This is a genomic window from Nocardiopsis sp. JB363 (genome assembly GCF_900143625.1).
GTDB lineage: Bacteria > Actinomycetota > Actinomycetes > Streptosporangiales > Streptosporangiaceae > Nocardiopsis.
The window spans coordinates 1-51,042 of sequence record NZ_FRFF01000197.1 but is presented as its reverse complement, the minus strand read 5'-3'; the positions used below and the strand labels follow the sequence as shown (position 1 = coordinate 51,042).

The following is a 51,042-nucleotide window of genomic DNA, read 5'->3' as shown; positions in this document are numbered from 1 at the left end:
GTCCGCGGGTGGTCGGGGCGCCGGGGGGTGCGGCATGGTGGGCTCCGTATCTCGGGGCGCCCCGTACGGGCGCGGTGGATGGTGGAGAGGGAGGGTCAGTCCTGCAACTGATCCCAGACCTGGCGGTCGCGCTCCGCGGTCCAGATGACGGGTCGTTCGATGCCGGAGAACTCGTCCCACAGGCGCGAGACGTCGAAGGGCAGGCAGTGCTCGAAGATGGGCCAGTGGCCGTAGTCGTCGACCAGCGCGACGTGGGTGGCGGTGAAGGCCTCCTTGAGGGTGCCGCCGCGTTCGTGGACGGCGCCGACCTCGCGGATCATCACGTCGAGGAAGTTGCGGGTCTGTTCGATGGCGGCGTCCACCTCGGCGCGGCCGCGGCTGACGGCGCCGCGTCCGCCGACGAGCATCTCGGCCTGGAGGGCCTTGACGTTGTCGAGGGTGGCGCCGGCCCAGTCCTTATGGAAGGCGTCGCCGGTGTAGAGGGCGGCCTGGGCCTCGACGAGGTCGCCGGCGAAGAGGATCTTCTGTTCGGGCAGCCAGGCGACGATGTCGCCCTCGGTGTGGCCGCGGCCGAAGTACTGCAGGACGAGTTCGCCGCGGTCGCCGCCCAGGTCGATGGTGGTGCGGTCGGCGAAGGTCTGGGTGGGCCAGGTCAGGCCGGGCACGGAGTCGGCGTCCTTGGCCAGGCGCGGCATGCGGCCGAACTCGCTGTCCCAGTCCTCCTTGCCGCGTTCGCGGATGAGTTCGTGGGTCTTCTCGTGGGTGAGGATGATGGTGGCGTCGAAGGCGCTGGCGCCCAGGACGCGGACCGCGTGGTAGTGCGAGAGCACCAGGTAGCGGACGGGCTTGTCGGTGTGCTCGCGCAGTTTGGCGAGCCATTCCCCGGCGGCGGTGGGGGTGGCCAGTGCCTCGAAGGCCACGACGAAGTCCTCGCCCTCGATGGCGCCCACGTTGGGGTCGCCCTCCGCGGTGAGGGCGTAGACGCCGTCGGCCAGGACTTCGAGGGTCTGTTCCTTGGCCTGGGTGTCGGCGGAGGAGGCGAACGGCTTGGCTGCCATGGTCGAAGGGCCCTTCACTCGTCGCGGACGGCTCGAACCGCCCAAATGATCAAATGTTTGATGAATCTGACCATAACGTGTCGCGCACCACAGCACCATGGGGCCCAGACCCCAAGCATCGGTGACGCGGCTCACAGAAGCAGGCTACTCCTTCGCCCTTCGAGCGCCGATCCACGACGTGCCCGCCACCGCGACCGAGAACGACCCGACGAAGGGCCGAGTTATAGGCTGGCCGTCGTGACTCACAACACCGCACCCCCCGACGAGCTCACCTTCTGGTCATTCGTGGACTACGCGGTGCACAAGGCCGAACGCGAGCTTCCCTCCGTCAACGCCGAGGCCATGCGCATGATCCTCACCCTCAACCGGGCGACGAGCATGGTCGTCTACGACCTGGAGTCCTCGGTACACCGCCCACGGGGTTGGACCTGGCCGGGCTTTCGTGTGCTCTTCGCGCTCTGGCTCGCCGGACCCATGGAGGCCAAGACCACCGCCCAGATCTCCGGCATGAGCCGCGCTGCTCTGTCCGCCCTGCTCAACACCCTGGAACGGGACGGACTGCTCTCCCGCGAACGCGCCACCCACGACCGGCGCGCGCTCCAGCTCAGCCTGACCGAGGCCGGCTACGGGGCGATCCTGGGCGTGTTCCGCGCGCACAACCGCCGCGAGAGCGCCTGGGCCGAGGCCCTCGAACCCGAGGAACGCCGCGAACTGGTCCGCCTGCTCAACAAACTCATGGCCGGCTCCACCGACGCACAGGCCAAGTTCCGCAACTGACCGGGCCGGCCCGACCGAGAAGGGGCCACTCCCGACCGGATCGGCCCTTGAAGCGCTCCCCCCGCCCTGTGACCATGCCTCCCATGGACCAGACGGCACAGCGCCTGCAAGAGGCGCAACGGGAGTTCTCCGCGCACGGCACCTACGTCAACACCGCCACCCACGGCCTGACGCCCCACCCGGCGACGCGGGCCCTCCAAGAGCACATCCACGAGGTGGCCACGGGGCGGTTCTCCGCCGGTGCCCAGGACCCGGGCATCGAACGCGCCCGCGCCGCCTACGCCCGCCTGACCGGACTCACCCCGGACCGCGTGGCCATCGGCACGCACACCTCCCAGTTCACCGGAACGGTCGCCGCGAGCCTGCCCGCCGGGTCCGAGGTCCTGGTCGCCGAGAACGAGTTCAGCTCCACCGTGCACCCGTTCTCCGTCCGCTCCGAACTACGGGTGCGCGAGGTACCCCTGGACCGACTGCCCGACGAGGTGCGCCCCGACACCGCGCTGGTGGCGGTCTCGGCGGTCCAGTCCGCCGACGGCGCCCTGGCCCCGCTGGACGATCTCGTCGTGGCCTGCGCCGACCACGGCGCCCGGACCCTGGTGGACACCACCCAGTCCACGGGTTGGCTGCCCAGCGACGACGATCGGTTCGACTACGTGGTGTGCAGCGCCTACAAGTGGCTGTTGGGCACCCGGGGTTCGGCGTTCCTGTCCGGGACCACCGAGGCGTTGAGCGAACTGCGACCCCTGGCCGCCAACTGGTACTCGGCCGTGGATCAGTGGGACTCGCTGTACGGGGCCGCGATCGAACACGGCACCGAGGCGAACCGCCTGGACATGGCACCGGTGTGGCCGGCGTTCGTCTCCCTGGAACACTCCCTGGCCCTGATCGAACGGGTGGGAATGCCGGCCATCCACGAGCACGACGTCGCCCTGGCCGACCGGTTCCGCGCCGAGGCGGGCCTGGAGGGCAAGGGATCGGCGATCGTTTCGCTGCCCGCGCCGGAGGGCGCGGCCGAGCGTCTGGCCGAGGCGGGTATCGCGGCGGCCGTGCGCGATGGCCGACTGCGGGTGGCGTTCCACCTGTACAACACCGATACCGACGTGGACCGCCTGTTGGAGGTCCTGGCCGACCCGCGCTGAGGCCGGCGGCACCGGCCGGGAACCGTCAGGGCTCCCAGACGGCGCCCTCGGGCAGGGGATGTTCCAGGGCGCGCATCCGCCGCAACACCCACAGCAGGCGGGCGGCGGCCGGCCCCAGGGTCCGGTGTTCGGGTACGACCACGCTGATGCGGCGTTCGGTCACCGGACCCTGGAGCGGCACCCGCGCGTGTTCGGCGAAGCCCATCAACGGCAGGGTGAGCGCGGGCAGGGCCGAGACCCCGATTCCCGCGCCGATCAGACCGCCCACGGTGGAGATGTTGCCGGCCTGGATCAGGTGCGGCTCGTCCACGCCCGAGTCGCGTAGGGCGTCCTCCACGACCCTGCGGACACTGGAGTCCCCACCGGTGACGACGAAGGGCTCGGCGGCCAGTTCGGCCCAGGTGGTCTCGTCCCGCTCCGCGAGGTGGTGCCCCGGTGGCAGGACCGCCAGGAAGCGGTCACGGACCAGGGCCGAGGCGTGGAGTCCCGGACGGAGCCGGCCCACGGCCACCAACGCCAGGTCGCTCTCGCCCGCCTCCAACCGGTCCAGGGCCGACTCGGCCATGCCGTCAAGGACGTGCACGTCGACCTCGGGGGCCTCCTCGCGCAGGCGCACGATCGCCGGGGGCAACAGGGTGGCGGCCAGGGAGGGCAGGGTCGACACGGTGACCGTGCCGCGATCACCTCGCAGGTAGCGTTCCAGGCCGTTCATCTCCGCCCGGTGCCGGGAGAGCAGGCGTTCGGCCACCGCGAGCACCTCCTCGCCCTCGGGGGTGCAGCGCACCCTGCGGGTGGTGCGCTCCAGCAGGGACACGCCCAGGCTCCGCTCCATCGACTTCACGGTGCGGCTGAGGGAGGACTGGGCGACGTGGAGCCGTTCGGCGGCCTCGGTGAAACTCCCGCGACGGGCGACGGTCGCGAAGACCTCCAACTGCCTCAGCGTTAGATCCATGCTCTCAGAGCATAGGCCAATGCCCGATCGATGCTGGACAGGCAAGGACGACCAGGGCGAACATGGCGCGTGTGGCCCGCGCCACAACCCCCTGGAAGCCGAGGAGCCGACCGCATGTTGACCGTCATGGGATTCGCGACCATCGCCGTGGTGCTCGCGCTGTTGTTGTCCAACCGCGTGGGCGCGGTGGTCGCCCTGATCGGGGTACCCGTCACCGCGGCGTTCCTGATGGGATTCGGTCCCGGCGAGGTCGCGGAGTTCGCCACGGCGGGCATCGGCGGGGTCGCCGCGACCACGGCCATGTTCGTCTTCGCCATCCTGTACTTCGGGGTGATGCGCGACGCGGGCCTGTTCGATCCCATCGTCCGCCGGGTGCTGCGGTTCGCCGGCGACAACCCGGTGACCATCGCGGTGGCCACGGTGGTGTTGGCGATGGTGGCCCACCTGGACGGCGCCGGGGCCACCACGTTCCTCATCACCATCCCGGCGATGCTGCCGCTCTACGAGGCGCTCGGCATGCGACGCGTGGTCCTGGCCGCGCTCACCGGCCTGGGCGCGGGAATCATGAACTTCGTCCCCTGGGGCGGGCCGACCGCGCGGGCGGCGACCGCCAGCGGGATCCCCGCCAACGACCTGTGGGTTCCGCTGATCCCCGCCCAGATCATCGGCATGATCACCTGTGTGGCCATCGCCTACTACCTGGGGGTGCGCGAGCGGAACCGGCTTCGCGCGGTCCCGACCGAGGAACGGGCGCCGAGTCGCGTGGGCGGCGGCGACCACACCGCGAGCGGAGCGGCGGAGCAGGCCCCCGTCTACGAGTCCGAGAACCCCGAACTGCTGCGCCCGCGCCTGTACCGGCTCAACGCGCTACTGACCCTGGCGACCGTGGGCGTGCTCATCTCGGGGGTGCTGCCGCCGGAGCTGGTGTTCATGCTCGCCCTGGTCGTCGCGCTCGTCCTGAACTATCCGGGGATGAAGGAGCAGACCGCCCGCATCGACGCCCACGCCAAGGGCGCGATCCTCATGGCGAGCACCCTGCTGGCCGCCGGGGTGTTCCTCGGGGTCATGGAGGAGAGCGGGATGATCGACGCCATGGCCCAGGCCATGACCGGGGCGATGCCCACCTTCCTCGGCCCGGGTCTGCCGTTGCTCATCGGGGTCCTCGCGGTGCCCATGAGCCTGCTTTTCGGACCGGACGCCTACTACTTCGCCGTGATGCCGGTGCTGACGGCCGTGGGCGCGGAATTCGGGGTGGAACCCTCGCACGTGGCCCAGGCCTCCATCACCGGTCAGGAGACCGTGGGCTTCCCGATCAGCCCGATGACCGGCTCCTTCTACCTGCTGGTAGGGCTGAGCGGGGTCTCCATCGGCTCGCACATCCGCTTCCTGTTGCCGTGGGCCTGGCTGGTGAGCCTGGTGGTCTTCGGCGCAGCGGTGGCCACGGGCGTCATCCCGCTCTGGGTGTCCTGATCCCGCGCGGAACCGAACACACGTACCGAAACCGAAGGAGTGCACGTGCCGGAAGTTGTCCGTATCGGCTGCGGAGCGGGGTTCGCGGGCGACCGCCTCGAACCCGCCGTCGACCTGGTGGAGCGCGGCGCGCTCGACACGCTGGTCCTGGAGTGCCTGGGCGAGAGGACGGTGTCGCTGGCGTCCCTGCGCGCCACCGACGGTTCCGGCCCCGGCCACGATCCGCTGTTGCGCAGGCGCCTGGCCCCGCTACTGGAACCGCTGGCCCGCGAGGGCACCCGGTTGGTGACCAACGCCGGGGCGGCCGACCCGATCGGTGCCGCGCGCATGGCCCGCGAACTCGCCCTCGAACTGGGTGTGTCACCCAGGATCGCGGCGGTCACCGGTGACGACGTGCTGGATCGGATCGACCGTTCGGCGCCGGCCTGGGAGGACGGCCGACCGCTGGAGGAGCACGGCGAGCTGGTCTCGGCCAACGCCTACCTGGGGGTCGACGCCCTGCTGCCCGCCCTGCGCGGGGGTGCCGACGTCGTCATCGCCGGGCGGGCCGCCGACCCCTCCCTGTTCCTGGCGCCGTTGCTGGACTCCCTGGGGTGGGACCCCCGGGACGAGGAGCTGATGGCGGCGGGAACGCTGGTGGGGCACCTGTTGGAGTGCGCCGGTCAGGTCACCGGCGGCTACTTCTCCGACCCGGGTGTCAAGGACGTCCCGGACCTGGCGAACCTGGGCTTCCCGCTGGCCGAGGTCGCCGCCGACGGTACGGCGGTGGTCACCAAGCTCCCCGGGACGGGCGGGCGGGTGGACCGGTGGACGGTGACCGAGCAGCTGACGTACGAGGTCACCGATCCCACCGCCTATCTGACCCCGGACGTGACCCTGGACCTGACCGGGGTGCGGCCCGAGGAGGTCGGCCCGGACCGGGTGCGGGTGTCGGGGGCGCGCGGCCGGGTGCGGCCGGAGCGGCTCAAGGTGAGCGTGGGGTACCGGGCGGGCTTTCGGGGCGAGGGCGAGATCTCCTACGCCGGGCCCGGGGCTCGGGCCCGTGCCCGGCTGGCCGGTGAGGTGGTGCGCGAACGGCTGCGCGGGCTGCTGCCGGTGCGGGTGGACCTCATCGGTGGCGCGGACGACCCCGCCGAGGTCGGTGAGTGCCGGCTGCGGGTGGCGGGTTCGGGTCCGGACCGGGCCATCGCCCAGGCCGTGGAGGAGGAGGTCACCGCGTTGTACACGTGCGGTCCGGCCGGTGGCGGCGGGGTCCGCACCCGTGCTTCGGAGGTGATCGGGATCCTGTCGACCACGGTGGGGCGCGACCTGGTCGAGCCCCGCACCACCTATGTCGGGGAGGGGACGGTATGAGTGTGGTCCTGCGCGAGATCGCGCACACCAGGGCCGGGGACAAGGGCAACCTCAACACGATCGCGGTCATCGCCCGACAGGAGCGCTGGTACCCGGTGTTGTGCGCGGGTCTGACCCCGGAGCTGGTGCGCGAGGTGCTGTCCGACCGGGTGCGCGGCCCGGTGGAGGTGCACCGCATGGACCGTGTGCACGCCCTGATCGTGGTGTGCGCGCGGGCGTCCGATGACACGGTGACCACGTCACTGCACGCGGACACCCACGGCAAGACGTTGGGGTCGGTGCTGTCGGCGGCCCGGGTTCCGTTCCCTGAGGAACGGGACCGGGCCTGAAGGGGTGGCCGCTCAGGAGGCCTTGGTGATGACGAAGACGGGGATGTGGCGGTCGGTCTTCTTCTGGTAGTCGGCGTAGGGCGGGTAGGCGGCTACGGAGCGCTCCCACCAGAGGGCTCGTTCGTCGCCCTCGACCTCGCGGGCGTGGGCGGAGAAGGGTTCGGGGCCGTCCTGGAGGGCGACCTCGTTCGGGGCGGCGCGCAGGTTGTGCACCCAGGCGGGGTGGGTGGGAGCGCCGCCCTCGGAGCCGATCACGGCGTACTCGCCGTCGTGTTCGACCCGCATGAGGGCGGTCTTGCGGACGTCGCCGCTCTTGCGTCCGCGGGTGGTGAGGATGATGACGGGCATGCCGGTGTCCATGAGGGTGTTGGCCTCACGGCCGCCGGTGCGCTCGTACTGCTCCACCTGTTCCCGGGTCCGTTGGGAGGCGCTCGGCCGGTACTCGCCTTCGAGGATCTGCTTGCTCATGTCGCTCCCTGGGTCGGTGATCGGGCCGATCCGATGGTGGCACGGACACGCCGGGGCGCGCGGGTGCGACATGCCCTAGAAGCCCTGCCCGCAGAGGGCGGCTTCGGGCAGGGCCAGGGCCGCGTCGAACCGGGCCGCGGCGCCGGGGGTGTGCTCCGTGATCAGGCCGGCCCGTAGGCGTGCGGCCAGGGTGTGCGCGCCCAGGTGGACGGCGCCCAAATGGGACACGTCCAGGGTCAGGTCCGGGTCGGAGTCGACGGGTTCGCAGGTGGCGCCGTCACGGTCGGCGCGCAAGCGCCACAGTCCCGCGTTCCAGGGGGCGTGGGCGTCGGCGACCCGCAGAACCGTGTCCACGGGAGCCGCGTAGGAGCGTTCGCCCAACGCTCCGGGCAGGTCCACCAGGCGCAGCCACAGGGCGTCGTCCAAGCGGGTGACCAGTCGGTGCGGGTCGGCGAGCAGGTAGCGGAGGGGGTCGTCCAGGGCGACGGAGGCGAAGACCGCGCGGGTGACGAGGTCACGGGAGAAGAGGTGGTCGTACAGGGCGGTCCGGGCGGCGGGGGTGAGGGAGACGATCTCCCGAACGTGGAGTTCGCAGGCCGGTCCGCCGGCCACCCACTTGTTCACGGTCCGGTACAGGGCGTATCCCCGGGGTCCGTCGGTGCCGGAGACCACGACGGCCTTGAGCGGGCCCTTGCCCCCGCGGTCGGCCGGGGTGTCGCGCAGGAACCGGTCCCACCAGAGGGGGGAACGTCGCAGCGCGCCGACGCGGCGGTCGGCTTCGGCGGCGTGCACCCGTTCCAGGTCGGCGCGGGCCCGGGGCACACGTACGAGTTCGGTGACCAGGGTGGGATCGCGGGGTGCGTCGGGGCGCAGCCGGGCGTGGTGGACGGCCAGGGAGGTCTCGTACTCGTCGGTGGCGGGTCCGTAGCCGAAGCGGCCGTAGATGGCGCCTTCGGAGGCCCACAGGACGGCGACCTTCTCGCCCCGGTCGCGGATGTCGGCGAGTTGGCGGCGCATGAGGGCGGTCAGCACCCCTCGGCGTCGGCGGGTGGGCCACACCCCTACCCCGGAGACCCCCGCCACCGGCCTGATTCCGCCGGGCAGGGTCATGTGGAAGGGGTAGACGCCGGCCGAACCGATCACTCGTTCCCGGCCGACGACGCGTTCGTCGTCGGCGCCTTCGGGGGCGCTCTCCGCCGCCAGGAGCAGGCGGTCGTAGTCGATCTCGGCCTTGACCGGGCTCTGGCGTTCGAAGGCGTCCTCGGGGTCGTCCGGGATCAGGAGCGCCTCGGCCACCACCTCGACGACGGCGGGGAAGTCCTCCTTCCCCGCCTTTCTGACGCACCATTCCCGCTCGGTCACGCTCAACGTCTGGTTTCTCCGGTCCATCAGAAGACGACGCCGCAGAAGGGCGCGTCGGTGCGGTGCAGGGCGGTGTCCAGGCGCTCGACGGTGCCCGGGGTGTGCTCGGTGATCAGGCCGGCGTTCAGGTAACCGGTGAGCGGGATCTGCCCCAGGTGGGCCGCACCCAGGTGGGAGGCGTCCAGGGCCAGGTCGGCGGCGGCCTCGGTGGCCTCCACGTGGGCGCCGTCGGTGTCGGCCTTGACCCGCCAGCGGCCGGCGTTCCAGGGGGCGTAGCGGTCGGTGACCTCCAGGACCGTTTCGAAGGGCGCCTTGTAGGTGCGTTCGCGCAGCGCGCCGGGCACGTCCACCAGGCGCACCCACAGGGAGTTCTGCGGGGTGAGACGGGCGCGTTCGGGGTCGACCAACAGGTGCGGGATCGGGGTGTCGGCGGGCAGCTCGTGGAAGGTCACCGTGGCGGTCAGGTCCCGGTTGAACAGGTGTTCCAGCAGGGCCACCCGGGCGGTGGGGGTGGTGGCGGTGAACTCCAGGACGTGCACCTGCCCCTGGGACCCGTCCGACCCCCAGTCGGCCTTGGCGCGGTACAAGGCGTATCCGAGCGGGGCGTGGCCGGCGTAGACCACCACGGCCATCAACGGACTCTGGTCGCGGCGCTGCTTGGGGCCGTCGCGCAATTGCTTGTCCCACCACGCCTGGGAGCGTTGGAACTGTCCCAGTTGGACGGCGGCGACCTCGCGGTGCACGCGTTCCAGGTCGGCGCGGACCGATTCGGGGTCGGACAGGATGACGCGCAGGTTCGGGTCACGCGGCGCGTCGGCGCGCAGCACGGTGTGGCGGCGGTGGACCGTCAGCGAGGTCTCGATTGCGGACAGGCCATAGCCGAAGCGTCCGTAGATGGAACCCTCGGAGGCCCACAGGGCGGCGTGGTGGACCCCGGACTCGTGGATCTCGGTGAGCTGGCGGCGCATGAGGGAGCTGAGCACGCCCTGGCGGCGGTGGGTGGGCCACACGCCCACGCCGGTCACTCCGGCGACCGCCCGGGGACCGCCGGGCAGGGTCATCTCGTAGGGGAAGTGGTTGGTGGAACCGACCACTTCCTCACGCCCCTCGCGGTCGTCCACCGCGTACAGCACCCGGTCGTAGCCCTCGGCGTCGTGCAGGGGCCGCATGCGCTCCAGCATGGACTCCGGGGACTCGTCGGCCAGGAGTGCCAGGCCGACGACCCGGGCCACCTCGGCGAAGTCGTCGCGGTCCCCGTGGCGCACGGTCCACGCGCGCGGGGCCCCGTTCATGGGTACGGCCTGCTGGTTCTTCGTCATGGTCGATGACTATCAGGCCACGGGAGATGACGGCCACCGCTTTTTCCGGCGCTGGTCGGGCGAGTAAGGGGGCCGGGGTCGGGGCACCCTCTGTTCGTGACGACACGACGAAATCCTCTCTCCTCCTCCCCCGCCCTGGTCGTAGGGGTGGACGCGGGGGGCACCACCACCCGTGCCCTGGTGACCACCCTGACCGGTGAGCGGCGGGGCGAGGCCCGGTCCGGGGGCGCCAACCCCAACACCCACGGTCCCGAAAGGGCCGCGGAGCAACTGACCGAGGCGATCGGCACCGCGTTGGACCGGTCCGGTACCGGAGCCCGGGAGGCCGTGGCCGCCACCATCGTCGGACTGGCCGGGGTGTCCGGACTGCGCGAGGAGGCCGTCCGCGCCCGGATGGATCGGGCGATGACCAAGGCGGGGCTGACCCCGAGCGCCGTGCGCTTCATCGGTGACGACGTGGTGGCCTTCGCCTCGGGCACGCCCGAACGCGACGGCACCATCCTCATCGCCGGAACCGGGGCGATCGCCACCCGGATCGAGGGTCGGCGGCGCGCCCGGTCGGCGGACGGGATGGGGTGGCTGATCGGCGACGAGGGGTCGGCGTTCTGGATCGGGCATCAGGCGGCCCGAGAGACCGCCCGGCAGTTGGGGATCGGCGGTGAGCTCAGTCCCCTGGCGCGCTCCATCGCCAAGAGGGTCATCCCCGGCCAGCGCCCCAACGGGCCCGACCACCTGCCCGAGGAGCACGCCCGCAACTTCGCCCGGACACTGACCGCAGGCCCGCCGATCGCCCTGGCCGAGTTCGCGCCGCTGGTCACCGAGGCCCACCACCAGGGCGACGCCGCCGCGCAGGTGATCGTGAACGCGGCCGCCGGTCACCTGGCCCAGTCGGTGCACCAGGTGCGTGTTCCGGGTGAACGGTCGCCGGTGGTGTTGGCCGGCGGGGTGCTGGCCCGATCCGCTCCGGTGCGGCAGTCGTTGACGCACAAGCTCACCCTGGGCACGGCCTCGCCGGTGCTGGGAGCGGGCTGCACCGCGGGCGGCGCGGCCTGGGTGGCGGCGCTGTGGGCCGGCGCCGACGAGCACGACGCCCGATTGCACACCGCGTTCACGGTTCCCACCTGATGGAAGCCGGTTTGCCCGGTTCGGTCGTGGTGGCCTACGGTGTCCTTGGTTAGGTTCACCTAACCTGAGCGAGAGGGGGCGCCGTGTCGGAGCGGCCATCACGTCCGAAGCAGGTCGTACACACCGGTCGGGTCGAGCGCGTGGAGCGCCTGACCCCGCACATGATCCGGGTCGTACTGGGCGGTGAGGGACTCGCCGCTTTCGACACCAACGGCTCCACCGACAGCTACGTGAAGCTGCTGTTCCCCGCGCCCACCCCGCAGGACCCCGAGACCTTCGACCTGGAGGCCGCGCGCGCCGAGCTGCCCCGGGAGCAGTGGCCGGTCACCCGCACCTACACCGTGCGTTCCTGGGACCCGGCCACGCGTGAGATGAGCATCGACTTCGTCCACCACGGCGACCTCGGGTTGGCCGGGGTGTGGGCCGCCGGCGCCCGCCACGGTGACCGGCTGCGTTTCCTGGGCCCCGGCGGCGCCTACGCCCCCGACCCGGAGGCCGCCTGGCACCTGTTGGCCGGGGACGAGAGCTCCCTTCCCGCCATCGCCGCCACCCTGGACCACCTGCCCGAGGGCGCCATCGCGCACGTGTTCCTGGAGGTGGAGAACACCGCCGAGGAGCAGAAGCTCACCGAGGGCGAGAACGTGCACGTGCGGTGGCTGCACCGCGGCGACGCCACCCCCGGATCGTTGCTGGTCCCGGCCGTGCGGGAACTGGAATTCCCCGACGGCCGGGTGCACGCGTTCGTGCACGGCGAGGCGGGTTTCGTACGCGACCTGCGCCGAATGCTGCGGGTGGAGCTGGGTCTGGCCAAGGAACAGCTCTCGATCTCCGGGTACTGGAGGCTGGGCCGTAACGAGGACGGCTGGCAGGCCTCCAAGGCCGAGTGGAACAAGAGTGTGGAGGCCGAGGAGGCCGCCGCGCTCCAGGGCTGAGCCCCTGCCCTGGGCGCCTCACACGTCGAGCGCGTCCAGGGCCGCCAGGTAGCCCTCGTTGAAGGTGGGGAACTGCGGGATGGAGTTGCGCAGCGCCTCCACCGGCAGCCTCATCCGGATCGCCAGGGCCGCGGTGTGGATCCACTCCGCGGCCAGCGGCCCGAACGCCCAGGCCCCCACCAATACCCCGTGCTCGCGGTCGGCGACCAGCCCGAGGTGGCCGACCGGATCGGTGGCGTAGGTCCAGGGACGGGCCAGCGCCTCGGTGAGGTCGACCTCGGAGGTGACCACGTCCACGCCCGCCTCGCGCGCCTGTTCCTCGGTCAGGCCCACGGCGGCGATCTCGGGGGTGGAGAAGACCACGCGGGGCACGGCCGTGTAGTCGGCGGTGCGCGGGGAGCCGAGGACACCGTCGGCCGCGATCCGCCCCTGGTACTTGGCCACGTGGGTGAACATCGCGCGCGCGTTGACGTCGCCCACCGCCCACAGTCCCGGGGCCACCCGACAGTGCTCGTCGATGGGCAGCGCCGACCCGTCCATCTCCACGCCCAGTTCGGCCAGGCCGAGCTCGTCTCCTCGGGGACGTCGTCCGGTGGCCAGTACCACCACGTCGGTGCGCACCTTCGAGCCGTCGGAGAGGGTGGCCAGGACACCGTCACCATCCCGGCGCACGGACTCGACCTGGGCACCGGTGCGCACGTCCACACCGTCGGCCTCGAACCGTTCGGTGATGAGGGCGCACAGCCGCGGATCCTCGCGGTCCAACAGCCGTGATCCGCGCTGGACGATCGTCACCTTGGTGCCCATCCCGGCCAGGAAGGCGCCCAACTCGACACCGACGGCGCTGCCACCGATGACCAGGGCGCGGGGCGGGATCTCGGTGAGGGTCGTGGCCTCACGGTTGGTCCACACCAGGTCGGGACCCAGGTCGTCCAGTCCGTCCACCGGCGGGCGCACCGCGCTGGAGCCGGTGGCCACCACCACGTGGTCGGCGGTCACCTCGGTCTCGCCCACCGCCACCCGCCAGGGGTCGCGGCCCACCACCCTGGCCGCGCCGCGCAGGACTCGGGCGCCGCGTTCGCGGTAGCCCTCGACCTGCTTGGAGTCGTCCAGGTGGCGGATCATCTGGTCGCGGTGGTCGCGCAGGGCCGGCCAGTCCAGGTCCGGGCTGGTGGTCCCGGCCGCTTCGGAGGCCTCTCGGTGCACCTCGGTGGCGCGCAACAGCACCTTGGTGGGGATGCACGCCCAGTAGCCGCACTCGCCGCCGATGAGTTCGCGTTCGACCACCCCCACCCGACGTCCCTCGGTGAGCAGCTTGTCGGCCACCACCTCTCCCCCGGGCCCCATACCGATGACGATCGCGTCCAGGTGTTCCATGGTCTCTTTTCCCGCCCTCGGATCGGTGATCTCACCCGATGATCTCGCCGTGCCCGGCCGGGTGGAAGACCGACACGCACCTTGACGCGCCCCTGTGGGACCTTCGGGGGCGGCGGACCGTGGGGCGTCTCACAGGGTGTGCGCACCTGTTTCCAGGGCGGTCTAGTGTTGTCATCCATGGTCGGCAACTCGGTTCGCACCGGAAGGGAACCGCCGCTCACGGCGCACGCTCATGTCCTCGTTCGATGTTCTGCTCGTCCTCGACCTCCTCGGGGTCTTCGCGTTCGCCCTCGACGGTGCCCTGACGGCGATCCGTACCGCCCGGGTGGACATCGTGGGGGTGATGGCCCTGGGGGTGGTGACCGCCATCGGCGGCGGCATCATCCGCGACGTCCTGCTCGGTGAGACCCCCGCGACCTTCCAGGACTGGCGTTACCTGGTGGTCGCGCTGACGGGGGCGACGTTGGCGTTCTTCCTCAGTCGTCAGCTCACCCACCTGAGCAAACCCATCCTGCTGTTCGACGCGTCGGGGCTGAGTCTGTTCGCGGTGATCGGCTCGACCAAGGCCCTGGAGTTCGGGTTCGGTCCGTTGCAGGCGGTGATCCTGGGCGTGATCACCGGGGTGGGCGGAGGCACCATACGCGACGTGATGCTCAACCGGGTGCCGACGGTGCTCAGCGCCAACTCGCGCCTGTACGCGATCCCGGCGATGCTCGGTGCGGGGATCGTGGTCGTCGGAAACCTGGCCGGGTTCGCGTCCTGGTGGGTGGCGGTGGTCGGCGCCCTGGTGTGCTTCGGCATGCGGATGATGTCGCTGCGCTACCGCTGGAACGCACCAGGGCCGCCCGGCGCCCCGTCGCTGTAGTCGGTCGGGGTCGGGTCAGGCGTCGGTGGGTTCGACGATGATCTGCCACAGGTGACCGTCCAGGTCGGCGCAGACCGCCGAAAAACCCCAGGGGTGGCGCTGGGGCGCGGTGACGACCTCGCCCCCCGCCACGGTGGCCCGGTCCATCACCCGCGCCACGTGGTCCTCGGTGGGAACCGCCATGCTCAGCAGGCACTCGCTGGTCCCGGGCCGGGCCACCTCACGGCCGTCCCCGAGGACCCAGCCGAACCCGCCCGCGGGGACGAGCATCAGCAGGACCTGGTCGTTGAGGCGGAACCGGAGTGGTTCGGGCACTCCGTCCTCGGCCGGTTCTCCGACGAGTTCGAAACCGAAGGCGTCGAGGTAGAAGTCCATCGCGTTCTTGCGGTCGGCGATGGGAAGGCTGAGAACGAGGAGGCCGGTGGGTGTGGTCATGACTGCTCCTGTCGAGCGCTCGGGGATCACATGGTCACCCGTACCGACCCTGGAGAGCGCGCGAACTCATCGCGTGTCGGCGTTGTTCCTGGGCAGGGTTCGCGCGGCGGTGCGCCGCAGGGTGGCGAGCATGGCCGGGACCGGTTCGGGTGGGCGGCGGCGGTGCACCGTGTAGATCTCGCGAGCCAGACGGGCGCCGCGCAGGGGGCGGCTCACCCATCCATCGCCGCGAGCGGCGCCCAGGATGCTCTGCGGGATGAGCGCGATGCCCACCCCCGCCTCGATCAGGGCCAGGGCGACCTCGTAGTCGCGGGTCTCGTAGGCGACGGTGAGGTGGACCCCGGCGGCGGCCGCGGCGATGTCCAGACTGACGCGGTTGTGGATGCCCGGGGCGCCGCAGATCCATTCCTCATCGGCCAGATCGGGCAGGCTCATCTCGGTGTCGCCGACGGGGTGTCCGGCGGGGGCCACCACCATGAGCGGGTCCACCAGGAGGCGTTCGCGTTGCAGGCCACCGGCGCGGGGCAGCGGTACTCCGGGGTAGCGGTGGGTGATGAGCAGGTCCAGGTCGGCGGAGGCGACCAGTCCGTGCCCGCCGGGCGGTTCGATGTCGGACAGCGACAGCCTCACGTGGGGGTGTTCGTGGCCGAACACCGCCAGCGCCTCGGGCAGCAGGACCTTGCCCGCGCTGGCGAAGGCGCCCAGGGACAGGCGGTCGGGGCGCTGCCCGGCGACCTCGCGCACGGCCGCCTCCGCGTCGCGCAACTCCCCCAGAACGCGTTCGCCGTGTTCGAGCAGGACCCGACCGGCCTGGGTGAGGGTGGCGCCGGTGCGGCCGCGTTCGACCAGGCGGCAGCCGAGTTCGCGTTCGAGTTTGGTGAGCTGTTGGGACAGGGCCGGCGGGGTGAAGGAGAGCCGCTCGGCGGCGGCCGCGATCGATCCGGCGTGTGCGATCTCCACCAGGATCCGTACCCGATTGGCGTCCAGCATCGGTCCCTCCCCGGGGTGCCGCCGATCCGCACCCATGACAAAGTCTGACACAAAGTTCTGCTTAACGATCTTTAGCAGACCCAACTTTAAGTTAACCGCCGGTAGCGACAGAGTGGGAACATGAGCACCATGACCGCGCCCGCAGTGCCCACGGCCACCGACGTCCGTGCAGCCGCCGAACGTATCGCCCCCCACGCCCGTCACACCCCGGTGATGCGCACCGAAGTGGACGGACGTCCCCTCACCCTGAAGCTGGAGCACCTCCAGCGCACCGGGGCCTTCAAACTGCGCGGGGCGCTCAACGCCCTCATGGGCGGCGAACCCACCGACCGGGTCATCACCGCCTCCGGCGGCAACCACGGTCTGGGCGTGGCCACCGCCGCGAGCATCCTGGGGGTGCGGGCCACGGTGTACGTGCCCGAGACGGTGCCCGAGGCCAAGGCGGCCCCGTTGGCGGCCACCGGCGCCGAGATCATCCGGGTGGGCGAGCATTACGCGGTGGCCGCCGAGGCCGCCCGCGCACAGGCCGACTCCGAGGGCGTGCGCTTCCTGCACGCCTTCGACGACGCCTTGGTCGTGGCCGGGCAGGGCACCATCGGCCTGGAGGTGGCCGCCGACGTCCCCGAGTGCGACTCGATCGTGGTGGCCGTCGGCGGCGGCGGACTGGCCGCGGGGGTGCGCCTGGGCGCGGGCGGACGCCGTGTGGTGGGGGTGGAGCCGGAGGGCTGCCAGAGCATGCACTCGGCGTTGGCGGCGGGACACCCCGTGGCCACCCCGGTGGAGTCCGTGGCCTCCTCCGCTCTGGGCGCCTCCACCCTGGGCCGGGTGCCCTTCGAGGTACTGCGCGCTAACCCCATCACCCCGGTGTTGGTCACCGACGCCGAGATCATCAGTGCACAGACCCGTCTGTGGGAGGAGTTCCGGATCGCCACCGAACCGGCCGCCGCGGTGCCCTTCGCCGCTTGGGCGGCGGGTCGGATCCCGGGCGAGAACCCGTGCCTGGTGGTGTGCGGGGCCAACGCCGACTGGCGACTCGCGGGCTGAACACCACGGTGGGGACCTCGACCGGCGTCCGCGGGAGCGACGCCGGTTCTCCCCACCTCGCCGACCTCGTGTTCCTCCTCGGAATCAGCGATCGGGTGACCTGGAGCACTATCCGAGCGCCCGGATTCTCTTACCCATCGGTCACCCTTACATTGGGTACGGCCGTCCCTCGCGTTCGCGGCGTCCGACCCATGACTAGGGAGAACACACGTGCTCTACGGTGCGATGCGGCAGACCGCGGCGATGCTCGCCCGGACCCTGTGCCGACCGACCATCGAGGGCCGTGAGAACGTCCCCGCCACCGGACCCGTGATCCTGGCCGGCAATCACCTGTCGTTCGTCGACAGCGTGGTCATCCCGTTGTCGGTCACCCATCGCCGTGTCCGGTTCCTGGCCAAGTCGGACTACTTCGAGACCCCCGGGGTCAAGGGCCGGCTCACCAAGACGATGTTCGGTGCCCTGGGCGCCATGCCGGTCCGTCGCGGCAACGCCCGCGACGCCCTGCTGTCGCTGGAGATGATGCTGGACCGGCTCAACGACGGGGAGGCCTGCGTGGTCTACCCCGAGGGCACCCGGTCACGGGATGGGCGCCTGTACCGGGGACGCACCGGGGTGGCGCACCTGGCGTTGGAATCCAAGGCCATGGTCGTGCCGGTCGGGCTCAGCGGCACCCAGGAGGTCCAGCCGATCGGCGCGAGCATGCCGCGCCCACGCCGGTTCACCGTGCGTTTCGGCGACCCCCTGGACTTCTCCACCGGGTTCGACCACCTGGCCCCGGGCAAGGCCCGTCGCGTCATCACCGATCGGATCATGGACTCCATCGGCGACCTCACCGGCCAGGACCGCGCCGGCACCTACAACGACCACGGCGCCGGCGACTAGTGCCGCGTCAGTCGGGGTTTGCCCGTTAAGGAGCGGCGTTCAGGATGGTGCATCGCAAGGCGGCGGGAAGCCCTCATAGTGGTTCCTATTCGGGTTTTTCGCCAACGCGGCGAGGTGCTGTGCTGAACGTCGCGACGGGGCGAACCTTGGCTGACGCGGCACTGGCTTCCGGCTTCCCGATCACTCGAACACGTACACGTGGGGCGGGTGCGATCGGGGCGGGGTGAGCGCCAGGGTGAGCGCGCCCTCCACCGACCCGCCTTCGGGGGTCACGAAATCGGTCTCGGGCATGTGGCGCAGCACCTCGGCGCGCATCGGGCCCAGCACGGGCTCGCCCACCGCGAAGAGCCCGCCTCCCCAGGACAAGCGCCGGTCCAGCCCGGGCACGGTGGCCGCCACGGCGGCCCGGCCCAGGTGGGTACCGGCCTCTCGCCAGATCCGTCGGGACACGGCGTCCCCGGCGTGGGCGGCGTCGGCCACATCGGGGGCGAATCCGGCCAGGACGGTGGCGGCGTCCCCGGCCGTGGCCGCGTAGACCCGGTGTTCCAGCGCGTTCACGTCTGCGAAGCGTGCGAAGAGGCGGTCCGACAGCATCGTCGAACCACCGGACCGGCCGTCGTGGGCGCGCAGCGCGGCCTGGAGCCCCTCACGGCCCACCCAGGCGCCCCCGCCATGATCACCGAGCAGGATGCCCCACCCGTCGGCGCGGCTCCAGGTGTGTTCCAGGTCGGTGCCGAGCGCGACCGCCCCGGTGCCGGCCGCCACCACCACGCCGGGCCGGCCGCCCAGGGCTCCGACGTGGGTGGTCACCGAGTCCCCGGCGAGCACCACGGCGCCCACCGGTACGCGCTCCCGCAGACCTCGGACCAGCTGAGCGGGGTCGGGGACCAGGTCGGGTAGGCCGGTCATGCCGATGGCCACCCGGTCGAACACCGGGGCGGCTCGGGACAACAGCGCGGCCAGTCGGGCGGCCAGCGCGTCCAGGTCCAACCCCCGATCGCCTCGGGGGGCCGCGACGTCCTCCCCCGAGCGTGCCGTGCGGTTCCCGTCGTGGACGAGCACGCGGATGCCTCCGCCGCCCACGTCGATCCCGGCGCACCGCACGCGACTCATTCCCCGCTCGAAGGTCCGGCGTCGCGATCGGCGCCGTAGTGGTCCAGGAGTCGGCGGGACAGCGCGAGGGTGCCGTCGGTGGGCGCGGGCCGGGGTTCGAGGCCATGGCGCAGGAACCGTTCGGCGTGGTCGCCGAGCCGGTCGGCCAGGCGGGAGGCGGCCCGTTCGGGTTCGGTCAGGGCCTCGGGCAGCAGCCGCCCCCACAGCTCCCAGCGGACGCGGTGGTGACCGCCGACCAGTCCCGACCACAGGCGCGCGGCGTAGTCGTCCAGGCGCAGGTTGTCCAGGTCGATCCAGACGGTGAGGATCCGGCGGGCGTTGTCGGCCAGGACACGGTGGTCCTCGGTGCCGGTGGCCCAGGAGGTGGCCTTGGCTTCCCAGGTGCCGTAACGGTACTCGGGTCGGGTGTCCAGCAGGGCGTCCAGATCGTCGAACACCCGCAGGAACCGGTCGAGCCGTTCCTCGGGGACCTCTCGGTGCCGCACCGCGTGTTCGACCAGGTCCAGGTGGCGCTGGTCGGCGACGCGTGCCAGCACGGCCATGGCCACGTCGACCAGGTCGTGTCCCAACGGACCTTCGGCCAGGTCCGGATCGGCCTCGGCCGCCTCGACCAGATCCGCCCAGGCCCGCAGCAGCCGCGGCCAGGGATACCAGACCAGGCCGGTGACCTCGGCGCGGTGCCGTTCGGGTGCGGCCAGGTCCTCGAAGTGGGGGCGCATGGTGAGGACCCCGTTGAACTGTTCTGGAAAGATCCGCACCCCCGAAGCGCCCAGGACGGTCTCCGCCAATCCTCGCCAACCGGACAGCAGGGCGGGGTCATCCGAGCCGTAGCGTTGCCGCACGAAGTCGGGCAGCCAGTCGGCGGCCACGTCCTCGGTCCGCCACCAGGTCTGGTCGGCGATCAGTTCGAAGAACGCCGGGTTGTTGCGGGTGCCCTCCATGGACAGGCCGATGCCGGTCGGCGGGTGCGCGGCCCGTTTGGCCGCACCGATCCGGTCCACGGCGCCCTGGAGGTCGGCGATGGGTTCGCTGCGCCCACCGAAGTTGAGCAGGGCGCACCAGGTCCAGGGGGTGCCGCCGAAGGCGTCGAAGCGACTCCACTGGGGGTCGTGTTCGGCCCACAGGTCGAGCAGGTGCAGCCGTTCGTCGGGGATGGCCTCCAGGAAGGCGGTGACGCGTTCGGCGCTCCAGAACCGGCTCTGGTAGGAGAACGGCCAGGTCTGGAGCGCCCACACGGCGTGGGGGTCGGCGCGGGTGAGCCCGTCCAGGGTGGCGCGGGCGAGCTCCGCCGGAAACGCCGGGTCGGCGTCGACCGGGACCATCTCGATGAACGGGTCGATGGCGTAGAGGTGGTCGGTGCCGAACAGTTCCTGTTGGACGCGCACCATGTCGGCGGCGAGTTCGGGGTAACGGGGGTCGGCGGGGTCCAGGACGTGGGTGGTCAGGCCGTGCCAGGTGCGGGTGCGGGTCCGGTCGGGGGCGAGTTCGGCCGGGACGTGTCCGGTGAACCCGGGCAGGACCGGGGTCATGCCCAGGGCGCGTTGGCGTCGCAGGATGCGTCGCCCCAGGTCACGGTGGCCATCGATCCAGGAGGCGGGCAGGGGGCCGGCGAAGCCGTCCAGGTTGCCCATGTACTGCCAGGGCAGGTAGCCGGGGCCGCCCAGGAAGGCGCGCACGCGGTCGGCTTCCAGGCCACGGCGGGTGTAGGTCTCGAACAGGACGGCCTCGTGGCCCACAACGGTCAGGGGCATGGTGACGCCGTGCAGCGCCATCCAGTCGATCTCGCGCTCCCAGTCGTCCCAGTCCCAGTAGGCGCTCGTGTACCCGGTGGTGCAGAAGTTCAGGTAGTAGCCCTGGTCGACCTCGGCGGTGCCGTGCACGGCGGGCACGCTTTCGGGATGATCGACTCGCAGGGGTAGCGGGGTGTCCCAGGTGACCGAGCGCCCGCACTCGCGGCGCAGGTAGGTGTGCAGGGCCACGGCCGCGGCCACCGCGTCGGTCGCCTCGATCGTGAGCACTCCCCCGTCGGCGCGGTAGGTGAAGGAGCGCTCCGCGCCGGTGCGCTCGCGGAAGTCGATCGGGCGGTGGGCCGGGCCGAGCACCCGGCGGGCCAGCGCGTCCACGGCGTCGCCCCAAGTGGGCGGATCCTTCGGAGTGTCGGCCATCGGTTCGCCCCTCTTGCCGGGATGCTCAGGAGTTACGTACGGTACATACCTAATTCACCGCCGGGCAAGAGCGGGAGGGGGCGGGGCACGTGGACGTGCCGGTCGCAGCGGGCACGCGGTATATGCGCGAGGTCAACACGACCGCCGTGCTCACCCTGCTGCGCGCGGTCGAGCACACCAGCGCCCCTGAGCTGGCCCGGCGGACGGGATTGTCCCGGCAGGCGGTCTCGCGTGCGCTGGCCGATCTGGGCGAGGCCGGACTGGTGGAGTTCCTGGCCCCGGTGCGCTCGGGTACCGGTTCGGGCCGGCCCGCGCAACGAGTGCGGTTCCGCGCCGAGGCCGGGCACGTGGTGGGGGCGTCGGTGACCCCGGAGGGGATCCGGGTGGGCCTGGCCGACCTGTCGGGCGCGGTCGTCGCCGCCCACGCCGTACCGCTCCCCGGGGCCGTGGCGGGGGCGCTGACCGACACCGTGCGTCGGGTCCTGACCGAGGCGGGACTCGGGGCCGATGGAGTGTGGCACGCCTCGATGGGGGTGCCCGGCATCGTCGATCCCACCACCGGGCGGGTGCGGTTCGCGCCCAGCATGCCCGGCGTCACCGGCGACGTACTGATCCAGGCCCTGAGAGAGGCCACCGGCTGTGAGGTCTACCTGGACAACGACGTCAAGCTCGCCACCGAGGGCGAACTCTGGCACGGCGGCGAACACCGGTCCATGGTGCTGATCCACTGGGGCGAACGCGTCGGCGCGGGCATCGTCGTGGCGGGCGAGCTCCACCGTGGCGCCGCCAACGACGCCGGGGACCTGGGCTACCTCGATCTGTTCACCGACGCGCCCGAGCCCACACGGGAGAGGGACGGCGCGCCCCTGGGCGCGTTCGAGGCCTGGACCGGCACCGGTGCGTTCGCCGCCCTGATCCGCGAGGCCGCCCGCGAACGCGCCGACCACGCCCTGCTCGACCGGTTGGCGGAGCCGGGCGGGGAGACCGCCGCCGTCGTCACCGCGGTCGCGGGCGGCGCGCCCGCGGCCCTGGCGGCGCTGACGGAGATCACCCGCCGGTTCGCTCAAGGGGTCGGCGCCGTCCGTGCCCTGCTCGACCCCGGTGTGGTGGTCGTCGGCGGTCCCATGGCCCGGTGCGGCCCCGCGCTGTTGGCGGCCCTCCACACCCACCTGAGCCGCCAACGTCTGGACCCACCACCGCTGGAACTGTCCCGGCTGGGCGAGGACGCCGTGGTCCAAGGCGCCCTGCACCACTCGCTCGACCAGGTCGAACACACCCGCCTGCGACCCCCTTCGACGACCGGCTGACCCGACAACCCACGGAGGACGGCATGTCCACCAGGCCCATCGCCCAGGAGTCCACCCGACCGCGCACCATCCACCTGTTCGTCCGGGGCGCGGCCGGCGCCACCGCAGCCCTCGTCCTCACCTCGTGCGCGACCCTGTCCAGTGGGGACGGCGAACGCGACAACGTGCCCGAGGACGTCTCCACCACCATCACCGACGAGCCGGTCGAGCTGACCCTGGCCTACACCGACGACCCGCCCTCCATCGAGCTGGTCGAGGGGTTCACCGATCAGCACCCCAACGTCGACATCGAACTACAGCAGACCCCCTTCACCGACTACGTCAAGACCGTCACGTTGTCGATGTCCTCCGACGATCCGCCCGACATGGCCCAGTACAACCCGGGCGCGATGCGCTCGCTCATACCGAGCGGGCACGTGATGGACCTGGAGCCGTACGTGGAGGCCTACGGGTGGGAGGAGTCCTTCCCCGAGGCGAGCCTGGAGCCGTTGCGGGCCGACGAGGACGCCACCCGGTTCGGCACGGGCAGCCTCTACGCCGTCCCGGGGGCCCTGTCCATGTTGGGGGTGTTCTACAACCGCGAGCTGTTGGCGGAGGCCGGGGTGGACGAGCCGCCCGCGACCTTCGACGAGTTCGAGGACGCCTTGGCGGCGGTGGACGAGGAGGGCATCGCCCCGTTCAGCGTCGGCGGGCTGGAGGTGGGCGGCTTCCAGGTCTGGAACGCGCTGCTCAACACCTTCGGCGACGACCAGGCCTACCGTGACTGGGTGCACGGGGCACCCGACTCCACCATCGAGACCGACGGGGCCCGGACGGCGACCGAAGCGCTCACCCGGTGGGTGGAGGCCGGGTACGTGCCCGAGGACGCCAACGCCACCTCCGACGACGACGCCAAGGCCGCCTTCGCCAATGGCGAGAGCGCGTTCCTGGTGACCGGTAACTGGGCGGCGTTCGAACTGGAGGAGGCCTTGGGAGAGGACGCGGGTTTCTTCCTCCTGCCGGGTGAGGACCCCGACCAGGTGCCGATGACCTCTGGCTCCAGCGTCTCCTACACGGTCTCCTCGGCCACCGAGCACCCGGACGTCGCGGCGGCGTTCCTGGACTACCTGTCCTCACCCGAGGCGGCGCAGATCCAGCTGGACACCGGGTTCATGCCGGTGGACACCGACGTCTCCACCGGGGAGGGCGGCGTGTTGGAGGAGATCAACAGCGTCTACGGGACGGCCGCCGAGCAGGACGGCATCGTGCCCTTCCCCGACTTCTCCACGCCCGGCATGATCGACCAGCTCACCCCGGGGGTGCAGGGATTGATCGCCGGGAGCACCGACGAGGAGACGTTCCTGTCCGACCTTCAGGCCGAATGGGACCGCGTCCATGGCTAGTGGCGCCCTCCTGCGCGGGAACGGGGCCGCCGGGGCCGGTCGTCCCGGCGGTCGCCCTTCCCGCGCGCCCGGCCGTTCGCGCCTGCGCGCCTGGCTGTACCTGCTGCCCGCGCTGACCGTCTACGCCGGCTTCGCGATCTACTCCGCAGGCAGCACCGTGTGGTTCTCCTTCCTGGACTGGGACGGGGTCCAACCCCCCACCTGGGCGGGCCTGGCCAACTACACCCGGGTGCTCACCGAACCACTCCTGGCCGAGGCCATCCTCAACGGCCTGATCCTCATCGTGTTCTTCTCGCTCATCCCCATCGCGATCGGGTTGCTGCTCACCGGGCTGTTGCTGGGCCGGGTGCGCACCGGGATGACGTTCTTCCGCACCGTGTTCTTCCTGCCCCAGGTCCTGCCACTGGTCGCGGTCGGCATCACCTGGCGCTGGCTCTACAGCGACGCGGGCATGGTCAACCAGGCCCTGGAAGCGGTGGGACTCGGCGCCATCACCCGTGCCTGGCTGGGCGACTACCACTTCGCGCTCATCGCCCTGGGACTGATCGGTACCTGGTGCATGAGCGGGCTGTGCATGGTGCTGTTCATGAGCGGCGCCCAGCGCATCGACCCGTCCCTGAACGAGGCCGCCGCCATCGACGGCGCCGGACCCCTGCGCCGATTCCGCTACGTCACCCTGCCCGGGCTGCGCCGCGAGGTCGGCATCGCCGCGGTCATCACCACCATCGCCGCCCTGGCCTCCTTCGACCTGGTGTTCGTCACCACCAACGGCGGACCGGCCGGACAGACCAACGTGCCGGCCCTTTTGGTGTACCGGCTGGCGTTCAACGAGGGCACCATCGGCGGGGCCGCCGCCCTGGCGGTGGTGCTGACCCTGATCGTCATCGTGCTGGTCAGCGCGATCCGTCTACTCACCCGGGAGCCCAAGTGAACCGAGCGGCGATGACGACCGCGCTGCGGTACGGGCTGCTGAGCACCCTGGCGGTGCTGGTGCTGGCGCCCTTCGCCGGGATCGCACTGGCCTCGGTACATCCGGCCGGCGGGCAGGTCGGCGCGTTCTCCCTGCCCGAGCAGTGGTCGTGGTCCAACTTCGCACTCGCTTGGGAGGCCGGGAACTTCAGCCGACTGATGTGGTCCAGCGTGGTCATCGTCGCCTTCGTGGTGCCGCTGACCGTGTGCCTGGCGACGCTGGCCGGGTACGCGCTGTCCATCCTGGGTGTGTGGGGCGGCAAGGGCATCTCCCTGGCCTTCGTGCTGGGCCTGACCCTGCCGGTGGAACTGCTGGTCATCGCCCTGTACTTCAACCTGCGCGAGGTGGGTCTGACCAACTCCTACACCGGGGTGATCCTGGCCGAGATCGCCCTGTTCCTGCCCTTCGGCGTGTACTGGATGCAGTCGCACTTCGCCTCGGTGCCCCGGGAGTTGGTGGAGGCCGCCCGGGTGGACGGGGCCCGCGACCACACCGTGCTGGCCCGGGTGCTGCTGCCGATCTCCTGGCCGGCCATCACCACCCTGGCGGTGCTGGTGTTCATGTGGTCGTGGAACCAGTTCCTGCTGGTGCTGGTGATGATGCAGGACCCGGCCCTGCGCACCGCACCCACCGGGCTGGGCTTGTTCGTGGGCCAGTACGGCACCGACATCCCACTGCTGTCCGCGGCGAGCCTGCTCGTGATCGCCCCCATCGTGGTGGTCTACCTGGTCTTCCAGCGCAGCTTCGTCAACGGTCTGACCCAGGGGGCAGTGAAGGCCTGAAAGCCCCGGGTAGGGATCGGGTCGGGCACGCGAGAGAGAGGAGCCTTCCATGGGTTCACCGGAGGCCGCCTACCGGGCGGGCGAGGGCGGTGCCCTCGACGTCGACACCGATTTCTACGACCGGTTGGCGGCAAGCACCGATGACCGCGCCGTGGTGGAGCGGTTCACGATACCGATCCGTTCGGGCCGGGCCTGGCGGGTGCCCGCCGGTCACCTGTTCCGGATCATCGCCCCGGAGGGGCCGCAGGTGGGCGACCTGAACCTCTGGAACGGGCACAACCCGCGCGAGCGGCTGTGGGCGTCGCGCACCCGCCAGTTGCAGAGCGCCCATGTGTCCACCCACGACCGCTTGTGGTCCACCCTGCCCTACCTGCGGCCGTTGGCCACCATCACCGCCGACTCCCTGGCCTGGTACGGCACCGACGCCGAGGGCGGTCGGGTGCACGACCTGTTGGGGACGCGCTGCGACCCGTACGTCAACCGGATGCTCACCGGTGCGGACTTCGACCTGCACTGCCACTCGAACCTGACCCGGGCGGTGCTGCCGTACGGGCTGACCGAGTTCGACGTGCACGACGTGCTCAACGTCTTCCAGTGCACCGGTCTCAACGACGAGGACCGGTACTTCATGAAGACCTCACCGGCCCGGCCTGGTGACTTCCTGGAGTTCTTCGCCGAACAGGACCTGCTGTGCGCCCTGTCCACGTGTCCGGGCGGTGACCTGTCGGTACCGCTGTGGGGCCCGGACGCACGCGACCCGATCGAGGTGTGCCGCCCGCTGGCGGTGGAGGTGTACCGGCCCGCCCCGAAGCTGTTGGAGGGGTGGAGCATGCCGCCCACCGCCGCCTACCGGGGCTCGCACGGCCTGCGCACCTGAACCACCCCACTCGAAGAGCAGGGCCGTTCACACCAGGTGTGGACGGCCCTGCGGCTGCGAGAGCCCGACCCAGTGGAGGTTCATGCACGGGAGGACTCCTGGGGGACACGTCTCGATCATTCGAAAATGATTATCAACGCCACACCTAAGCCCGGCACTGGGACCCCGGGCTCCGGCGGGACGGTGTAGAGTGCGAAAACGGTTTTCATTTTCATCATGAGAGAGCACGCCATGGAGAGGAGCATCCGATGCGTATCGCCCTGGTCACCGGCCTACACGGGTCCGCGCGGCAGGAGGCCGTGAACGACCTACTGGCCGCCGTCCCACGTGCCATCGCCGTCCACCACGACATGCGGGACATCGGCGAAGGCGCCGTGCACCGTGTGGTGCGCGACCGTTCGAGCCCCGCGGAGAGCGAGCAGGTGGACCTCGACCACGTCTGCGCCTCCTGCACCCTGCGCGAGGATCTGATCCCCTTCCTCCTGCGCGCCGCCGCCGGCGGCCGACACGACCTGTGCGTCGTGGAGTCCTGGGACGGAGTGGAGCCCCGCTCCATCGCCGAGAGCATCGCCGAACAGGAGGAGCTGCGCCTGGCCACCGTGGCCACGGCCGTCGACGTGGACCGACTGACCACGGATCTGGGCTGCCACGACGACCTGAGCGACCGTCGCCTGGACATCGCCCAGGACGACACCCGAACGGTCGCCGAGGTCCTCGGCCGCCAGATCGAGTATCCGAACGTCATCGTCCTGCGCGGCGCACGGACCGCGCGGACCCACCGACAAGCCCAGGCGCTCATCCGACAACTCAACCCCGCGGCCGCGATCGCAGGCTCGGGCACCGACCTTCGAGACTTCCTCGACGCCGAGTTCGATCCCCGGGCCGCCCACGCCCGGACCAACCCGGCCTGGGCCCAGTACGCCGGACACCCCGAGGAACTGGGCGTGATCACCACCGCCTGGACCAGGACCCGACCCTTTCACCCCGAGCGACTCGCCGAGGCCTTGGAGCGGATCGTCGGCATGATCCTGCGCGGCAGGGGCCGCTTCTGGCTGGCGAGCCAACCCGACGTCCTCCTGGTCTGGGACTCCCACCAGGACCTGCTCATGGTGGAGAACGGTGGCCCCTGGATGGCCGCCCTGCCCGACGCGGCCATGGACCTGGTCGCGCCGGCCCGCCGCGCCTCCGCCCTCCTGGACTGGAATCCACGGGTGGGCGACCGTCGGCAGCACCTGGCCTTCACCGGAATCGGCATGGACACCGGCGCCCTGCTCTCCCTACTGGAGTCGTGCCTGGTCACCGCGGACGAAGCCGACCAGGAATTCCTGAACGATCCCTTCGCCGAGTTCTCAGAGAGGTGACCATGACCACCCGAGAGCGCAGCACCGCACGCCCGTGAGATGGCGTTGCTGACCCACCAGGAAGGAACCCACCGTGTCCCGCATCTGCCAGGTAACCGGCAAGGCACCCGCGTTCGGCCAAGCGATCTCCCACTCCCATCGACGCACCAAGCGCCGATTCGACCCCAACATCCAGAGCAAGCGTTACTGGCTGCCCGGCGAACGACGCTTCGTCAAGCTCCGGGTCAGCGCCAAGGGGATGAAGGTGATCGACGCCCGGGGGATCGAGCGCGTGGTCGCCGACATCCGTGCCCGAGGAGAGAAGGTCTAATGGCCAAGAAGAGCAAGATCGCCCGCAACGATCAGCGCAAGGCCGTGGTCGCCCGCTACGCCGAGCGACGCGTCGAACTCAAACGGCTGATCAAGAGCCCGCACACCGGTGAGGAGGCACGCGCCGCCGCCGTGGCCGAACTGCGCCGCCAACCGCGCGACGCCAGTGCCACCCGGGTGCGCAACCGCGACTCCGTGGACGGGCGCCCCCGCGGCCACCTGCGGAAGTTCGGCCTGTCCAGGATCCGCTTCCGCGAGCTGGCACACCGAGGAGAGCTGCCCGGGATCACCAAGTCCAGTTGGTGACCGGCCCGGACCGACCGGCACGATCCGGTCGGTCCACGGGGGCAGGACGCCTAACGTCCACGGTGCGCATTCGGAACGGACTCCACCACTCGGCCCTCGTCCAGGGTGAGGAGGTGGTCGGCGCCGGCGGACTCGTCAGGGAAATGGGTGGCGTGGACGATGGTGGTCTCGCCGCGCAGCTCGGCGATCACCCGCGCGATGTGCTCCCTGGCCTGACGGTCCAGCCCGGCGGAGGGCTCGTCCAACAGCAGTAGGTCCGCCTCCTGGGCCAGCCCTTGGGCGATCAGGGCGCGCTGGCGTTGTCCTCCGGACACCTCGCCCAGTTGGCGGCCGGACAGGTCGACGATTCCGACCCGGTCCAGTGCCCGATCCACGATCGCGTGGTCGCGCCGGTCCAATGGCCGCCAGGGTCCGCGATGGGCCCAGCGCCCCATGGCTACCGCGTCGCGCACCGTGAGCGGCAACGTGTCGGGGACCGCGCTGCGCTGGACCACGAAGGCGGGACCAGCGCGCGAGGCCCGCACGATCTCACCGCCACGCGGCTTGAGGGTGCCCGCCAGAACCGCGAGCAGGGTGGACTTGCCCGCGCCGTTGGCTCCGACCAGCGCCGTGATCACGCCTTGGGGGATGTGCGCGTCGACCCCCTTCAGCACGTCCTCGCGCCCATACCCCGCGTGAACACCCCGCAACTCCGTGTGGATCATCCGCTTCCTCCGCCTTCCCCTCGTTCGACCCGATGTTAAAACGATAATGGTTATCATTGTAGAGTGTCTCATCATGGAAGCACTGATCGATCCGTTCGGGGTCACCTTCGTCCAGCGGGCGCTGTGGGGCGGCGCCCTCGTCTCCCTCATCTGCGCAATCGCGGGAACGTGGGTCGTCCTGCGGGGAATGGCCTTCCTCGGGGACGCGATGTCGCACGGCATGCTCCCCGGGGTGGCCCTGGCCGCCCTGCTCGGCCAGAGCCTGTTCCTGGGCGCCGCCCTGGCGGCCGGGGCCATGGCCGCGGGGGTCACCCTGTTGAACCGCTCCCCGCGACTGTCTCAGGACACGAGCATCGGACTGTTGTTCGTCGGCATGCTCTCCCTCGGCGTCATCCTGGTCTCGCACTCGGCCACGTTCGCCGTCGACCTCACCGGACTCCTCTTCGGCGACGTTCTGGCGGTACGCGAACGCGACCTGTGGCACCTGGGGATCTGCCTGCTGGTGGCGATGGTGATGGCGGTTCTGGGACACCGGGCCTTCATAGCCCTGGCGTTCGATCCCCGCAAGGCGCACACCCTCGGGCTGGCCCCGCGCGCGGCCCACGCCGCGATGCTCGCCCTGGTCACCCTGGCCGTGGTCGCCTCCTTCCACGTGGTCGGCACCCTGCTGGTGTTCGGCCTGCTGATCGCACCTCCCGCGACGGCCGTGCTGTGGGCCAGGAGCGTGCCGACGATCATGTGCGCCGCCGCCCTGATCGGCGTCGCCTCGACCTACGTCGGATTGCTGGCCTCCTGGCACTGGGAGACCGCGGCCGGGGCGAGCATCGCGGCGACCGCCGTGGCGTTCTTCTTCGTCTCGGTGGCGCTCTCGGCCCTGCGTTCTCGACTCACGCGACGAGAACGCCCCACGGCCCCCTCCTCCACATCCCCTTCCCACCCTCGACTCGAAGAGAGGTCGATGACCCCGTGAGACCCCTGACCACAGCGAAGGCCGCAGCCGTGGGGCTGTGCACCCTGCTCCTGGCCGGCTGCGCCGGAGAACCACCCCGGGACGAGGCACCCGAGGCCGAGGAAACACCCCACGGCTACGTCGAAGGGGCCGAGGAGGCCGCCGAACCGCAGTCCCGGCTGGTCCTGGCCGACGCCGACAGCGGCGAGGTGCGGCTGGTGGACCTGATCACCGAGGAGACCACCGAACTCGGCACCGTCCCCGGAGCGGACGGCATCGCCGGGGATGGCCGGTTCGCCTATCTCAACTCATCCGGTGATGGGATGACGGAGGTGTTCGACAGCGGAGTGTGGACGGTCGACCACGGCGATCACAACCACTACTACCGGACCGGCTCCGGGCCGGTCGGCGCACTGGACGGGGTCACCACCTCCTCGGTCGTCACCGACACCGTGCTCACCTCGGTCATCGATGACGCGGGCACCTCCCTGGTCCTGGAACGGGAAGGGTTGGAGGACGGAACGGTCTCCACCGCCGACACGACCTCCGAGGAAACGTCGCTCGCCCTGCCGTTCGGCGGTGGCCTGGTCGCCGTGGACGACGATGGCGCGGTCCAGGCCCTGAACAGGGACGGAGAGTCCGCCGAGACGTTGGACGAGACCTGCGCCGACCCCCGAGGGGCGGCCGTCACCCGCCGCGGCCTGGTCGTGGGCTGCGATGAGGGCACCCTGCACCTGACCGAGGAGGACGACGCCCTCGAAGCGTCCGTCCTGCCCTATCCGGGCTCCGGGCGCGTCGACTCCTTCCACCACCGCCCCGGCTCGGCGGTCCTGGCCGCGCTGTCCACCGACGGTGATCCGTGGGTCCTGGACCTGGCGGCGGACGAATGGCGTTCACTCGACCTCGACGACACCGTGGCGGTGACCTCGGTCGGTGAGGACATGCAGGTCCTGGCCTTGGACGGTGACGGCACCCTGCACTCCCTGGACTCCGAGACCGGGGAGGAGATCGCCCGAACATCGCTGGTGGCGACCGTCGACGCCGAACATCCACCCGCGCTCCAGGTGGACACCTCCCGCGCCTACGTCAACGACGCCGAGGCCGGCCTGGTCCACGAGATCGACTACAACGACGACCTTCGCACGGCCCGCACCTTCGAGGTGGACATCGTGCCGCACCTCATGGTCGAGACGGGACGGTGATCGACGTGCGTCCCCGCAAGGCTTTGGCCGCGCTCACCGTCACCGGACTCGTCGTCGCGCTGGGCGCCTGCTCTCCCGACGACGGCGGTGAGGGAATCGTGGTGACCACCAACATCCTCGGCGACATCACCCGAGAGATCGTCGGCGACCAGGCCGAGGTGACCGTACTGATGAAGCCCAACGCCGACCCGCACTCCTTCGGTATCTCCGCTCAGGAGGCCGCGAGGTTGGAGAACGCCGACCTGGTCGTGCACAACGGTCTCGGCCTGGAGGAGGGGATCGCGCGCAACGTCGCCGCCGCGGAGGAGGCGGGCGTGCCCGCTCTGGAGGTCGGCACGAACGTCGACCCCCTCCCCTACACCTCCGACGAGAGCGAGGGCGAGCCCGACCCGCACTTTTGGACCGACCCGGCCCGTGTGCTCATGGCGGTGGACCTGATCACCGAACACGTGGTCGAGGAGGTCGACGGGGCCGACGCCGACACCGTGCGCGCCAACGCCGATGCCTACACCGCCAAAGTCCAGGAACTCGACGCGTGGATGGGCGAGGAGTTCGCCGCCCTGCCGGACGAGGACCGCCGGCTCGTGACCAACCACCACGTCTTCGGCTACCTCGCCGACCGCTACGACTTCGAGGTCATCGGCGCGGTCATCCCCAGCGGCACGACCCTGGCCTCGCCCAGCACCTCCGACCTCAAAGACCTCTCCGACGCCGTCGCCGAAGCAGGTGTCTCGGCCGTCTTCGCCGACTCCTCCCAACCCGACCGGCTGGCCACCGTCATGGCCGAGGAGGCGGGGGTGGAGATCGAGGTCGTCCCGCTCTACTCCGAATCCCTCACCGAGGAGGGCGGGGGCGCCGCCACCTACCTGGAGATGATGCGCGCCAACACCGAAGCCATCGCCGCCGGACTCGGCGGCGACTGACCCGATCTCCGGGTTCCCACGTCGTGGTCTCCCGCCACGGCCGTTTTCTCCCACACCGAAAACCGAAAGAGAACCATGCGCACACCACACCACCGACGCCGGGCCGCACTACCCGTCCTGCTCTCCGCGGGGCTGTTGCTGACCGCCTGCGGCACCGACGACGACACCGCCTCCGAGGCCGGAGCGGAAACCTCCGACGAGACCGGCGTCTCGGCGAACGAACCGATCGTCACCACCTTCGACGGAGGCCTCTACGTCCTGGACGGACAGACCCTGGAGGTCGCCCAGGACATCGAACTGGAGGGCTTCAACCGCCTCAACCCGGCCGGGGACGAGCGGCACGTGTTCGTCTCCACCTCCGAGGGCTTCCAGGTCCTGGACGCCGTCGGCGCGGAGCAGACCGACACCGTCTTCAGCGCCGACACCCCCGGACACGTGGTCCGGCACGCGGGTCGCACCGTGCTCTTCGCCGACGGCACCGGTGAGGTGACCGCCTTCGACACCGACGCCCTCGGCGAGGGGATGCCCGAGGACCTGGACACCTACACCACCGAGGAGGCCCACCACGGTGTGGCCGTGGAACTGGAGAACGGGGAACTGCTCGTCACCCTCGGGGACGAGGAGGAACGCGTCGGCGCCGTCGTCTTGGACGAGGACCGCGAGGAGGTCGCCCGCAGCGAGGAGTGCCCCGGCGTGCACGGGGAGACCACGGCCCAGGGCGAGGCCGTCGTCATCGGTTGCGAGGACGGCGTCCTGACCTACCAGGACGGCGAGTTCACCAAGGTGGACAGCGAGGACGACTACGGGCGCATCGGCAACCAGGCCGGATCCGACGACTCCCCCGTCGTCCTGGGCGACTACAAGACCGACCCGGACGCCGAACTGGAGCGGCCCGAGCAGGTCGCCCTGGTCGACACCGCCGACGCCTCCATGACCCTGGTCGACCTGCCCGCCAGCTACACCTTCCGTTCCCTGGGCCGTGGCCCCAACGGTGAGGCCCTGGTCCTGGGCACCGACGGCGCGCTGCACGTGATCGACCCCGAGACGGCCGAGATCACCGACAGCGTCGAGTTGATGGACGAGTGGGAGGAGCCGCTGGAGTGGCAGCAGCCCCGTCCCGCCCTGTTCGTGCGCGGTGGCACCGCGTACGTGACCGACACCGCCACCGACCAGGTGCACGCCGTGGACCTGGCCAGTGGTGAGGTCACCGCCTCGGTGACGTTGGCGGAGACCCCCAACGAGCTCAGCGGGGTCGACCACTAGCCTCCGAACCGCCGCCGGCCCCTCTCATCACGGAACGCGGTGGCCGGCGGCTCGGGTGAGTTCGTACCACTCCGGGCGGCTCAGGGGCAGTTCCGAGCCCTGGGCCGCACCGGTGACCCGTTCGGGTGTGGTGGTGCCCAGCACGACCTGCGTCCGCGCGGGGTGCCGGGTGATCCAGGCGGTGGCCACCGCGATGGGCGGCACGTCGTACTTCTCGGCGAGACGGTCGATGACGGCGTTGAGCTCGGGGTGTTCGGGCGAGCCCAGGAACACGCCGTCGAAGAACCCGGCCTGGAACGGTGACCAGGCCTGCACGGTGATGTCGTGCAGGCGGGCGTGGTCCAGTACCCCGCCGCCGTCGAGGGTCGCGGACTGGGGCTCGCCCATCATGTTCGAGGCCAGGCCCTGGGTGATGATCGGGGCGTGGGTGATGGACAGTTGGAGCTGGTTGGCCACGATCGGTTGGCGCACGTGCTTGCGCAGCAGGTCGACCTGGCGGGGCGTGTGGTTGGAGACCCCGAAGGCGCGCACCTTCCCGGCCGACTCCAGGTCGTCGAAGGCCCGGGCGACCTCCTCGGGTTCGACGAGCGCGTCGGGCCGGTGCAACAGCAGGATGTCGACGTGGTCGGTGTCCAGGGCCCGCAGCGAACCCTCGACGGAGGCGACGATGTGCTCGTAGGAGTGGTCGAAGTAGGGCCCCTCGGGGACGATGCCGGCCTTGGTCTGGATGGTGAGACCGTCGCGTTCGGCGGGGGTCAGGCGCATCGCCTCGGCGAAGCGACGTTCACACGCGTGGGTGGTGGGCCCGTAGATGTCGGCGTGGTCGACGAAGTCGATCCCGGCCTCGCGCGCGGCGTGGACCAGGGTGCGGATCTGTTCGTCGGTCTTGTCGGCGATGCGCATCAGGCCGAGCACGACATTGGGAACGGTGATGTCCGTTCCGGGCAGGGTGAACGTCTTCACGTGGGGTCCTTTCCGATCGGGCGCCAACCTTACTTGACGGCGCCCATGGACAGGCCTCGGACGAGTTGGCGCTGGGCGGTCCAACCGATCACCACGATGGGCAGCGACGCCATGACCACGGCGGCCGACAGTTGCGCCACGAACAACCCCTCACTGGTGATGAAGCCGGTGAGGAAGACCGGGACGGTGGCGGCCTGGGCGGCGGTCAGGTTCACCGCGAAGAAGAACTCGTTCCACGCGAAGATCATGCAGATCAGGGCGGTCGCCGCGATGCCCGGCGCCATGATCGGCATCATCACCGACCACAAAACCCGACCCAGTCCCGCCCCCTCCACCCGGGCGGCCTCCACGATCGCCTTGGGCACCTCCAGGAAGAACGAGCGCAGCATCCACACCGCGATGGGCAGGTTCATCGCCGTGTACAGCACCACCAGGGTCCAGATGTTGTCGAGCATGGACAGGTGTGCGGCGGCGACGTAGATCGGCACGACCACCGCCACCACCGGCAGCATCTTCGTGGAAATGAAGAAGAACAGCACGTCGTTGGTGCGCTTGACCGGGGCGATGGACAGCGCGTACGCCGCGGGTATGCCCAGGGCCAGCACCAGGAGCGTGGAGGCCAGGGTGGCGATCACGGAGTTGCCCAGGTAGGGCATGAAGTCCGCGCCCAGCACCGCGGCGAACCGGTCCAGGGTGGGTTGGAAGAAGAGCGTGGGCGGGTCGGTGGCGGCCTGGTTCTCCTGCTTGAACGCGGTCAGCACCAGCCACAGGACGGGTGCGACGAACACCAGGCCCACGAGCCAGGTGAACACGCTCAGGGCGATCGCGCCGATCGGCCGGCGCGGCCGGTGCGGGACGCGGGTGTCGGCGGAGGCCGAGGGTGCGGTGGCCTGGGCGGTCACGATGTGGCCTCCTGTGCGTTCATGAACGTGCGGAAGATCAGTCGCAGCGCCAGCATCGCCACGAGGATGGTGCCGACCACCACCACGACGCCCATCGCCGCCGACTGACCGATGTCGAAGCCGAGGAAGGTGCGCTGGTAGATGTAGAAGGGCAGGTTGGAGCTGGCCGTGCCCGGGCCGCCCTGGGTCATCATGTAGATCGTGTCGAAGGTGTTGACCACGTAGATCGACCCCAGCAGGACGCCCAGTTCGATGTAGCGGCGCAGGTGCGGCAGGGTGATCCACACGAAGCTCTGCCACCTGGAGGCGCCGTCGACCTGTCCGGCCTCCAGGGCGTCGGTGTCCTGGCTCTGGAGACCGGCAAGGACCAGCAACGTCATGAACGGGGTCCACTGCCACACCAGGGCGATGACCACGGACACGATCGGTGTCTGGGAGACCCAGTCGTAGGTTTCCACGCCCAGTGGGGAGAGCACGAAGTTGATCAGGCCGAACACCGGCTCGAACATGATGTGCTTCCACAGCAGCGCGGTGGCCACCGGCAGGATGAGGAACGGGGTGATGATGAGGGTGCGCACCACGCCCCTCCCCCAGAATTTCCGGTCCAACAGCAGGGCCAGGCCGACGCCCAACAGCATCGCCACCACCACGCAGGCGGCGGTGATGAGCACCGTGTTGGCCGTCGCGGCGAGGAACTGCCGGTCGGTGAAGACCGCCAGGTAGTTGGTGAGCCCCACCCACGCCTGGGAGTCGGGGCGCACCAGGTTCCAGGACCTGAGCGAGTAGACGATGGTGGCCAGGAACGGCAGCTGGGTGACGACCAGCATGAACACCAGCGCGGGCAGCAGGGGTGCCCGGCGCACCCACCCGGCGGCGCGTGGGCCGCGACCGGTGCGGGCCGCGGGTGCGGTCGGTTTCCCGGACGTCTTCTCGGCGGGTGCCGTCGCCGTGCTCATCGCCCGTCCTCCTTGTAGGTGTCGCCGACCGTCTCGGCGTACTCCTGGCTCTGCGCGAGCGCCTCTTCGACGGTGATCCGTCCGGCGATGGCGGCGCTGAGCTGTTGACTGACCCGGGTGCCCAGGTCCTGGAACTCGGGGATGGCCAGGAATCCGATGCCGTCGTAGGGGACGGGTCGGGTGCCCGGGTCCTGCGGGTCGGCCTCCTCGATGCCCTGGAGCATGGGTTCGGCGTAGGCCCCCGCGACCTCCTGGTACGCGGGCTCCTCGAAGGTGGACAGTCGGTTGCCGGGCGGGACCCGCTGCCAGCCGTACTCCTCGGCGACCGTGCGCACGTAGTCCCGGTCGGTCATCCATTCCAGGAAGGTCCAGGCCTCCTCCTTGTGCTCGGAGGTGGAGGGGATGCCCAGGGCCCAGGCGTAGAGCCAGCCGCCGTAGTCGCTCTCGGCCACCGGGGCGGGCGCGTAGCCGTTGAGTCCGGCCACGGTCGCGGTGTTCTCGTCCTCGATGGTGCTGACCATGGAGGTGGAGTCGTAGAACATGGCCGCGCGGCCCTGGGAGTAGTGGTTCAGGCAGTCACCGAAGCCGCTGTTGGCGGCGCCGGGCTGTCCGTGTTCGCGGACCAGGTCCACGTAGAATTCGGCGGCCTCCTGGAACTGCGGGGAGTCGAGTTCGGCGTTCCACTCCTCGTCGTACCAGCGGCCGCCGAAGGTGTTGAGGACGCTGTTGAACGGGCTGAGGACCTCACCCCACCCGGCCAGGCCGCGCATGCAGATCCCGGCCACGCCCGGCTCCACCCCGTCGAGTTCGGCCGCGAGATCGGCGACCTCGTCCCAGGTGGGGTTCTCGGGCATCTCCAGGCCGGCCTGTTCGAACAGGTCGGTGCGGTAGGTCAGGAAGGACGACTCCCCGTAGAAGGGCACCGAGTACATGTCGCCGTCCACGGACAGGTCCTCGCGCAGGGAGGGGATGAAGTCCTCGTGGTCGTAGCCCTCGGATTCGTCGATGAGGGGTTGCAGGTTCTCCAGCCAGCCGTACTCGGCCCACTGACGGGTCTCGTAGTTGCTGATCATGACGGCGTCGAACTCGCCCCCGCCGGTGGCCACGGACGTGGTGATCTTGGCGCGGGCCTCGTTCTCGGGCAGGGACACGAAGTCGACCTCGATGCCGGGGTTCTCCTCGCGGAACTCGTCCTGCAGGGAGATCGCGTCCTGCATCTGTGGGTTGGACACGATCGCGACGGTCAGTCGGACGGCCCCCTCCCCCGCGGAGGTGGCCCCCGCCCCGGCGCAGCCGGTGAGCAGGAGCGCCGAGGCCGCCACGGCGGTGGCGCCGGTGGTGAAGGTGGTGGTGCGCACGGTGGTGCCTTTCCGGCTCAGGCGGAGGTCTCGGGGACGACCTGGATCTTGACCCCGCTACCGGCCCGCATCATGGCCAGTGCCTCCGGGAACTTCTCCAGGGGCAGGGTGTCGGTGAGCAGCGGCGCGGTCTGGATCGCCCCGGAGGCCATGAGGTCCACGGCGGCTCCGTAGCTGTTCAGCACGGCCATGGAGCCCACGATGGTGATCTCGTCGTTGTAGATCCGGAAGGGCGAGAGCGAGATCTGGGCCTCTCCGTCGGCGACCCCGAAGACGAGCAGGCGTCCCCCTCTGCGCAGGGACATGAAGGCCGCTTCGATGGCGGGGGGCGCCCCGGTGACGTCCACCGCGGCGTCGAAGCCGTCGGCCGGTCCGACACCGTCCAGTTCGGTGACGTCGGTGGCGGTGTGTTCGGCGCCCAGGTCGGCGGAGATGGCCAGGCGGCGGGTGTTGCGGTCGACCATCGTCACCCGGGCACCGGAGCTTTGGAGCAGCTGTTGCAGGAGCAGGCCCATGGTGCCGGCGCCGATCAGCAGGAAGCGTTCGCCGTTCTCCACGCCGATGCGTCGCACGCCGTGCACGGCGCAGGACAAAGGTTCGACGAGGGCGCCCTCGCGCATGCTCATCGAGTCGGGCATGCGGTAGCAGTTGGCGGCGGGGACGGCCACGTACTCGGCGAAGGCGCCGTCGACGGTATCGCCGATCGCGCCCCAGTTGGCGCAGAGGTTGCCGCGTCCGGCACGACAGTACTCGCAGTGTCCGCAGAACAGCGAGGGGTCGACGGCCACCCGGTCGCCGGGGCGCAGGCCCCCGGGGGCGCGCTCGCCGACGGCGGTCACGGTACCGGCGAACTCGTGGCCGGGCACCAGCGGGTAGGGGCTGGGCGGGAACTCCCCGTCGGCGATGTGCAGGTCGGTCCCGCAGATGCCACAGGCTCCGACCCGGACGACGACTCCGTCGGGGGCGGGAGTGGGTTCCGGGCGGTCTCCCACGGCGAGGGATCCCGGTTCGGTGATGATGGCGGCGCGCACGGCTGAACCCTCCCGAAAGCATGATCGCTCGTTTGAGCGATCTGTGTCACAGATGTTCGTACATTCAAAGCCCACCGGAATCAGCGTGTCAATGGGTGGAGCAACAATCGAGTACACTCATGCACATATGAGCGATCGGCGCAGTGACCCTACCCCCGACGGCCCCGCGGAGATGGTGCGGCTCGCCGCGATAGCCCGCAGGTTCTACCTGGAGGGACGCTCCAAGGTGGAGATCGCCGAGGAGTTCGGACTGAGCCGGTTCAAGATCGCCCGCGATCTGGAGACCGCTCGAACGAGCGGGATCGTGCGCATCGACATCCGGTTGCCCGCGCGGCTGGCCGGGGAACAGTCCGAACGGCTCAGAGAGGCCTACGGGCTGCGGCGGGCCATCGTCGTGGACGCCTTGGAGGACCCACTTGAGACCCGCCGGGCCCTGGGTTCGGTGGCGGCTCGACTGCTGGCCGAGATCGTGCGCCCCGACGACGTGCTGGGACTGGCCTGGAGTCGCGGCCTCCAGGCCATGGGCGCGGAGATGGTCGAACTGCCCCGGTGCACGGTGGTGCAACTCAACGGGGTGCTCTCGGAGCACACCGAGGCCGGCGGGTCGGTGGAGACGGTACGCAGGGTGGCGCGGCTGTCCGGTGGCGCGGCGTACCCGATCTACGCGCCGCTCATCCTGCCGGACGCGGCGACCGCGCGGACCCTGCGCGCCGACCCGGGCATCGCCGCCGCGTTCGGGCACTTCGATCGACTCTCCACCGCCGTGGTGGCCATCGGCGGATGGGACGAGCACAACTCGACCGTCTATCCCGCGCTGACCCCGCGGGCGCGCGAGCTGTACACGGCGCTGGGCGTGAGCGCGGAGATGTCCGCCCGGCTCTTCGACTCCGAGGGGCGGCGCATCCACACCGACCTGGACGAGCGGGTCATCAGCATCGACACCGACCGACTGCGCGAGGTTCCCGAGGTGGTGGCGGTCGCCGGAGCCGGCGACGAGGCCAAGGCCCGGGCGATCGGCGCGGTACTCAAGAGCGGGTTGGTCTCGACCCTGGTGACCGACGGCGACGTGGCGAAGGTACTGCTCGAAGGGTTCTGAGGGTGGCCGCCTCCACCAAAGGTCGTAGACGCGGTCTCGACCCGCGCCCGATGCGGCGAGGGGGCGCCCTCCACAAGGCTGGGATCACACACGAGAAGGAGATCCGTGATCCCCATGAAGACCGACCCACCCACCCGCCGGCACCGGACCCCGGTGACCCTGGCCGCCGCCCTCGGCGCCCTGGCCGTGCTCGCCACCGGGTGCGCCTCCGGCTCGGCCGACCCGGTCGCGGCCACCCCCCCCCCCGTGCCCCCCGTAACCGCCGAACTCACCGAGGAGAACGTCAACGCCTGGTTGGACGGATTGGTCCCCACGGAGTTGGCGAGGACCGAGATCCCCGGCGCCTCGATCTCCGTGGTCCACGACGGTGAACTGCTCACCGCCCGCGGCTACGGCTACGCCGACACCGGCGTCGACGGGGAGGAACCGGTACCCGTCGATCCGGAGGAAACCCTCTTCAGGGTCGGTTCCGTCTCCAAGGTGTTCACCGCCACCGCCGCCATGCAACTGGTGGAGCGCGGGGAGATCGACCTGGACACCGACATCGACGAATACCTCGACTTCCCCCAGCCCAAGAACTTCGACGAGCCCATCACGATGCGGCACCTGCTGACCCACACACCCGGGTTCGAGGAAAGCATCGAAGGGGCCATCCTCGCCGAGGGCGCCGAGACCGATCTGGCCCAACGTCTGAGCACCGACCCACCGGAGCAGATCTACCCGCCCGGTGAGGTCCCGTCCTACTCCAACCACGGCAACTCGCTCGCCGGACTCATCGTCGAACAGGTCAGCGGCGTCCCCTTCGACGAGTACGTCCGGTCCGAGGTCCTGGAACCACTCGGCATGGACTCCTCCTCCTTCGCCCAGCCGCTACCCGACGACCTGCGGGAACGTCTGGCCGGCGCCTATGAGGTCACCGGCGGCCCCGCCCAACCGTTCGAGACGGTCGCCGAGGCCCCCGCCGGCGCGTTCACCGCCTCGGCCACCGACATGGCGCGGTTCATGCTCGCTCACATGCCGCAGGAGGGCGAGGGGGAGATCCTCGAACCCGCCACCCTGGAGCAGATGCACGCCCCGGCCCTGGACGAGGACGTCCTGGGCCCCATGGCGGGTGGACCGCGGATGACGCTGGGGCTCTTCGAGGAGGACCGTAACGGTCACCGCATCCTCGGGCACGGCGGGGACACCCAGCACTTCCACACCGAGATGCAGTTCCTGCCCGAGGCGCGCAGCGGCATCTTCGTGACCCTCAACGGCAGCGGCAACGCGGACATGGCCAGCCACCTCCTGCGCATGGACATCGTGGACGGATTCTACGACCGGTACTTCCCCGCCGAGGAGGGAAGCGTCGAGGACGCCTCGGTCGAGGACACGGCCGCCGAACACGCCGCCCTCGCCGAGGGCTCCTACATCAGCTCACGGCAGATGGAGAGCAACTTCCTCGCCACCCTGAACGTCCTGGGGCAGACCCGGGTACAGGACCTCGGCGACGGGACGATCCTGGTCTCCCCCGGACCGGAAACGTTCGTTCCAACGGTCTACGAGGAGATCGAACCGTGGGTGTGGCGCCAGGTCGACGGGCACAGCGTGATCACCATGCGCCCGGACGAGGACGGGCAGAGCGTCGAGGCCATCGGCTTCGCGTCGGCGTTCGCCCTGCTTCCTGTCGACGGTGAGCGTCAGCAATCGGTGGCGTTGCCGATCATGGCGGCGGCGGTGCTCATCCTGGTGGTGACCGTGCTGTCGTGGCCGATCGGGGCCCTTCTGCGGCGCTGGGCCGGCAAACCCGGGCGCGGCCGCGAAGGTCGACTCGCCCGCGTCCTCACCAGGGTCGGTGTGGGATCCACCGTGGTGGCGCTCTCGTCCTGGGTGTCGGTCGTCATGGTCATCATGGAGTTCCAGACCGTCCCCACCCTGGTGCTGCGCTCGATCCAGGCGCTGCAACTGCTCGGGGTCCTGGCGATCCTGCCCGCGGCCTGGAGCCTGTTCCAGGACCTCCGGCGGCGCGCGGGATGGAAGTATGTGGTGGGCGGTGCCCTGGTCCTGATCGCCCTGTTGATCGTGCAGTGGTTCGCGGTCACCTTCGGGCTGCTCTTCCCCAGCGTGTCCTACTAAGGCGAGAGGTCATCACCATGGATCGGTCGGCGACGCACCGTTTCGATCATCTGCTGGACGGTCTGGGACTGCGGGGGGACACCCGCCGCGACATCGCCCTGGGTCTGCTGGTGGCAGCGGTGTCCGTCGCCGTCCTGTGGGTGTCCCTGCCCGCCTTGGAGGCGTTGGAGGGCCTCGTGCTCGCCCGGGGAACGATCGTCTCCGCCGGCCTGGTGTTGCTGACGCAGGCCCTTCCTCTGGGGCTGCGTCGGCGGAACCCGGTCCTGTCCCTGGTGGGGGTCGCGGCGCTCCAGGTGTTGCTCGCGGCCCTGACCCCGGCCGGGTTCAACTTCCATGGGCCGGCCCTGTTCATCGCCGCCTACACCTGCGGCACCGTGCTGTCACTGTCGCGGTTGTCGGTCGTGCTGGTGGCGTGCGCCCTGGTGTACGGGACGGCGGAGGGCCTGCTCACGGGTGCTCTGGCGCCGGCCGCAGGAGTTTCCCTGGTACTGCCGGGCGAACCACCTCCCTGGGTGACGGCACCGATCCTGACCGTGCCGGCGCTCCTCATCCCGGGCCTGATCGGCATCTACGTGGGGACCCACCGCCGTTACGCGGAACTGGTGAGGCTGCGCGACGCCGAAGAGATACAGGCGCACAAGGAGCGCGCACAGACCGCGATCCGGGCCGAACGCACCCGCATGGCGCGGGAGCTGCACGACATCGCCGCCCACCACCTGTCCGGCATGGTCGTCCAGGCGGGGGCCGCCGAACGACTGATCGGTCGCGACGACGAGGCCGCCCGCCACGCGATGGACTGGGTGCGTACCCAGGGCAAGGAGACCCTCACCGGCCTGCGGGCCGTGGTGGGGGCACTACGCGACCCGGACGAGGAGGAGGCGCGGCCCGGCCACGAAACGGAGGTCCGGGACGCGCCGGTTCCGGGACTGGCCGCCGTGGAACGACTCGTGTCGACGGAACGGGAACTGGGCACCGACCTTCGCCTCGTTCGTGAGGGCAGCCCCTACGAACTGCCACCGATCGCCGACGTGACCGCCTATCGGACGGTGCAGGAGGCACTGACCAACACCCGTGACCACGCCGCCGGCGCGAAGGTGTCCGTACGGTTGTGGTACCGACCCGCGCGGTTCGCGTTGGAGGTCGAGAACGAGAGGGGCGGCACCCCGGATACCGACCGGCGCCACCGAGGGCTCGGGGTGTTGGGGATGCGTGAGCGCGCGGACGTGGTCGGCGCGAGATTGGACGTGGGGCCCACGGACGGCGGGGGCTGGCGGGTTCGGTGGGAGATTCCGGTGGAGCGGGAGGAGACGCGTTGATCAGGGTGCTGCTGGTGGACGACCAGGCCATCGTTCGGACCGGGTTCCGGGTCATCCTGGAGTCGGCCGAGGACATCGAGGTGGTGGGCGAGGCCGGTGACGGGCCGAGCTCCGTGGAACTGGCCCGTCGGCTGGAGCCCGACGTGGTGCTCATGGACGTGCGCATGCCCGGTGGCGACGGCTTGTCCGCGACCCGGGAGATCCTGGACCATGCCGGCGGGCAGCCGCCCGAGGTGCTGGTCATCACCACGTTCGACCTCGACGAGTACGTGTTCGGGGCGCTGGAGGCCGGCGCGTCCGGGTTCGTCCTCAAGGACACCGACCCGGACGATCTGGTGGAGGCGGTACGGCGGTTGGCGCGAGGGCAGGGGTTGATGGACCGGTCGGTGACCCGGCGGGTGATGGCCGAGTTCGCCCGGCGGCGACCGCCCAAGGAGCGCGCCCCCGAGGTGGTGGACCTGCTGACCTCGCGCGAGGCGGAGATCGTTCGGATGCTGTCCAAGGGGATGTCCAACGCGGAGATCGCCGAGGTGTTGTTCATCGAGACCAGCACCGTGAAGTCGCACCTGGGGCGGGCGATGACCAAGATCGGTACCCGGGACCGGCTTCAGACGGTGGTGTGGGCCTACCGGACGGGTGTGGCCCGGCCTTGAGGCGTCGAGTACCTCAAACCAGTTCGAGGGTGGTCAGGCAGGTCGGGTCGTCCGCACCGGTGGAGATCGGCGTACTACCGGAGCGGCCCTCGTACTCGACGGTGACGGTCGCGTCGATGTCGCCGGGCAGCCAGTAGCCGACGAACCCGTTGTCGAAGGTGGGGGCGGTCTCCTCCACCAGCACGGTGTCGTCGGCGTCGTCGGTGATGGTCACGGTGACCTCCTCACCGCGCAGCTCGCCCATGCAGGAGGTGAGGCTGTGGTGGAAACAGTCGTGGGTCCGGTCCACGTAAGGGGCCATGGACAGGTAGAAGAGGTCCTCGGGCAGGTCGAGTTCGACCTCTTCGCCCCCGGCGGTGTCGGACAGGAGCAGTGAGCCGGGCCGCACCGAGGCCATGAGGTCGGTGGGTCGATCCTCCACGGCCATGAGGTCGAGGCGGTCGACGAGCTCCCGGGGGTCGAGCCCTTCGAGGTCGTCGAGCCCATGCGCGGCCAGGAGTTCCGTGACCTGGTCCGCGGGGGCGCCCTCTTGGGTCTGTGGAGCGGCGCACGCCGTGAGTGCGAGCGCCGCGGCGGCGACCGTGGCCATGGCCGTGTACCTCATGTCCGATTCCCGTTCCGATCCCGTGGTCGACGTCGAGCGGGATCATCCTATACCCGCCCGGGGTACCCGGCTCGGCGGATCGGTGGAACGTGCGGGGTCCTACCTCAGCAAGCGCTCTCCTCGGCCTCTTCGGCGGTGACGCCGCCCAGGTCGTCGGTGATGGACAGGTCGGTCTCGGCCGAGGAGTCGCCCGAGAGACCGTTCCAATCGGTACCCGCGACGAGTTCGAGGGTCTGCTCCAGCCCTTCGGTTTCCTCGGTCACGGCGTTGTCCAGGGAACCGGCGAGCAGCTCGGCCGCCGCCTCGTCGCCGGGGCCGTGGTAGACGGTGGTCGCGGCGGGGGCGCGCAGTTCGGGGTTTCCGGTACCGGTGACCACGAAGCCTTCGTCGACCAGGAGGGTCTGGATCTCCAGGGCGAGCCCGTCGATGCCGGTGTTGTTGACGATCTCGACCGAGATCTCGGGTGGATCGGCCGCGTCGTCCCCGTCCCCGTTCTCTCCCCCGGACACATCCGCTCCCGCGTTGATCGCCTCGAACAGCTCCGTGGCCTGGGGCCGGCTCATCATGATGCGGTTCTCGTCGTCGGGGTGCGCCCCGTTGGGGACGGTGATGAACTGGACCCGGTTCAGGTCGACCTCGCGCATGGAGATGGCCAGGTCGGTCATGATATCGACGGTGAGGTCGTCGTCGGTGCTGATGGAGTCGGTGACGGCGCGGAGGAAGTTGGTGATGGTGACCGGGTTGGTCATGACGTCGCTGCTGAGGACCTCGCGGAGCATGGCGCCCATGAACTCCTGTTGGCGGTCGATCCGCGACAGGTCGCTGCCGTCCCCTTGGGCGTAGCGGGAACGCACGAAGCCCAGGGAGTCCTCGCCGTCGAGTGTCTGGAGTCCGGCGTCCAGCTGTAGGTGGGCCTTGGGGTCGTCGACGGCCTCGGGGATGCACATCTGCACCCCGCCCAGGGCGTCCACCATGTCCTTGAACCCGGTGAAGTCCATCATGAGGAAGTGGTCCAGGTGCACACCGGTCACCTGTTCCACGGCGTTCCACTGGCAGCCCACCCCACCCAGGGTCATGACGGAGTTGATCATGCCCTGCTGGGGGTCCATGCCCTCGTAGCCCTCCGACGCTTCACAGGCCGGCAGGTCGACCATGAGGTCGCGGGGCAGGTTGACCAGGGTGGCGGCGCCGTTGTCCACGTTGATGCTGGCGATGAGCATGGTGTCGGGGCGTTCGCCCTCGGCCTCGCCGTAGTCGGCGTTCTCACCCGAGCGCACGTCGGAGCCGATGATGAGGAGGTTCATGACCCCCTCGACGCTGGTGGGCCGGTCCCATTCGTCGGTGTCCACCTGCGTGGTGGTGATGTTGCCGATCAACCCCTGGTACCAGCCGTAGCCGCCCAGACTTGCGACGATGGTCAACGCCGTGACGACACAGGCGACCCGCTGTCCAGTGGACAACCGAGGGGATGGTGGACGTGACAACCCCTCCTCCTCTCCCGTTTCCGACCGAACCCGCCCAGCGTGTCAGTGGTTGCTGAGTTCTTCCTGAAACGAACCTGAAGGTCGCCTTCAGGTGGGGAGCGAAGAAGGGGCACGAAACCGCCGGAACCCCCGGTCACCGACCGTCAGTGGTCCGCGCGGACATCCACGACCGCGCCCGAGAGGTCGAGGATCACGTGGTACTCCTGATCGTCGGAGCCCCGCACCCGGACCTCCCACCCGCGCCGGCCGGCCTCGTCGACGCGCTCGGTTTCGGTGGCCCGAGCCCCCTCTCCGACCGCTTCCTCCGCGGCGAGGGCCACCTCACCACGGCCGGCCTCTCCCGAGGCCCCGGAGTCCTCCCACGGGGCGGGCCCGCCGTCGGTGTCGCGCAGGGGCGACCCATTGATGGTGAACACACCGGCGTCGTCCCTGTCGGAGTCATAGCGCACACCGAGTGTGACCTCGGCGCCCTCCAGGGCACGCAGTTCCGCCAGGACCGGGTCCGCCACGCCGTCGCCATCGAAGTCCCCTACGATCGCATCGGTGAGCAACCACGCGCGAGGGCCGACGTCGACCCCGACACCCGCGACGTACCAGTCCTCGACGGCCGCACCGGAACGCAGGCCACCGACCAACTGCTCAAGGCCGTCGACCGGCCGGGAGGGGCCCTCCCCCACCGGGGAGCGGAGGGTGGGAGCACCGGTGAAGCCTTCGAGACGGATCGTGTCGACCGTCCTTTCCGGGTCCCCGAGCAGGACGTACCCGCCCATGGCCAGGGCCGACAAGGCGGCCGCGCAGGTGAGGAGGAACCTCGGCAGGCGTCGCATCATCGGCTCCTTCCTCGATGGGGTGTCGGGCGAACCTCATTGTCCACCAGCGCGATGATGGGAACCTGAAACCAACCTGAAGCCCGTTTTCAGGTTCCCCTCATGCTGGGCTCAGCATCGACCGGCATGCTGGAGCGGTCCAAGGAAGCAGGAGGGTGCGGCGCGGTGACGATTCTGGTGGTGGAGGATGAGGAGGGCATCGTCTCCTTCGTCCGGCGCGGCCTGGAGGACGCCGGGCACCGGGTGGTGACCGCCTCCGACGGTGTCGACGGGTTGGTCATGGCCCTGTCCACCGATGTCGACCTGATCGTCCTGGACCTGGGGTTGCCGCACCTGTCGGGTGAGGAGGTCCTGCGTCGGCTCCGCCTGCGCCGCCCCTCGGTACCGGTCATCGTGCTCACCGCCAAGGACGCGGTCAGTGATCGGATCGCCAACCTCGACGCCGGCGCCGATGACTACATGGTCAAACCGTTCAGCGTGAACGAACTCCTGGCCAGGATCCGCGCCCGGCTGCGTACCGGCGGTCAGGACCATACCGACACCCTGACCGCCGGGGACATCACTTTGGACCTGGGACGGCACACCGCCTTCGTGGACGGTGCCGCCATCGCCCTGTCCGCCCGGGAGTTCGACCTGTTGGCGGTCTTCCTGCACCACCCCGGTCAGGTGTTCTCCCAAACCCGGTTGCTGGACCTGGTCTGGGGTTACGACTTCGACGGTGCCTCCAACGTCGTCGAGGTCTACATCAGCCAACTGCGCCGCAAACTCGGAGCGGATCACATCCAGACCGTGCGCGGTGTCGGCTATCGCTTGAGCGACGGCGCCAGGTGAGCCTCACCGAACGCGTGGTCCTACGGTCCCTGCTGGTGATGGTGTTGGTGGTGGGCGGTATCACCGCCCTGACCTATGAGCTGGTCCTGGTCTCCGGCCGAAACGACGTCGACGGCCTGCTGAGTCAGGAGTCCGAGCTCCTGAGCGACACGTTGGGGGAACAGATGCCCACCGCCGCCGGGCTGGACGGTGTGGTGTCGGGCCCCGAGGCCGAGCGCGCCGCACGCCGGGCACTGTCGATCCGCCCCAGTGGGGCCCGACATGTCTCACTGATACACGTCGACGGGGTCCGTCTGCAGAGCACCGGAGGCCCTTCCAAGGTCGCGGGGCTCATGCGCGGCGACGACGCGCCCGCTTCGGTCCCCGGGGTCGCCCGAACGATGGACACCGACGTCGGCCGGATCCGTGTGCTGGACACTCCCGTCACCGACGCGACCGACGAGGAGATCGCCGTGATCACCGTCGTCGCGCCCTTGGACATGGTCCACGACACGGCCGCCACGGTCCTGTTGGTCACCGCCCTGGCCGGAGGGATCGGTGTCGGCGGCGGCGGGATCGCGCTGTGGTTGGTGGTGCGTCGCACCTTGGCCCCGGTGCGGGAGGTGTCGGCGGCCGCGCAGGGGATCTCCCCCGCCGACCTCACCACACGTGTGCCCGTCCCGAAAACCCACGACGAGGTCAGGGAGCTGGCCACCGAGATCAACCGGATGCTCACCCGTATCGAACAGGCGGACACGGGTCGGCGCCGCTACCTGGCGGCGATCTCCCACGAAGTACGCACCCCGCTCGCGGTCGCCGAGGGGCACCTGGAGTTACTGGGAGGGCCGGAGGCGGAGATCGTGCACGCCGAACTCGAACGGTTGCGTCGGGTCCTGGAGGACCTCATGGCGGTGGCACGCGGCGGCGACGAGATCGACGCCGACCGCGGTCCGGTGTTCCTGCCCGACCTCTTCGATGCCGTGCGGGCCAGGATCGAGTCGCTCCCCTTCGCGCGATCAGTGGTCTTCCAAGAGGCCTCGCCTCAGGTCGTGCTCGGAGACCAGGCCAGGTTGGAGCAGTGCCTGATGAACCTGATCTCCAACGCGATCGACCACAACCCACAGGACGTGGTCGTCGACGTGGCCACCGACGTCGACGAGGGCACCGTGGCCCTGACCGTCACGGACGACGGAACCGGGGTCGATCCAGAACTGCTCCCGCACGTGTTCGAACCGTTCGTGACGACGCGCTCCGACCAGTCGGGGAGACTCGTCGGTCTGGGGTTGCCGATCGTACGATCCCTGGTGAAGGCGCAGGGCGGCCGTGTGGCCATAGAGAGTGGGCCCCAGGGGAGTTCGGTCCGTATCCTCCTGCCCATCGCCACAGCCTGAAGGACGACCCGGCGGGGAAGAAGGTCCTGTTCCCCCCTTGCCGGACAGCCAGACTAAACGTAAGGTAACTTTCCAATACCAGGGGTCACCGAACCCGTACCCACGACCGACGTGACCCACAGGGATCGACTCCGCCCGCCACGCCCCTTGGGCCCCTCCCCCCGGAGCACGCCATGCGTACCCTGACCTCCTCGACCGCCGCCCTCCTCACCGCGGTCGCCCTCCTGCACACCCCCGCCGCCGCCTCCGCCGAGACCAAGGAACCGGTGCCCACTGCGGCGACCCTGGTCTGGTCGGACGAGTTCGACGGCCCCGCCGGCTCCGCCCCCGACCCCGCCAATTGGAACCACGAGACCGGCGACCACGGCTGGGGCAACAACGAACTGCAGAACTACACCGACAGCCGGGCCAACTCCGCACTGGACGGCAACGGCCACCTCGTCATCACCGCCCGCCAGGAAGCCGACGGTTCCTACACCTCCGCGCGCATGACCACACAGAACAAGGTCCAGCCCCAGTACGGCAGGATCGAGGCACGCATCCAGATCCCGCGAGGACAGGGCATCTGGCCGGCCTTCTGGATGCTGGGCGCGAACTTCCCCCAAACACCTTGGCCGGACTCCGGCGAGATCGACATCATGGAGAACATCGGCCGCGAACCCCACCTGGTGCACGGCAGCCTGCACGGACCCGGATACCACGGCGGCAACCCCCTGACCGGTTCGTACATGCATCCGCAGGGGTGGTCCTTCGCCGACACCTTCCACGACTTCGCCGTGGACTGGCGGCCCGGATCGGTGACCTGGTCGGTCAACGGCAACGCCTACCAGACCTACACCTGGGAGGACACCCGAGGAAACCCGTGGGTGTACGACCAGCCGTTCTTCATGATCCTCAACGTCGCCGTGGGCGGCGACTGGCCGGGCTACCCGGACGGCAGCACACAGTTCCCGCAGGAGATGCGCGTGGACCACGTGCGCGTGTACTCCCTGGACTGACCGAGTGAGCGGCGGGGGTGTCAGGTCCGGGGCCGTCCGGGCCGGGCATCCCCGCTTTCCCCTGGTGAAGCGGCTTCCCACAGGACGAAGGACACCGCGATGATCACCGACGCACAGATCCGAGCCACGCTGACCGACTACCTGCGACGTCACCCCGAAGAAGCGGCCGCGCTCGCCGAACCGGCCCGAATGCTGAGCCAGGGCCGCGACCTCGCCTCACGTCGGACCTTCCCCATGCACGTCACCGTCGGCGCCCTACTCGTTCGCCACCGGGCCGAGATCCTGCTGGTCGAACACCGCGCCTACGGCCTCACCCTGCAACCCGGCGGCCACCTGGAGCCGACCGACTCCACGCTGATCGCCGGCGCCGCACGCGAGTTGGTGAAAGAGACCGGCGTCGACGTGGGCACGATCGCCCCTGGTCCGCCGGTTCCCGTCTATGTCGAGTTCGGCGAGGTCCCCGCCCGACCGGAGAAGGACGAGCCCGCACACTTCCACCTCGACTTCGGATACGCCTTCGCCACGAGTTACGCGGAGATCGGGCGTGTACAGGAGTCCGAGGTCGAGAGCGCCGAGTGGTACCCGTTGGAAGTGGCCGAGCGTCTTGTCGGTCCCCGTGTGGGGCGGGCCGTGAACCCGTCGAGTCGGTTTTGGTGAGCATTGGTGAGAGGTCCTCCAGCATTTGCCGGTGGGAGAGCCTCTGGGTGGGATCTCTGAACGGATCTCTGCACTCGGGATACGGACCACGAGCTGCGGGCTGCGTGCCATGGGCACCGTCTCGATCTCCACGATCGATGACACCCCATGAGAGCTCCGGGGTGATCTGGGGTGATCTGGAACGGTGTCGGGTGGATGCGTGGGGCGCCTGGGGTCGAGAGCCTGCCGGTGGTTGGGCGGGGTGGGGGTGGGTTCTCCCTCCTTCCCCGCCGCGTGATTGTTGCCGCCCGCACCGCACGCGTCAAGGCGATGGTGTGTGCTGTAGCGATCGGGCTGGTGGCCTTGACCCGTGCGGTGCGGGCGGCGGTTTGGCGGCTATCGGGGAAGGGGG

The 51,042-nt window shown here is 70.3% G+C and carries 49 protein-coding genes; 30 read left to right on the top strand and 19 right to left on the bottom strand.

Translation table 11 applies throughout. The features are described 5' to 3' along the window. Nucleotides 1-95: 95 nt before the first annotated feature. Complete coding sequence (locus tag BQ8420_RS29490) at nt 96-1,058, bottom strand: MBL fold metallo-hydrolase (protein ID WP_087103500.1); 963 nt, start codon at nt 1,056-1,058, stop codon at nt 96-98. Nucleotides 1,059-1,295: 237 nt separating this feature from the next. Between BQ8420_RS29490 and BQ8420_RS29485 the strand changes: the two genes are divergently transcribed. Both BQ8420_RS29485 and BQ8420_RS29480 read left to right on the top strand, forming a co-directional pair. After that, complete coding sequence (locus BQ8420_RS29485) at nt 1,296-1,835, top strand: MarR family winged helix-turn-helix transcriptional regulator (protein WP_087103498.1); 540 nt, start codon at nt 1,296-1,298, stop codon at nt 1,833-1,835. A gap of 83 nt (nt 1,836-1,918) precedes the next feature. Further along, on the top strand, nt 1,919-2,974 hold the full coding sequence (locus BQ8420_RS29480) for an aminotransferase class V-fold PLP-dependent enzyme (RefSeq protein ID WP_087103496.1): 1,056 nt from the start codon (nt 1,919-1,921) through the stop codon (nt 2,972-2,974). A gap of 25 nt (nt 2,975-2,999) precedes the next feature. Here BQ8420_RS29480 and BQ8420_RS29475 read toward each other — a convergent pair whose 3' ends face one another. After that, the gene (locus BQ8420_RS29475; protein ID WP_087103494.1) at nt 3,000-3,926 is read right to left on the bottom strand and encodes a LysR family transcriptional regulator; all 927 of its coding nucleotides are present in this window, start codon (nt 3,924-3,926) and stop codon (nt 3,000-3,002) included. Between the two features lie 114 nt (nt 3,927-4,040). On the opposite strand from BQ8420_RS29475, the gene BQ8420_RS29470 reads away from it, so the two are divergent. From BQ8420_RS29470 to BQ8420_RS29460, 3 genes are read left to right on the top strand one after another with little or no spacing between them, the layout of a single operon-like run. Further along, nucleotides 4,041-5,396 (top strand): CitMHS family transporter, encoded by a 1,356-nt coding sequence (locus BQ8420_RS29470; protein ID WP_087103492.1) that lies wholly within the window; start codon nt 4,041-4,043, stop codon nt 5,394-5,396. Between the two features lie 45 nt (nt 5,397-5,441). After that, a complete protein-coding gene (locus tag BQ8420_RS29465) occupies nt 5,442-6,749 on the top strand; it encodes an acyclic terpene utilization AtuA family protein (RefSeq protein ID WP_087103490.1) in 1,308 nt (435 codons plus the stop codon). After that, complete coding sequence (locus tag BQ8420_RS29460) at nt 6,746-7,078, top strand: hypothetical protein (RefSeq protein WP_087103488.1); 333 nt, start codon at nt 6,746-6,748, stop codon at nt 7,076-7,078. The genes BQ8420_RS29465 and BQ8420_RS29460 overlap by 4 nt, the downstream gene beginning before the upstream one ends. Before the next feature lie 12 nt (nt 7,079-7,090). On the opposite strand, the gene BQ8420_RS29455 is transcribed toward BQ8420_RS29460, so the two are convergent. The 3 genes from BQ8420_RS29455 to BQ8420_RS29445 form a co-directional block, all read right to left on the bottom strand. Further along, nucleotides 7,091-7,546: a nitroreductase family deazaflavin-dependent oxidoreductase gene (locus BQ8420_RS29455; RefSeq protein ID WP_087103486.1), complete on the bottom strand. Its 456-nt coding sequence runs from the start codon at nt 7,544-7,546 to the stop codon at nt 7,091-7,093. A gap of 75 nt (nt 7,547-7,621) precedes the next feature. Further along, a complete protein-coding gene (locus tag BQ8420_RS29450) occupies nt 7,622-8,935 on the bottom strand; it encodes a GNAT family N-acetyltransferase (protein WP_087103484.1) in 1,314 nt (437 codons plus the stop codon). Further along, nucleotides 8,935-10,227, bottom strand: coding sequence for a GNAT family N-acetyltransferase (locus BQ8420_RS29445; protein WP_087103482.1), 1,293 nt, complete (start codon nt 10,225-10,227; stop codon nt 8,935-8,937). The genes BQ8420_RS29450 and BQ8420_RS29445 overlap by 1 nt, the downstream gene beginning before the upstream one ends. Nucleotides 10,228-10,374: 147 nt before the next feature. Between BQ8420_RS29445 and BQ8420_RS29440 the strand changes: the two genes are divergently transcribed. After that, complete coding sequence (locus BQ8420_RS29440) at nt 10,375-11,352, top strand: N-acetylglucosamine kinase (protein WP_087103480.1); 978 nt, start codon at nt 10,375-10,377, stop codon at nt 11,350-11,352. A gap of 83 nt (nt 11,353-11,435) precedes the next feature. Continuing rightward, complete coding sequence (locus tag BQ8420_RS29435; protein ID WP_087103478.1) at nt 11,436-12,284, top strand: siderophore-interacting protein; 849 nt, start codon at nt 11,436-11,438, stop codon at nt 12,282-12,284. An 18-nt stretch (nt 12,285-12,302) separates the two neighbouring features. Here BQ8420_RS29435 and BQ8420_RS29430 read toward each other — a convergent pair whose 3' ends face one another. Beyond that, on the bottom strand, nt 12,303-13,661 hold the full coding sequence (locus BQ8420_RS29430) for an NAD(P)/FAD-dependent oxidoreductase (RefSeq protein WP_087103476.1): 1,359 nt from the start codon (nt 13,659-13,661) through the stop codon (nt 12,303-12,305). Between the two features lie 232 nt (nt 13,662-13,893). On the opposite strand from BQ8420_RS29430, the gene BQ8420_RS29425 reads away from it, so the two are divergent. Beyond that, complete coding sequence (locus BQ8420_RS29425; RefSeq protein ID WP_087103474.1) at nt 13,894-14,526, top strand: trimeric intracellular cation channel family protein; 633 nt, start codon at nt 13,894-13,896, stop codon at nt 14,524-14,526. A 15-nt stretch (nt 14,527-14,541) separates the two neighbouring features. Here BQ8420_RS29425 and BQ8420_RS29420 read toward each other — a convergent pair whose 3' ends face one another. Together BQ8420_RS29420 and BQ8420_RS29415 are read right to left on the bottom strand one after the other, a co-directional pair. Further along, nucleotides 14,542-14,961 carry a VOC family protein gene (locus BQ8420_RS29420; protein WP_087103471.1) on the bottom strand — a complete coding sequence of 140 codons (420 nt, stop codon included), beginning with the start codon at nt 14,959-14,961 and terminating at the stop codon, nt 14,542-14,544. 66 nt (nt 14,962-15,027) lie between these two features. Further along, nucleotides 15,028-15,951: a LysR substrate-binding domain-containing protein gene (locus BQ8420_RS29415; RefSeq protein WP_087103470.1), complete on the bottom strand. Its 924-nt coding sequence runs from the start codon at nt 15,949-15,951 to the stop codon at nt 15,028-15,030. A 120-nt stretch (nt 15,952-16,071) separates the two neighbouring features. Here BQ8420_RS29415 and BQ8420_RS29410 point away from each other — a divergent pair, with 120 nt between their 5' ends. Together BQ8420_RS29410 and BQ8420_RS29405 are read left to right on the top strand one after the other, a co-directional pair. Next, complete coding sequence (locus BQ8420_RS29410; RefSeq protein ID WP_087103468.1) at nt 16,072-16,995, top strand: serine/threonine dehydratase; 924 nt, start codon at nt 16,072-16,074, stop codon at nt 16,993-16,995. 210 nt (nt 16,996-17,205) lie between these two features. Further along, a complete protein-coding gene (locus tag BQ8420_RS29405; protein WP_087103465.1) occupies nt 17,206-17,877 on the top strand; it encodes a 1-acyl-sn-glycerol-3-phosphate acyltransferase in 672 nt (223 codons plus the stop codon). Between the two features lie 180 nt (nt 17,878-18,057). Here the strand turns inward: BQ8420_RS29405 and BQ8420_RS29400 are convergent, their stop codons facing one another. Both BQ8420_RS29400 and BQ8420_RS29395 read right to left on the bottom strand, forming a co-directional pair. Then, the gene (locus BQ8420_RS29400; RefSeq protein ID WP_087103463.1) at nt 18,058-18,990 is read right to left on the bottom strand and encodes an N-acetylglucosamine kinase; all 933 of its coding nucleotides are present in this window, start codon (nt 18,988-18,990) and stop codon (nt 18,058-18,060) included. Further along, the gene (locus tag BQ8420_RS29395) at nt 18,987-21,155 is read right to left on the bottom strand and encodes an alpha-N-acetylglucosaminidase (RefSeq protein WP_087103460.1); all 2,169 of its coding nucleotides are present in this window, start codon (nt 21,153-21,155) and stop codon (nt 18,987-18,989) included. The genes BQ8420_RS29400 and BQ8420_RS29395 overlap by 4 nt, the downstream gene beginning before the upstream one ends. An 89-nt stretch (nt 21,156-21,244) precedes the next feature. Here BQ8420_RS29395 and BQ8420_RS29390 point away from each other — a divergent pair, with 89 nt between their 5' ends. The 8 genes from BQ8420_RS29390 (at nt 21,245) to rpsN (ending at nt 28,449) form a co-directional block, all read left to right on the top strand. After that, complete coding sequence (locus tag BQ8420_RS29390; protein ID WP_235006561.1) at nt 21,245-22,462, top strand: ROK family transcriptional regulator; 1,218 nt, start codon at nt 21,245-21,247, stop codon at nt 22,460-22,462. 23 nt (nt 22,463-22,485) lie between these two features. After that, a complete protein-coding gene (locus BQ8420_RS29385) occupies nt 22,486-23,844 on the top strand; it encodes an ABC transporter substrate-binding protein (RefSeq protein ID WP_087103456.1) in 1,359 nt (452 codons plus the stop codon). Beyond that, a complete protein-coding gene (locus BQ8420_RS29380; RefSeq protein ID WP_087103454.1) occupies nt 23,837-24,775 on the top strand; it encodes a carbohydrate ABC transporter permease in 939 nt (312 codons plus the stop codon). The genes BQ8420_RS29385 and BQ8420_RS29380 overlap by 8 nt, the downstream gene beginning before the upstream one ends. An 11-nt stretch (nt 24,776-24,786) precedes the next feature. Beyond that, nucleotides 24,787-25,596 carry a carbohydrate ABC transporter permease gene (locus BQ8420_RS29375; protein ID WP_369825562.1) on the top strand — a complete coding sequence of 270 codons (810 nt, stop codon included), beginning with the start codon at nt 24,787-24,789 and terminating at the stop codon, nt 25,594-25,596. A 49-nt stretch (nt 25,597-25,645) separates the two neighbouring features. Then, a complete protein-coding gene (locus tag BQ8420_RS29370; RefSeq protein ID WP_087103450.1) occupies nt 25,646-26,473 on the top strand; it encodes a DUF1989 domain-containing protein in 828 nt (275 codons plus the stop codon). A 248-nt stretch (nt 26,474-26,721) separates the two neighbouring features. After that, the gene (locus tag BQ8420_RS29365) at nt 26,722-27,834 is read left to right on the top strand and encodes a GTP-binding protein (protein ID WP_087103448.1); all 1,113 of its coding nucleotides are present in this window, start codon (nt 26,722-26,724) and stop codon (nt 27,832-27,834) included. A gap of 73 nt (nt 27,835-27,907) precedes the next feature. Further along, nucleotides 27,908-28,144, top strand: coding sequence for a 50S ribosomal protein L28 (rpmB, locus tag BQ8420_RS29360; RefSeq protein WP_087103446.1), 237 nt, complete (start codon nt 27,908-27,910; stop codon nt 28,142-28,144). Next, the gene (rpsN, locus tag BQ8420_RS29355) at nt 28,144-28,449 is read left to right on the top strand and encodes a 30S ribosomal protein S14 (protein ID WP_087103444.1); all 306 of its coding nucleotides are present in this window, start codon (nt 28,144-28,146) and stop codon (nt 28,447-28,449) included. Before rpmB ends, rpsN begins: the two co-directional genes overlap by 1 nt. 50 nt (nt 28,450-28,499) lie before the next feature. Here the strand turns inward: rpsN and aztA are convergent, their stop codons facing one another. Beyond that, nucleotides 28,500-29,153 carry a zinc ABC transporter ATP-binding protein AztA gene (gene aztA, locus BQ8420_RS29350; protein ID WP_087103442.1) on the bottom strand — a complete coding sequence of 218 codons (654 nt, stop codon included), beginning with the start codon at nt 29,151-29,153 and terminating at the stop codon, nt 28,500-28,502. Between the two features lie 73 nt (nt 29,154-29,226). On the opposite strand from aztA, the gene aztB reads away from it, so the two are divergent. The 4 genes from aztB (at nt 29,227) to aztD (ending at nt 33,490) form a co-directional block, all read left to right on the top strand. Then, a complete protein-coding gene (gene aztB / locus BQ8420_RS29345; RefSeq protein ID WP_087103439.1) occupies nt 29,227-30,123 on the top strand; it encodes a zinc ABC transporter permease AztB in 897 nt (298 codons plus the stop codon). Next, nucleotides 30,120-31,304 (top strand): ABC transporter, encoded by a 1,185-nt coding sequence (locus BQ8420_RS29340; RefSeq protein ID WP_087103437.1) that lies wholly within the window; start codon nt 30,120-30,122, stop codon nt 31,302-31,304. The genes aztB and BQ8420_RS29340 overlap by 4 nt, the downstream gene beginning before the upstream one ends. Nucleotides 31,305-31,309: 5 nt before the next feature. Further along, nucleotides 31,310-32,227, top strand: coding sequence for a zinc ABC transporter substrate-binding protein AztC (gene aztC, locus BQ8420_RS29335; RefSeq protein ID WP_235006560.1), 918 nt, complete (start codon nt 31,310-31,312; stop codon nt 32,225-32,227). A gap of 75 nt (nt 32,228-32,302) precedes the next feature. Then, nucleotides 32,303-33,490, top strand: coding sequence for a zinc metallochaperone AztD (gene aztD / locus BQ8420_RS29330; RefSeq protein WP_087103432.1), 1,188 nt, complete (start codon nt 32,303-32,305; stop codon nt 33,488-33,490). 27 nt (nt 33,491-33,517) lie between these two features. Here the strand turns inward: aztD and BQ8420_RS29325 are convergent, their stop codons facing one another. The 5 genes from BQ8420_RS29325 to BQ8420_RS29305 are packed head-to-tail and all read right to left on the bottom strand — an operon-like array spanning nt 33,518 to nt 38,700. Then, on the bottom strand, nt 33,518-34,453 hold the full coding sequence (locus BQ8420_RS29325; RefSeq protein ID WP_087103430.1) for an aldo/keto reductase family oxidoreductase: 936 nt from the start codon (nt 34,451-34,453) through the stop codon (nt 33,518-33,520). Between the two features lie 29 nt (nt 34,454-34,482). Then, nucleotides 34,483-35,355, bottom strand: a complete 873-nt coding sequence (locus tag BQ8420_RS29320; protein ID WP_200816146.1) for a carbohydrate ABC transporter permease — start codon at nt 35,353-35,355, stop codon at nt 34,483-34,485. Continuing rightward, nucleotides 35,352-36,311, bottom strand: a complete 960-nt coding sequence (locus tag BQ8420_RS29315; RefSeq protein WP_087103428.1) for a carbohydrate ABC transporter permease — start codon at nt 36,309-36,311, stop codon at nt 35,352-35,354. The genes BQ8420_RS29320 and BQ8420_RS29315 overlap by 4 nt, the downstream gene beginning before the upstream one ends. Further along, on the bottom strand, nt 36,308-37,669 hold the full coding sequence (locus tag BQ8420_RS29310) for a sugar ABC transporter substrate-binding protein (RefSeq protein ID WP_087103426.1): 1,362 nt from the start codon (nt 37,667-37,669) through the stop codon (nt 36,308-36,310). The genes BQ8420_RS29315 and BQ8420_RS29310 overlap by 4 nt, the downstream gene beginning before the upstream one ends. Before the next feature lie 17 nt (nt 37,670-37,686). Next, on the bottom strand, nt 37,687-38,700 hold the full coding sequence (locus tag BQ8420_RS29305) for a zinc-dependent alcohol dehydrogenase family protein (RefSeq protein ID WP_087103424.1): 1,014 nt from the start codon (nt 38,698-38,700) through the stop codon (nt 37,687-37,689). Between the two features lie 172 nt (nt 38,701-38,872). On the opposite strand from BQ8420_RS29305, the gene BQ8420_RS29300 reads away from it, so the two are divergent. From BQ8420_RS29300 to BQ8420_RS29285, 4 genes are all read left to right on the top strand, one after another. After that, a complete protein-coding gene (locus BQ8420_RS29300) occupies nt 38,873-39,796 on the top strand; it encodes a sugar-binding transcriptional regulator (RefSeq protein WP_087103502.1) in 924 nt (307 codons plus the stop codon). 114 nt (nt 39,797-39,910) lie between these two features. Next, entirely contained in the window at nt 39,911-41,911 is a 2,001-nt protein-coding gene (locus BQ8420_RS29295) for a serine hydrolase (protein ID WP_087103421.1), read from the top strand. Nucleotides 41,912-41,928: 17 nt separating this feature from the next. Further along, nucleotides 41,929-43,227, top strand: a complete 1,299-nt coding sequence (locus tag BQ8420_RS29290) for a sensor histidine kinase (protein ID WP_087103419.1) — start codon at nt 41,929-41,931, stop codon at nt 43,225-43,227. Next, nucleotides 43,224-43,880, top strand: a complete 657-nt coding sequence (locus BQ8420_RS29285; RefSeq protein WP_087103417.1) for a response regulator transcription factor — start codon at nt 43,224-43,226, stop codon at nt 43,878-43,880. The genes BQ8420_RS29290 and BQ8420_RS29285 overlap by 4 nt, the downstream gene beginning before the upstream one ends. 13 nt (nt 43,881-43,893) lie before the next feature. Here BQ8420_RS29285 and BQ8420_RS29280 read toward each other — a convergent pair whose 3' ends face one another. The 3 genes from BQ8420_RS29280 to BQ8420_RS29270 form a co-directional block, all read right to left on the bottom strand. Beyond that, nucleotides 43,894-44,484, bottom strand: a complete 591-nt coding sequence (locus BQ8420_RS29280; RefSeq protein ID WP_087103415.1) for a CueP family metal-binding protein — start codon at nt 44,482-44,484, stop codon at nt 43,894-43,896. Between the two features lie 104 nt (nt 44,485-44,588). After that, nucleotides 44,589-45,968, bottom strand: coding sequence for an LCP family protein (locus BQ8420_RS29275; RefSeq protein WP_087103413.1), 1,380 nt, complete (start codon nt 45,966-45,968; stop codon nt 44,589-44,591). Nucleotides 45,969-46,111: 143 nt separating this feature from the next. Beyond that, nucleotides 46,112-46,798: a PepSY domain-containing protein gene (locus tag BQ8420_RS29270; protein WP_087103411.1), complete on the bottom strand. Its 687-nt coding sequence runs from the start codon at nt 46,796-46,798 to the stop codon at nt 46,112-46,114. 162 nt (nt 46,799-46,960) lie between these two features. Here BQ8420_RS29270 and BQ8420_RS29265 point away from each other — a divergent pair, with 162 nt between their 5' ends. The 4 genes from BQ8420_RS29265 to BQ8420_RS29250 all read left to right on the top strand — a co-directional run bounded on the left by BQ8420_RS29265 (nt 46,961) and on the right by BQ8420_RS29250 (nt 50,651). Further along, nucleotides 46,961-47,626, top strand: coding sequence for a response regulator transcription factor (locus BQ8420_RS29265; RefSeq protein ID WP_087103409.1), 666 nt, complete (start codon nt 46,961-46,963; stop codon nt 47,624-47,626). Further along, the gene (locus tag BQ8420_RS29260) at nt 47,623-48,996 is read left to right on the top strand and encodes a HAMP domain-containing sensor histidine kinase (protein WP_087103406.1); all 1,374 of its coding nucleotides are present in this window, start codon (nt 47,623-47,625) and stop codon (nt 48,994-48,996) included. The genes BQ8420_RS29265 and BQ8420_RS29260 overlap by 4 nt, the downstream gene beginning before the upstream one ends. A 173-nt stretch (nt 48,997-49,169) precedes the next feature. Next, entirely contained in the window at nt 49,170-49,994 is an 825-nt protein-coding gene (locus BQ8420_RS29255) for a family 16 glycosylhydrolase (protein WP_087103404.1), read from the top strand. 99 nt (nt 49,995-50,093) lie between these two features. Further along, nucleotides 50,094-50,651 (top strand): NUDIX hydrolase, encoded by a 558-nt coding sequence (locus BQ8420_RS29250; protein ID WP_087103402.1) that lies wholly within the window; start codon nt 50,094-50,096, stop codon nt 50,649-50,651. The last annotated feature ends 391 nt before the right edge of the window (nt 50,652-51,042 follow it).

Bases quoted from the DNA above. Each gene is read 5' to 3' on its own strand.
- BQ8420_RS29490 (WP_087103500.1), bottom strand. From the start codon at position 1,058: ATGGCAGCCAAGCCGTTCGCCTCCTCCGCCGACACCCAGGCCAAGGAA.
- BQ8420_RS29480 (WP_087103496.1), top strand. From the start codon at position 1,919: ATGGACCAGACGGCACAGCGCCTGCAAGAGGCGCAACGGGAGTTCTCC.
- BQ8420_RS29475 (WP_087103494.1), bottom strand. From the start codon at position 3,926: ATGGATCTAACGCTGAGGCAGTTGGAGGTCTTCGCGACCGTCGCCCGT.
- BQ8420_RS29470 (WP_087103492.1), top strand. From the start codon at position 4,041: ATGTTGACCGTCATGGGATTCGCGACCATCGCCGTGGTGCTCGCGCTG.
- BQ8420_RS29460 (WP_087103488.1), top strand. From the start codon at position 6,746: ATGAGTGTGGTCCTGCGCGAGATCGCGCACACCAGGGCCGGGGACAAG.
- BQ8420_RS29455 (WP_087103486.1), bottom strand. From the start codon at position 7,546: ATGAGCAAGCAGATCCTCGAAGGCGAGTACCGGCCGAGCGCCTCCCAA.
- BQ8420_RS29450 (WP_087103484.1), bottom strand. From the start codon at position 8,935: ATGGACCGGAGAAACCAGACGTTGAGCGTGACCGAGCGGGAATGGTGC.
- BQ8420_RS29445 (WP_087103482.1), bottom strand. From the start codon at position 10,227: ATGACGAAGAACCAGCAGGCCGTACCCATGAACGGGGCCCCGCGCGCG.
- BQ8420_RS29430 (WP_087103476.1), bottom strand. From the start codon at position 13,661: ATGGAACACCTGGACGCGATCGTCATCGGTATGGGGCCCGGGGGAGAG.
- BQ8420_RS29425 (WP_087103474.1), top strand. From the start codon at position 13,894: ATGTCCTCGTTCGATGTTCTGCTCGTCCTCGACCTCCTCGGGGTCTTC.
- BQ8420_RS29420 (WP_087103471.1), bottom strand. From the start codon at position 14,961: ATGACCACACCCACCGGCCTCCTCGTTCTCAGCCTTCCCATCGCCGAC.
- BQ8420_RS29415 (WP_087103470.1), bottom strand. From the start codon at position 15,951: ATGCTGGACGCCAATCGGGTACGGATCCTGGTGGAGATCGCACACGCC.
- BQ8420_RS29410 (WP_087103468.1), top strand. From the start codon at position 16,072: ATGAGCACCATGACCGCGCCCGCAGTGCCCACGGCCACCGACGTCCGT.
- BQ8420_RS29400 (WP_087103463.1), bottom strand. From the start codon at position 18,990: ATGAGTCGCGTGCGGTGCGCCGGGATCGACGTGGGCGGCGGAGGCATC.
- BQ8420_RS29395 (WP_087103460.1), bottom strand. From the start codon at position 21,155: ATGGCCGACACTCCGAAGGATCCGCCCACTTGGGGCGACGCCGTGGAC.
- BQ8420_RS29385 (WP_087103456.1), top strand. From the start codon at position 22,486: ATGTCCACCAGGCCCATCGCCCAGGAGTCCACCCGACCGCGCACCATC.
- BQ8420_RS29380 (WP_087103454.1), top strand. From the start codon at position 23,837: ATGGCTAGTGGCGCCCTCCTGCGCGGGAACGGGGCCGCCGGGGCCGGT.
- BQ8420_RS29375 (WP_369825562.1), top strand. From the start codon at position 24,787: ATGACGACCGCGCTGCGGTACGGGCTGCTGAGCACCCTGGCGGTGCTG.
- BQ8420_RS29370 (WP_087103450.1), top strand. From the start codon at position 25,646: ATGGGTTCACCGGAGGCCGCCTACCGGGCGGGCGAGGGCGGTGCCCTC.
- BQ8420_RS29365 (WP_087103448.1), top strand. From the start codon at position 26,722: ATGCGTATCGCCCTGGTCACCGGCCTACACGGGTCCGCGCGGCAGGAG.
- rpsN (WP_087103444.1), top strand. From the start codon at position 28,144: ATGGCCAAGAAGAGCAAGATCGCCCGCAACGATCAGCGCAAGGCCGTG.
- aztA (WP_087103442.1), bottom strand. From the start codon at position 29,153: ATGATCCACACGGAGTTGCGGGGTGTTCACGCGGGGTATGGGCGCGAG.
- aztB (WP_087103439.1), top strand. From the start codon at position 29,227: ATGGAAGCACTGATCGATCCGTTCGGGGTCACCTTCGTCCAGCGGGCG.
- aztD (WP_087103432.1), top strand. From the start codon at position 32,303: ATGCGCACACCACACCACCGACGCCGGGCCGCACTACCCGTCCTGCTC.
- BQ8420_RS29315 (WP_087103428.1), bottom strand. From the start codon at position 36,311: ATGAGCACGGCGACGGCACCCGCCGAGAAGACGTCCGGGAAACCGACC.
- BQ8420_RS29300 (WP_087103502.1), top strand. From the start codon at position 38,873: ATGGTGCGGCTCGCCGCGATAGCCCGCAGGTTCTACCTGGAGGGACGC.
- BQ8420_RS29295 (WP_087103421.1), top strand. From the start codon at position 39,911: ATGAAGACCGACCCACCCACCCGCCGGCACCGGACCCCGGTGACCCTG.
- BQ8420_RS29290 (WP_087103419.1), top strand. From the start codon at position 41,929: ATGGATCGGTCGGCGACGCACCGTTTCGATCATCTGCTGGACGGTCTG.
- BQ8420_RS29280 (WP_087103415.1), bottom strand. From the start codon at position 44,484: ATGAGGTACACGGCCATGGCCACGGTCGCCGCCGCGGCGCTCGCACTC.
- BQ8420_RS29270 (WP_087103411.1), bottom strand. From the start codon at position 46,798: ATGATGCGACGCCTGCCGAGGTTCCTCCTCACCTGCGCGGCCGCCTTG.
- BQ8420_RS29255 (WP_087103404.1), top strand. From the start codon at position 49,170: ATGCGTACCCTGACCTCCTCGACCGCCGCCCTCCTCACCGCGGTCGCC.
- BQ8420_RS29250 (WP_087103402.1), top strand. From the start codon at position 50,094: ATGATCACCGACGCACAGATCCGAGCCACGCTGACCGACTACCTGCGA.